Source organism: Amycolatopsis sp. NPDC059027 (assembly GCF_042739735.1).
Lineage (GTDB): Bacteria > Actinomycetota > Actinomycetes > Mycobacteriales > Pseudonocardiaceae > Amycolatopsis.
In genome coordinates, this window is sequence record NZ_JBHYIK010000054.1 from 1 (window position 1) to 55,258 (window position 55,258).

Genomic DNA, 55,258 nt, shown 5'->3' on the forward strand with positions numbered 1-55,258 from the left:
CCGTTCGCGACGCTCGAGGCCGTGGGGACGAGAACTACGAGTCCTGCTGCCAGGTGTAGGGCGAAAGGCGGGCGGCGGCCAGCGCCACGAACGCCGCGAGCACGGCGCCGCCGATCACCAGCCAAGGCGTGCTGGGGCCGTTCGAGGTCAGCGCCAGGCTCACCGGCGGCGCCGCGATGACCCCGACGTTCACCCCACCGGAGAACAGGCTCATGTTCCGGTCCGCGACCTCGCGCTTGGACACCTCACTGACATAGCTCAGCAGACTGGGGAAAACGATCATCTCACCCATCGTCCACAGCACCGTCGCGCCGAGGAGCACCGCGGGCGCGGGCGAAAATCCCATGGCGGCGAAGCCCAGACCCGCCAGCCCGTACCCGATGAGCAGCGACGAAGCATGCGGCAGCGAAGCCATCGCCTTGTTCAGCGGCACCTCGACGAGCACGACCATGGCCGCGTTCAGCCCGAACACCACGCTCACCCAGTAACTCGGCATTCCGAGCCCCTGGATCAGATACGCGCTGACCAGCACCGGCGGCAGGGCGTACGCCAGGTGGATCGGCAGTGAGAGCCCGAAAATGGTCCAGAAACGGGTTTCCTCGCGCAGTGACCCGGCGACCAGCCTCCGCTTCCTGGGCTTCTCCTCGTGCACCGGTGCGCCCGCGGCGGGCCGGGTGCCGAGCAGCAGGTAACAGCCGGCGCCGAGCACGCAGACCGCGTTGATCCAGAACAACGCGACCGGCTCGACGGCGAACACCAGCCCGCCCAGCACCGGGCCGACCCCCATCCCGACGTTGATGGCCAGCCTGTTGCAGGCGAAGGAGATCTTGCGGTCGCCGGGCGTGGTGCGGTCGATGATGAGCGAGTAGGACGCCGGGGTGTAGATCTCGAAGGTGAACCCCCACGCGAAGGTCGCGGCGGCGAGCACCGCGACGCCGCTCAGGCTCGGCACGCTCGCGAGGACCACCGCGTGCAGCACCAGCCCGCCCAGCATCACCGCCCGGGCCGGGACACGGCCGAGCAGCACGCTCGCGACCACATCGGCCGCGACCGCGCCGATACCGAAGGCACCGACGATCAGGCCGACGTCGACGGGGCCATAGCCGTCCCCGATCAGCAGATAGGCCGACAGGAAGGGAAAAGCCATCAGCCCGGCGCGGAAGAGCAACGTCACCGTGAACAGCGTGCGCAGATCGCGGTCGAGCCCGCCGACGGTGCGCAGTGTCGTGCCGATCACCGAGGATTCCCCCTCATCTCCCGAGTTCACCGGCCGTCTTCGGCAACGGTGAACACCTCCCCCGTCCTGGTCGCGGCGAGCGCGGCCACCGCGTCGGCGAACGCCACGGGATCGCTCGCCGCGTCACTCCCGGAACGGAAGAATTCCATCACCCCGTCGCGCGTCAGGTAGGAAGAGGCCGGGTGCGAGCGGTCGCCTTCCTTGGCTGTCACGTAAAGCGCCAGCTCCTCGTCGGTGAACTCCTCGACGGTGCCGACGCCGGTGATGGTGCCGACCGGCGCCTTGAGGAACCGGATGGCGCCGATCCCCGCCGGTTCGCGCGGGATCTCCGGCAGTTCGTCCATCGTGTCGAGGTACGACGCGTAGTGCAGGTCGTACGGGCTGAACCCGTACACCCGGTCGATCAGGTCCATGATGCCGTCGCCGCCCGGCCGCGCGGCCACCTCCACCACGCTCAGGTTGTCACCGTCGACCAGGATCTCGACGTGCGCGATGCCCCTGGTGATCCCCAGCGCCTCGCACGCCCTGACGCCGAGCTCGCGCACTGCCTGGTTGTCCGTCTCCCGGCCCGGCACGAGCTGGCCGATCTCGGTGAAGTGCGGCGCCGGCAGCTTCGCCTTGTCCGTCACGGCGAGCACGGCGCGCTGGTCGCGGTGGTTGAGCACCTCGACGGACACCTCGTGCGTCGAGGTCACGAACTCCTCGGCCTGGAAGCGGCCGTCGCTGAAGTCGTACAGCGGCGCGATCGCGAGCAGCTCGGCGCGGCAGTGGTCGTAGGCGGCGGGCAACTCGTCCGGCGAGCCGACCTTGATCGTGCCGGTGTTGCCCGCGAAGTCACGCGGCTTGAGCACCAGCGGGAAGTTCAGCTCGCGGGCGGCCTCCCGGAGTTCGGGCAGGGTGCCGAACGTCCGGTGCCGCGCGGTCGGCACTCCGGCGGCTTCGAAGGCGGCTTTCATCGTGTGCTTGTCGCGGGACCGGCTGACCGCCTCGTCGGTCAGGCAGGGCAGGCCGTAGTGCCGGGCGATCGCGACCGAGACGTGCACGGTCATCTCGATGATGGGCACCACCGCGGCCGGGCGCAGGCCGGTCTCCCGCTCGAACCGCTCCACCGCGGCGAGCGCCGCCTTGGCGTCGTAGTAGTCCGCGCGCAGCACCTCGTCGAAGAACCGGTTGAGCCCGTCCGGTGACGGTGCCATGCCGAAGACCTGACCGGGATAACTCCGCAAGGCGGAGACGATGGCTCGCTCCCGCAGGAGGATGTCGGCGCCGAGCACCAGCAGATAACGGTCACCGTTCGCCTTACGCAGATTGAACATTCCATTCCCTCATGTCGCACGCACGGAGAAGATCCGCCAACAGCACGGCGGTAAGTTCTGAACAAACGGTCTCCCCAGATTTTCGCACAATGGCGCGGATTTTCTTCTTCGCCATTGCTGTCTGGACCACGCGGCGGCAACGCACAAGGAGAGAAACAATGACAGTCGGGTTGCGGAAGGTCAATGGCGTCGAATTCGCGGTGGCGGATCTGGCGCTGGCCGAGCGGGGCCGTCACCAGATGCGGCTGGCCGAGCAGGAAATGCCGGGCCTGATGGCGACCCGCCGCGAGTTCGGCCCCGCGAAACCGCTCAAGGGCGCGCGCATCGCCGGTTCGCTGCACATGACCGTGCAGACCGCGGTGCTCATCGAGACACTGGCCGAACTCGGCGCCTCCGTGCGCTGGGTGTCGTGCAACATCTTCTCCACCCAGGACGACGCCGCCGCCGCGGTCGTCGTCGGCCCCACCGGCACTCCCGAGGCCCCGGCCGGAACGCCGGTCTTCGCTTGGAAGGGCGAGACGCTCGAAGAGTACTGGTGGTGCACCGACCAGCTGTTCCGGTTCGACGGCGGGCAGGGGCCGACCGCGATCCTGGACGACGGCGGTGACGCCACGCTGCTCGTGCACAAGGGCGTCGAGTTCGAGGCCGCGGGCGCGGTGCCGCGGGCCGCCGAGGACGACCCCGAGGAATACCGCCTGATTCTCGACACCTTGCGCACGTCCCTGGCCGAGGACTCGCAGCGGTTCACCAAGATGTCCCAGGAGATCCTGGGCGTCACCGAGGAAACCACCAACGGCGTCAAGCGGCTCTACAAGCTGGCGCGCGACGGCGAACTGCTGTTCCCGGCGATCAACGTGAACGACTCGGTCACCAAGTCGAAGTTCGACAACAAATACGGCATCCGCCACTCGCTCATCGACGGGCTCAACCGCGGTACCGACGTGATGATCGCCGGCAAGCTCGCCGTGGTCTGCGGCTACGGCGACGTCGGCAAGGGCACCGCCGAGTCACTGCGGGGGCAGGGCGCGCGCGTCGTGGTCACCGAGATCGACCCCATCTGCGCGCTGCAGGCGGCGATGGAAGGCCTGCAGGTGGTGGAGCTCGACGACGTGCTGTCCGAGGGCGACATCTTCATCACCACCACCGGCAACTTCAACATCATCATGGCCGATCAGATGGCCAGGATGAAGCACAACGCGATCGTCGCCAACGTCGGCCACTTCGACAACGAGATCGACATGGCCGGGCTCGCCAGGATCCCGGGCATCCGGAAGGTCGAGATCAAGCCGCAGGTACACGAATGGAAGTTCCGAGACGGCAAGTCGCTCATCGTGCTGTCCGAGGGCCGCCTGATGAACCTCGGCAACGCGACCGGCCACCCGAGCTTCGTGATGTCGAACTCGTTCACCAACCAGACGATCGCCCAGCTGGAGCTGCACACCAAGCCCGGCGAGTACGGCAAGGATGTCTACCGGCTGCCCAAGCGCCTCGACGAGAAGGTCGCACGGCTCCACCTCGACGCGCTCGGCGTGAAGCTGACCAAGCTCACCAAGGAACAGGCCGACTACATCGGCGTCGACGTCGACGGCCCGTACAAGCTCGACCACTACCGCTACTGACGCCTCTCAGATGACGCCGAACTCGGCGAGCAGCTGGTGCAGGCTCGCCCCCGAGTTGATCTTGTCGCGGATCACCCGCTCCTTGTCCAGCAGCTCGCGGGTGTCCGCGAGGACGGCCTCGGCGACCGTCGGCGAGACGACGCCGAGGCCGTTCTCGTCGGCGACGATGATGTCGCCCGGCTCGATGAGCTGGCCTTCCACCACCACCGGGACGTTGGTCTGCAAGGGTTCCGTACCGTCGTGCGTGATGCCGGGGCAGCGCCGCGGCAACGTCCCGGCGTACCACACGGGGAAGTCCAGATCGCGGATCTCGTCGACGTCGCGGACCAGTCCGTCGATGATCGCGCCGGCGATCCCGGCCATCTGCGAAAGGGTCGACATCAGCCCGCCCCACATCGCCATCCTCGGCGAGCGGTGGCAGGCGACCACGACGACGTCGCCGGGCTTCGCGGTGGCGAGCACCGGCAGGCAGTCCACCAGCTCGTCCGCGGCCAGGTGCACGGTCAGCGCGGGCCCGGCGATCTTGTGCTCGCGCTTGACCGGCTTGAGCCCGCCGATCACCCCGACCTTCGACCGCGAATCGGCGACGAGGCAGCTCGGGCTGTACTCCGCGCGCGCTATCTCGCGAAACGCCTCGACGAGTTCGGCGCCGGGCCTGACGAGTTCATTGTGGACGGTCCGCATCAGAGTCCCTTTCCGGTGATTTCGGCCAGGATTCGCGCCAGCCGCCCGACGCCCTCGTCGATCTGTTCGTCGGGCACCCTGCTGTAGGCCAGCCGTAGTTCGTGCCTGCCCCGGGCGTCGGGATAGAAGATCGAGCCGGGTACGAAGGTGATGTGCTCGGCCAGCGCACGCTCGGCCAGCGCGAGAGTGTCGACCTCGCCGGGCAGCGTCAGCCAGGTGAAGAACCCACCTTCGGGACGCGTGAACCGGACCCATTCGGGCAGGTGCACCTCCAGCGCCTTCATCATGATTTCGCAGCGGCCGCGGTAGAAAGCGCGCGAAGCGACGATACCCTCGTCGAAGCCACCGGAACGGCCGTAGTCCTCCAGCAGCAGCTGACCGAGCGGCGACGTGCACTGGTCGGTGAACTGCTTCGCCCGCGAAAGCGCGGCGACGAGCGGCGCGGGCGCACTGATCCAGCCGGTGCGCAGACCGGGCGAGAACGTCTTCGAGAACGTGCCGAGCTGCGCAACGACATCGGGGGCCAGGGTCCGCAGGCTCGGCCGCCGGTCACCGTCGTACCCGAGCTCGCGGTAGGCCACGTCCTCGACGAGCAGCAAACCGTGCTTCCTCGCCAGCGCCACCAGCGCGTGCCGCCGTTCGACGGACAGGCTCACGCCCATCGGGTTCTGGTAATCCGGGATCGTGTAAAGGAACTTGGGCTTGCGCCCGTCGGCGAGCGTCCTCGCGAGCGCGTCGACGTCGAGGCCGTGCTCGTCCATCGGCACCGCTTCGATGACGCCCAGCGCGTTCCGGATCGCCATGATCGCGCCCATGAACGACGGGCCTTCGACGAGCACCCGGTCCCCGGCGTCGAGCAGGCAGCCGGTGAGCAGCTTGAGCCCTTCCATGCCACCGCTGGTGATGATGAGCTCGCCGTCCGAGGGGCGCAGGCCGTCGTGGTCGCCGAGCCAGCCGGAAAACCAGTCCCGCAGCCCCGGCAGTCCCCCGGTCGGCCCGTACTGCAACGCCGCCGGGTCCGCGAGAACGTTCGCGAAGCCGGCCTCCATCGCCGCACGCGGGAAGGTCTCCGGATGCGGGTAGCCGCCGGAGAACGCGATGATCCGGTCGTCGCCCGCCTGGCTCAGGATCGAGGTGATCTCGTCCCCTGCCCCGCTGCGGACACTGCGGGCGAACACCTGGTCCCACCTGAATTCGGACACGGTCAGCTCCGGATGATCTCGATGTCGTCCGGCGTGACCAGATCGGGGCTGGTCCAGCCGTCGAGGTCGTAGTCGGCCAGGCAGGTGTCGACGAACCGCTTGAGCGCGTCCGCCTGACCGGACCCCTCGTACATGCCGAGCGTCTGCAGGCGGACCGTCTCGTGGTCGCCGGAGTAGTTGCGCTCGTAGAGTTCGTGCCTGCCGCCGAACTCGGTGCCGACGCCGTCCCACAGCAGCTTGAGCAGCTTCACGCGGTCGAGGGCCTCGATCCCGTTCGAACCGCGGACGTACTTGTCCAGATACGGCCGCACTTCGGGGTTCTTCCAGTCGCCGGCGTGCGAGTTGAGGTAGATCAGGCCGCTGCCGAGCGTCTGCTGCAGGATCTCCTTGACCCGTGGATAGCCGATGCCCATGAAGGTCCGGTACGCCATGCCGTAGTTGACGTTCGGCTGCACCGCGTCGCCGACCCACGGGTTCGGCGACTTCGCCATCGACTCCGAGAGGCTCCAGAACAGGTCGCGCCAGTTGAGCAGCTCACCGATCTGCGCCTGCACGCCACGGAACCCGGAGCTGCCGGTCATCTCGATGGCCTTCATCGCGCATCCCGCGATGAAATCGAGCTTCACCCCGAGCCGTGTGCAGCCGTGGAAGGTGAAACGCTCGAGGAAACCGGAGCCCGCGGTGAACTCGTTCGCGGCCGCGGCGTCGTACATGAACACGTTCTCCCAAGGCACCAGGACCTTGTCGAACACCATGATCGCGTCGTTCTCGTCGAACCGGCTGGAGAGCGGGTAGTCGAACGGGCTGCCCAGCGCGGCGGCGGCCAGTTCGTAGGAGGCGCGGCAGAACAGTTTCAGACCGGGCGCGTCCATCGGGACGGTGAACACCAGGCCGAACTTCTTGTCCCTGACCGGCAGGCCGTAGTGCGCGACGAAGTTCGCGTTCGTCAGCGCCGAACCGGTGGCGACCACCTTCGCGCCGGAGACGACGAGCCCGGAATCGGTCTCCTTCTCGACGTGCACACACACGTCGGAAACCTCGTCGGCGGGTTTGGCGCGGTCGATCGGCGGATGCACGATCGCGTGGTTGAAGTAGAGGACGCGCTCCTGCGCCTCCTTGTACCAGCGCAGCGCGTTGGGCTCGTACTCGCCGTAGAACCCGGAGTTCGCGCCGAGCGTGCCCAGGAAACACGCCTTGTAGTCGGGAGTACGGCCCATCCAGCCGTACACCTGCCGCTGCCAGGCGATGATCGCCTCCCTCGCGGAGAGCAGGTCTTCCGACGAACGCGCGGTCTTGAAGAACGGATGGGTGAAGCCGCCGTTGCCGGTGTCGGTCGGTACCCGCAGCGTTCCCTCGGCTTCCGGCGCGTGCAGCGCGTCGTAGAGCCGGGCGATCGAGCGGGCGCTGTTACGGAACGCGGGGTGATCCACGACGTCACCGACTCGCTCGCCGTAGATGTACACCTCGCGGTCGTCGCGCAGCGAGTCGAGGTACTCGGCGCCGGTCATCGGGCGGACGTCGTGGTGCCCGCCACTCGGCGCGACCGGCTGTTCGAGGGTGGTCATGCGGCTTCTCCCCAGGGGATCGGAGACTTCCAGGCGTCCCGCGACAGCACCACACCGTCCTTTGTGGTCAGTTCGGTGAGGTCGGCGGCGATGTCGCGGGCACGGTCCACCAGCGACGGGAGGCCGAAGGTGAAGAAAAGGGTGCCGGAGGCGAGGTCGCCGAGCGCGTGGATCCGCCCGTCGCCCGTCCCCTCGACGGTGAGCCTGCTGCTCGCGCGGTCGACGTGCAGGCCGCCGCGAGGGTGCCGTTCGCCGAGGCCGCTGTCGACGATCGAGGTGATCAACGGCTCCGCTTTGACCGGAATCTTGTCCGCGGGCACGTTGACCGCGTTGAACACGAAGTCCGCCCGGTACGTGGTGTCCGCTGTGGACAGGGTGAACCCGCCTTCGTCGGCGGGCTTCGCGTCCCGCATCCCGGAGACGATTTCGAGCCTGTCCGCGTCGACGAGTTCGAGCAGCTTGGCCGCGCTGGCGGGCGGCATCGGGCAGCAGACGCTCATGAGCGCGCGATAGTGCTCACGCAGCAACGCGTTCTTCTCGTGCTCGGGCAGCAGCGGCCACACGTCCGGCCCGGCGGCGGGCACCACGCGTTGCAGGATCCGCAGGCCGACATTCGCCGAGTCGACCTCGGCGACGTGCCGCCGCAGCCGCGCGACCGGCTCCTCGCGCTCGCCGCGCAGGACGTCGTCGATCGTGGCTTCGAGATCTTCGCCCGCGTCGGCGAATTCGGCCCGCATGACCGCGATGACCTCGCTCAAGGTGATCCGTTCACCCCGCGCGGCGATGGCGCGGAAGTGCTCCGGGGTGAAATGCTCGAGCCGGTAGCCGATCTGCCGCTGCCGGACCATGGGCAGCACGCCGCTGCGCGAGAGCATCCGGATCTTGCCGCGATGCCCGCGGCCCGCGAGCCCGAGCACCACGTCCACGCCGGTCAGCCCGCTGCCGATCACCGCGATCTCGCCGTCGGGATCGACCTCGGCGAGGGTGGTGGCGAGGGGGTAGGGCTCGGCGACGAACCCTGGCGCGCCACTCAGTCCGTACGTGTCGGTCGGTTTGCCGCGGCCGACGCACAGCACGACGTGGTCGGCGTGGAACCGGCGCCCCCGCCCGGTTTCGAGCCGCAGTCCCCCGCCGTCCGGGGTGGCGGACCGGACGGACTCCCTGATCACCTCGACCCGCCAGCCCTGCTCGATCAGCCTGGCCAGCACCGCGCGCGCGGACTGGACGAGGTAGTCGCCGAACATCCCACGCGGCACGAACCTGATGCCACAGAAGGGATCCCGGTGGAGGGGCCCGCCGTCGCGGTCGCGCAGGGACAGCCAGTTCTGGAAAAGGCCGCTGTCGCCGAACCGCACCGACATGCCGTCCGGGGGAATGTTGACCCGGACGGTGTCCAGGTCCGGCCGGAACGGCCTGCCGCGCCACAGGTGGGACGAGGTCTCGAAGATCTTGATGCCGCCCGTGGGCCCCTCGGCCTCGGCCAGCGCGTCAAGCAGGCACACCGCCGACGCGCCACCGCCGACGACGGCCAGCTCCGGCCATCGATCGTCTGCCGGTCTGCCGAGCGAACGTGGGTAGCTCATTCCATCTCTCATCGTCAGCGGACGTCATCGGCCATCCAGCGAACAACGCGCGGAAACAACGGCGCGTTCATGAACAGGGGGAACCGAGCGACGGAAGGTTACGAGCCCTGCCCACCCTCTCCTCCATCGACGCGGATATGCGTTCGCCCGCGTTTAGCCATTCGAGAATACTTCTCACCACACCGCGCTTTTCTACTCCTTGCTTGCGGGTCGCCCCCGATTCGCTCTCCTGTGGACAGTCGTCGATCGAGGCTCGATCAAGGCTCGATGGGTGGCCATCCGGCACATCGTGAAACTGCTTGACGTGCGCCGGATGCGTGTGAATGATGGATTCGGGGTCCCCCTTGTTCGACGCGCGGCGAGCGCTGCCGGAAATACGCGATTGCTGATCGAATTCAGCGCTGGAGATGCGGGCATGACCACTGAAGTAACGGCCGGTCCGGCAATACGGCGGATTCGGCATCTGATCGGCGGGGACCGGTTCGAGTCGGTGACCGGCGAGACGTTCGAGACGCGGGATCCGCACGACAACTCCCTGCTGGGCACCGTCACACGCGGCACGGCCGAGGACGCCACGCGGGCCATCGAGGCCGCCCGCGCCGCCTTCGACGACGGCCCCTGGCCGCGGATGACCCCGAAGGAACGCCAGAAGATCCTCCACGCGGTCGCGGCCAACGTCGAAAGTCACCTCGAAGAGCTGGCAATGCTCGAAACCCGGGACAGCGGCAAGATCATCACCCAGGCCCGGCACGCCGACGTTCCCCGCACCGCGTACAACCTGCGCTTCTTCGCCGACTACGCGGCGATGGCGGGCAACGAGGCCTACCCGGACGGCGATCTGCTGTCGTACACGCTGTACCCGCCGGCGGGCGTGGTCACCGCGATCAGCCCGTGGAACGCCCCGCTGATGCTCGCGAGCTGGAAGCTCGCCCCCGCGCTGGCCTTCGGCAACACCGCGATCCTCAAGCCCGCGCCGCAGACCCCGCTGACCGCGTCCCGCTTCGGTGAGCTCGCGCTGGAAGCGGGCCTGCCCGAAGGGGTGCTGAACGTCGTGCAGGGGTTCGGCGGCGACGAGGTCGCGGGCCCGCTCACCACCGATCCCCGCGTCGACCGGATCACCTTCACCGGTTCCACCGCGACCGGCGTGCGGATCCTGCGGGCGGCCGCGCCGAACCTCACCCCGGTTTCGGCCGAGCTGGGCGGGAAATCGGCCAACATCGTCTTCGACGACGCCGATCTCGACGTCGCCGTGCCCGAGTCGATCCGCGGCATCTTCGCGGGCAACGGCCAGATGTGTTTCGCCGGGTCGAGGCTTTTCGTGCAGCGCGGCATCCTACCCGAGTTCCTGGCCCGGTTCACCGCCGCGGCCGAGCAGATCGTCGTCGGCGATCCGAAGGATCCGGCCACCACGCTGGGACCGCTGATCGAGCAGCGGCATCTGGACAAGGTCGGCGGCTACGTCGAGCTGGCACGCGACGAAGGCGGCACCGTCGTCTCCGGTGGCCACCGGATCAGCGAACCCGGCCTCGCCGAAGGGTTCTACTACGCGCCGACGGTGATTTCGGGGCTGGGCAACGAATCCCGTACCGCGCAGGAGGAGATCTTCGGTCCCGTCGAGACGGTCATCGGCTTCGACACCGAGGAAGAGGCGCTGCGGCTCGCCAACGCGAGCCCGTACGGGCTGGCCGGGCTGCTCTTCACCACCGACCTCGACCGCGCGCACCGGATGGTGAACCGCTGGAAGGCGGGCACGGTCTGGGTCAACTGCTACCTCGTCCGTGATCTGCGGCTGCCGTTCGGCGGCGAGGGCAGGAGCGGCCTCGGCAGGGAGGGCGGGCAGTACTCGCGGGAGTTCTTCACCGAGCCCCGCGCGGTCACCTTGCGCATCCGGCCAGGACGCTAGCGAACAGGAAGGAATCCCATGGAACCGAGCGCCGCACGGGCGGCCGCCACCCGCCTGCTCGACGCCGCCGGCACGGGGAAAGCCGTGCCGCCGCTGTCCCTGCCGATCGAGGACGCCTACGCCGTCCAAGCCGAGCAGGTGCGGCATCGGGTCGACGAAGGCGAAACCGTTCGTGGCCACCGGATCGCGGGCGCTTCCGTGGCGGCTCGCCGCCGCTGGAAGGTGACCGAACCGGTGCACGGCACCGTGTTCGCCGGCGCGTTCCAGCCGGAGCACCGGCCGATCGCGGCTTCGTTCATCCGGCCCGCGGCCGAGGCGAGTGTCGCGTTCGTGCTCGGCTCGTGCCTCGGCGGCCCGGCGGTGACCACCGCCGACGCGCTGCGTGCCGTCGAATTCGTGCTGCCCGCGCTGGAGATCACCGATTCCCGGATCGACGACGAGGAGCCGGGCGCCGCCGATGTCGCCGCCGACAACGCTTCCGCGGGCGTCGTGGTACTGGGCGCTTCCCCGGTAGCTCTCTCCACAGTGGACTTACGGCTGGCTGGCTGCGTCCTCTATCGCCGGGGCGAGGTCGCCGCGACCGGAGCGGGCGGCCTCTCGCTCGGTTCCCCGGTGAACGCGCTCGCCTGGCTGGCGAACTCCTTGTGCGCCAAGGGTTTGACCCTCGAACCCGGCCAGATCGTGCTCTCCGGCGCGCTCACCCCGCCGGTCGCCGTGTCACCGGGCGACAGCGTCCAGGCGAGCATCGCCGGGCTCGGCAGCGTCACCACCATCCTTGCGGAAGGCCGGTCATGACCGAGAACGTCCTCGAAGTCCGTCCCGGCGACGTCCAGCGCGCCGCCGAGGTCATGCTCGGCGCGGAAGCCGCGGTGACCGCACGGGGTCCGATCACCGCGCACTGGCCGGAGCTCGACCTCGACACCGCGTACGCCGTCCAGTACGAAGCCCTGCGGCAACGCCTGCGGCGCGGCGAAACCCTGATCGGCGTGAAACTCGGCCTCACCTCGCGCGCCAAGCAGATCCGGATGGGCATCGATTCGCCGTCGCTCGCCTGGCTCACCGACGCCATGGTGCTGCCCGCCGGCGAGCCGCTCCCCCGTGCCAAGCTCATCCACCCGCGAGCCGAACCGGAGATCGTGTTCGTGCTCGGCGAACGGCTCGCCGGTCCTGGTGTGACCGCCGCGACCGCCGCGAAGGCGGTGGACCGGGTTTACGGCGGCGTCGAGATCATCGACAGCCGCTTCCAGAACTTCAAGTTCACACTGGCGGACGCGGTGGCCGACAACAGCTCGTCCGGGTTGTTCGTGCAGGGCCCGGTCGGCAAGCGCCCCGAAGACCTCGACCTCGCGCACGAGGCCTGCCTGCTCGAAGTCGACGGCGAGATCGTCGACGCCGCGACCGGCGCCGCCGTGCAGGGACATCCGGCGGAGGCGCTCGCACTGGCCGCCAACAAGCTCGCCGAACGCGGTCTCGCCCTCGAAGCGGGCTGGATCGTGCTGACCGGCGGCATGACCGACGCGGTCCACGTCGAGCCCCGCTCGCGGGTGGCCGCCTGCTTCTCCCACCTCGGCACGATCACCATCCCCGGAGGCGAGTGATGCCGTTCATCGACGTGAGCCTGGGCACCGGGCGCAGCCCCGAGCAGATCCGGGCGCTGATCCACGAACTCACCGAAGCGGCCCACCGCGCCGTCGGCGCGCCGCTGGCGAACATCCGCGTCGTCATCCGGGAGGTCGAACCCGCGCACTGGGCGGCGGGCGACGTGACCGTCGCCGAGCGGCAGGCGTCCACCGAAGGAGCGAAGCCATGACCCAGCCCGACATCCGGCACGAGATCGCGCACCTGGCGCGGATCGAACTGCACACGCCGGACCCCGACGGCACGCTCTGGTTCTTCAAGTCCCTGCTCGGCATGTACGAGACCAAGCGCGAAGGCCAGTCCGTGTATCTGCGCGGGTACGAGGACCCGTACCAGTGGAGCCTCAAGATCACCGAGGGCCCGGAGCCGAAGATGGGGCACGCCGCCCTGCGCACGTCGTCCCCGGAGGCGCTGGAGCGGCGGGCGCGGTCGATCACGGACGGCAATCTCCCTGGCAAGTGGACCGAGGACGAGTACGGCTACGGCAAGACCTTCGCGTTCACCACCCCGGACGGGCACGACCTGCGCCTGCTCTGGGAGGCCGAAAAGTACCGCGCCCCGGCCGAGCTGAAGAGCAAGATCCTGACCAGGGCGTCGAGAAAGCCGTTGCAGGGCATCCCGGTCAAGCGGATCGACCACCTGAACCTGCTGGCCAGCGACGTCACCCCGGTCAAGCGGTCCTTCGAACGCCACCTCGGCATGCAGACCCGCGAACGGGTCGTCGACGGCGACGTCGAAATGGGAGCCTGGCTGAGCAGCAACATCCTCGGCCACGAGGTCGCGGTCATGCGTGACGCGCTCGGCGCGCAGGGCCGCTTCCACCACGTCGCGTTCTACTACGGCGTGCCGCAGCACAACGTCGACGCCGCGGAGATGTTCCGTGAGTACGACGTCACCATCGAAGCCGGCCCGGACCGCCACGGCCTGAGCCAGGGTTCGTTCCTCTACGTGTTCGAACCCGGCGGCAACCGCGTCGAGCTGTTCGGCGACTGCGGTTTCCTCGAACTCGAACCGGACTTCGAGACGAAGACCTGGACGATGGACGACATCGACGTGGTGACGGCCATCGGCGGGGCCAAGCTGCCGTGGGAAACGTACTTCACCTATGGCACCCCACCGGTCGCCCCCGCGCTGAGCCCGAACCCGGCAGCGGCCGCCGCCTGAGTGCAACGCGGTGTCAGGGGCGGCGTCAGCGCGGTGTCCGCCCGGTGTCAGGACGCCAGGCGATCGTGGTTTCCATGAGCAGCGGCCCCACCAGCGGGGACGCTCGAGTGGATCATCAGGAGCACACGATGCAGAAGTTCGCCACCCCCGCCCCGATCGCCGCCGTCCTGGACATCCCCGCCGGGCGCGTCAAGTTCGTCGCCGCCGACCGGGCCGACACCGCGGTCGAGATCCTGCCCGCGGACGCCGCGAAGAGCCGCGACGTCAAGGCCGCGGACCAGACCGCCGTCACCTACGCCGACGGCGTCCTGCGTATCGAGACCCCGGCGAAGAACCAGTACTTCGGTCCCTCGGGCTCCATCGACGTCACCGTCGAGCTGCCCGCCGGGTCCCAGGTCGAGGCGAAGGCCGCCAGCGCCGAGTTCCGGACCGTCGGACGTCTCGGCGACGTCGCCTTCGACGGCGCGTACAGCCAGATCAAGATCGACAACGCCGCGAGCCTCCGTCTCACCGCGGTCGACGGCGACGTCGAGGTCGGCCGGCTGGGCGGCCCCGCCCAGATCAGCACCGCCCGGGGCGACATCCGGGTCGCCGAGGCCACGCGCGGCACGGTCGTGCTGAGCACGCAGTCCGGTGGCATTTCGATCGGTGCCGCCGCCGGGGTCTCGGCTTCCCTGGACGCCGGCACCTCCCACGGCCGTGTCAGCAACGCCCTGAAAAACGACGGTAGCGCCGAACTCGAAATCCACGCCACCACCGCCTACGGCGACATCACCGCCCGCAGCGTGTGACCCGCGGCCGCCCCGGAACATCGTTACGGCAGAAGGCTTTCGCGGCTTCGCTGTCCTCTGTGGACGGTCCCGCCCGTTGTGGTCCACGGGCGGGACCGTCGCCGGGAAAACGGCCTCCGCTGGCGGATCACGCGCGCAGACGTCCACGCCTGTTATCGTGCAAGCACACCGTGACCGTCCGGGCGGCTTCCTGGCGCTGAACCTCGCGATCCGCTCCCCGGACCCGGCGGTGCGGCACACCTTGCGCCCGCTGCTGTTCGGCGGCCTCGAGTACCAGACGCGGCTTCCTCCACAGCACCTGTTCACCGACGAGCTACGCGCGATCGAGGTGCCCGCCCGGAAACACCTCGCGATCATCCCCACCGGGAAGCGTGGACCTCGCCCCGCCGCCGGGATCGGGGCCGACGGTGCTTCAGCGTGCGACGGTGGTCGACCAGTCCGGGAGCTGCCCGTACGCGATCACGTCGGGAGGCGCCGTCGGCACCGTGACGGCGGCGGTCGTCATGGTGCCGGCCGCCGAGACCTTCAACTGCGGCAGCTGCTCCTCGCCGTGCTCGATGAACCTCGGCAGCCATTCGGGAATCGGCGCGCCATCGCTGCTCAGAAGCTCTCCGTCCGGGGCGCGGTGGTAGTTCAGCTCCACGTCACCGTAGCCGCTACGGCACGCGAGCCGCGCGTCACAGAAGTCCCAGCCCCGCGGGCACACCTCGTCGATCCACGCCCAGGCCAGCAGCACGTACGTGGGCGTGAGACGCACACCGTTCGGCATCCTGATCGGCGGGACCTCCTGCACCTCGGCCGATACCTCGACGTTGACAGCGGTCGTGATCCTCGCGTCGGAGAACCGGACGTCGACCTCGCTCACGCGCGTGCCCCTCCTGGCAGTGGGTGATTGGCTTCGCTGTCACCGTACCGCCGCACCACTCCAGCCGCCGGACCTCCACACCGGAGAGTCGCCCTGTCCTGCCGCCGATCGTGCCGGAAAATCCGTACTCCCGTTCGAACAGCGGAAGAACGCCGTTCACCATTGGTCGTGCCGAACTGATCCGCGAAGGCACCAGCACGAAGAGCGGGATTCCACGGCCGGGTCACGCGACCGGCGAAGCCGTCCTTTGCCGATTCCGCGTCTCGCCGCGCTGGTGTGTCCACATCGGACTTCAACAGGGTCGCGAAGGGCGCAGTGGCAACGTTCGGCGTCGTCGATATCCGCTGTCCCGTCCGGGTCGTTCAGGACGCGGGCACCCGGCCGGGGGGAATTCGCCCGGTCGACTGCTCCGACCGCGTGACAGGGCTCCGGGAGGCCATCCGCCCGCTGCAGTACGCCTTCCGCCGCCACCTCGCCTCCTGACCCGCGTTTCGAGGAGTGGAGCAGACGGGAACCGCTCAGGCTGTGGGCAGGTGCTCCTCGGCGAAGGCGACGGCATCGGCGACCGCCTTGTCCGCGGCGGGAAGGTGACCGGCGAGCAGATGCCACACGTGTCCCATCCGGGGCGCGACGTCCAAGCGGGTGGGCACGGCGTCCTCGGCCAGTTTGGCGGCCAGCCGGACGGCGTCGCTGAGCATGACCTCGTGGCCACCGATCTGGATCAGGACCGGCGGCAGTCCGCGGGTGTCCGCGAAGACCGGAGAGGCCAGCGGGCTGTTGCGCGGGGCGCCGCCCAGGACGAGGTCCGCGGCGCGGCGCAGCCCCTCCCGGCTGACGGACGGGTCGACGCCGTCGCGCGTGACCATCGTGGCCCCGGTGTGTTCGAGGTTCGCCCAGGGAGAGATGGCGATCGAGGCGGCGGGCATCGGGAGCCCTTGAGCACGGGCCGCGACCAGGACGCTGACCGCCATCGCGCCGCCGGCGGAGTCTCCGGCGAACACCACGCTTTCCGGTGCGGCACCCTGCTTCAGCAGCCAGCGGTAAGCCGTGACGGCGTCATCGACGGCGGCGGGGAAAGCCGCCTCGGGCGCGAGCCGGTAGTCCGGGACCAGAGCGCGGGCCCGCAGGCGCTGGGCGAGCGTGCCGACCAGGCCGCGGTAGCCCTGCGGGTCGCCCACGAGGTAGGCGCCGCCGTGCAGGTAGACGAGGTGCCGGCCGGCGACGGCGTCCGCCGGGATCGCCCATTCGGCGTCCACCCCGTCCGTGTCCACCACGTCGAAGGTCATCCGGTCCGGCGGCGGGAAACAGTCCTGGAAGAACTTCCGGTAGGCGAGTCTGACCTCCGTCAAGCTGCCGGCCCCCGCCCCGGCGGCCGCGTCGATGACACCGCCGCTGTGGGCCGCCCATTCCCGGTAGAAGGTGGGGACATCGATCGAGACCGTCATGGATTCTCCTGTCGCGAGCCAACAGCGGCTGCGTCCCAGCCGCTCCGCGAGCCTCGGAGCCTCACATAAATGTGAAGGTCAACGGGACGTGACGCAGGCGACGCCGCGGGCTCGTGCGAAGCCGTCAGGACAGCACGGCTTCGATCAGGTGCGGGCCCGGTCGCCGGGTCGCCGCGGCGAACTGGTCGGCGAGTTCTTCGGCTGTCCTCGCGCGCGTCGCGGGGACGCCCATTCCGTGGCTGAGCGCGACGAAATCCAGCTCCGGCTGGGAAAGATCGAACATCCGCGCCGACGCGGCACCCGCACCCCGCGCGCCGACCCGGTCGAGTTCCGCGCGCAGGATGGCGTAGGACCTGTTGTTGAGCACGACGGTGGTGACGTCGAGGTTCTCCCGCGCCTGGGTCCACAGCCCGGAAATGGTGTACATCGCGCTGCCGTCGGCCTCCAGGCACACCACCGGCCGGTCGGGGCAGGCCACCGCGGCCCCCACCGACAGCGGAATACCCTGCCCGATCGCCAACCCGACCAAACCCAGGACGTCATGCGCCGGCGCGCCCGCGGTGGCCTCCGCCAACGTCCCCAGGCCGGCGGTGATCGACTCGTCGCACACGATCGCGCCGCGCGGGAGCAGCCCGCCGATGACCCACGCCCAGTTCTCCCGGGTCAGCGCTCCCGTGGGCAAGGCGGTGAGGGTGCCGGGCACCGGACGAGGTTCGCGATCGGGTGCGACCCGGTCGGCGATGCCGGTCAGACCGGACAGGGCCGGGGCGAACTCCTCGGCGAGGACGTGCACCTCGATGCCGTCCGGAACAAGGTCTCCGTTCTTGCCCGGATAGCCGAACGACGCGACCGGCCGCCGGGCTCCGGCCAGTACGAGATGACGTACTCCCGCCATCTGCGCACGCACGTCTTCGCCGCGGTACGCGAGCGGAGTCACCTTCGGGATTCCCGCTCCCCGGTGCAGCACCGCGGGCCAGGTCGGGCAGAACAGGAGCGCTCCGGTGGCCTGGGCGATGCGGTCGGCCGCGTTGAGCCCCTCCTCGGTCAGCGCGTCGCCATCCAGCAACAGCGCGGTTTTTTCACCGGAGCACAGGATCTTCTCCGCGGCGTCGGCGGCGACTACGGCGTCGGAGGCAGGCTGGTTCAGCAGGGAGGGCACCGCCACCCCACCGTCCGACCACGACAGGTCGGCGGGCACCACGACCGTCGCGATCGACCCGGACGTCCCGGTGCGATGCGCGGACGCATCGCCGAATCCCCGGGTCGCGGCGATCGCGGCGGCGACATCGCGGCCGAGCCCGGCGCCGTCGGCCGGGCGGTACAGCCACGCGGAGACCGACCCGGCGACCGCGTCGATATCGGAATCGAGCGGGGAATCCAGCGGTTTGTGCTCGCTCGAATGCTCCCCCACGACATTCAGCACCGGAGTACCGGCACGACGGGCATTGTGCAGATTGGCCAGGCCGTTCCCCAGCCCCGGACCCAGATGCAGCAACGTCGCCGCCGGCCGCCGCGTCATCCGGCCGTAGCCGTCCGCCGCCCCGGTCGCCACCCCCTCGAACAGGCAGAGGATCCCACGCATCTCCGGAAACCGGTCAAGTGCCGCCACGAAATGCATCTCCGACGTACCCGGATTACCGAAACACACCCGGACATCGCTGTCGATCATCGTCTTGACGATCGCTTCAGCGCCCTTCATTTTTCTTGACTCCCTACCACCGATGACGACCGCGCCGCGGAAACTCGTCAAGCCGGTCCCTCGTTTTCGTATTCTGACACGAAAGGAAATGGCGGCGATCCGGCGAATACGAAGAACCAGGAATCGGTGCGCGAACGGGCAGGTCCGCGTCGGCGAGAATTCGTGCCGCCACACCGAGGCTTCTCGCCAAGGGTGCTGGGGCCGTAGGTGCTGTGGGACGCCTTGGGTGCGCTGGCCTGGGGTGCGACAAGGGCGTCCCTGGGTGCGGTGGATGCACCCAGGGCGTCCCTCGGACTTCCCTGCGCTCGCCGACTCAGTTCGCCCGATGTCGCGAACGCTCCATTGAGGACGTTGAACGTCCCCCATGTCCCATTCGCGACACTGCGACAAGATCCGGATCGCCGCCCGCTCAATGGCCGTGGACCACCGGCTGCGGCGGCTCGCTGCTTGCCGTCCCGGCGCGTTGTCTACGCCGGGCCAAGGGCGCGAGGGTGCGGTGGATGATGAAGTACTCGGCGACGAGCACGTTGCCCAGCAGGGCGGCCCATCCGCTGGCGGTGTAGACGTCCCTGAAGGGCACCGAGGGGAACAGCTGGACACCGAGCAGCAGGTAGAGGCGCAGGGTGACCGCGGCGAAGGTGAGGGTGTAGTTGCGGATCATCCAGACGCGGTGCAACTGGACCTGGCCGCGCCGGATGGTCCGGTAGGCCTGCACACCGGTGTACAGCCACGCCACGATCAGCATGGCGAACGCGACCTGCAACGCGAAACCGTTCGGGGTGACCGCGGTGGAGTAGGCCGCCGCGGCGGCCGCGGCCACGACCGAAATCAGGTACACCCGGCCGAGTATCCGATGCAGCCGGGGGAACCGGGCCCGCAGCCGGGGCACGAACTGCCACGGCCCGATGATCAGGGTCAGCCCGGCGGGCACCGAGTGCACCACCAGGCTCAGGTAGTAGCCCACGATGCGCCGGTCGATCGGCACCGTCGAGCTCCCGGTCAGATACGGCGTCACGAAAAACACCGCGATACCGATCGCGAGCGCCGCGAGGACGCTCCACAGGAACCACCACCACCGGCGACGGACCGCACGCGACATAACTGCAGTGGACACGTAAAACTCCCCATCTCGAGCAAGGAAACGAAAAGGAATCGGAAAAGGACCGGGCCGCGGCAGCGGCTCACCGGGTGACGCGGAGACGACGGTGTTCGAGAACGGTCGCGACCGCGTATCCGCCACCGCCCGCGATGGTCATCAGCCAGAACAGGCCCGGGGTCTCCAGGAAAAGCGCGAGGCCGGAGACCAGGGCGAGCCAGGTGCCGAGGCAGTAGTGCAGGAGGTTGCGGCGCACCGCGCCCTCGCCGAGGTACAGGAGGCCGACGACAAGGCCGGAGCCGGCGGGCCAGAGCCGGGTCTGCAGGTCCGGCATGTCCACCATGGCGGCGAGGCCGGTGATGGCGAGGAACAGCGCGGTGAAGGCGCTGATCCAGGACAGGCCGAGGAGCTTGCCGGAGAGCGCGGTGGATTTGTCGGCGGCGCGCAGGGACGGAGCGGCGGCGCGTATCGAGAAAACGGTGCCGGCCGCGAATCCGGCACCGAGCAGGCCGAAGGACAGCCAGGTCGGCACGGCGATCAGCGGATCGGTGCCCCTGGCGAGCGCGGAGGTGCCGTGCCCGAGGACGTAGGCGAGTCCGAAACTGAGGTAGACGCCGCGATTGTCGATCTCCGCGGACCGACCGGCGACGCGGGCCGTGGCGGATGGTGCGATCGTGGTCATGGTTGCTTCCTCCTGACGGGGATTGACGTGCGTCCGTGCACCGGCGGGTGATGCCGGCCATCGACGGGCCGGGTCAGCGGGCCTGCCACCCGCTGGGCGATGTCGGCGGGCCACGCGTACCAGGTGAGGACGGCGCGCTGGTGGGCGAGACCGTGCAGTCCCAGCCACAGGGCGATCGCGTCATCGGTGGGGTCCGGGCTGGTGCGGGCACCCAGGCTGTCGGCGAGGATCCGAATCATGTCCGCGCCCGACGGGTAGAGGTCTTCGGGGGCGATCCCGTCGTGCCGGAAATCGCCGAACATGGCGCGGTAGCGCCGAGGATGCTCTCGGGCGTAGCTCAGATAGGTCCGGCAGACGGCGTACAGCTGTTGCCGGGGCTCGTCGGTACCCGCTGCGGCGGCGCGAAGCCGGCAGGCCAGCTCGGCGAAACTCTGCCGCACGATCGCGAGCATGATGGCCGCCTGGCCGGGAAAATGCGGATAGATGGACGGGGCCGCGATCCCGGCCCGGCGGGCCACCGCCCGCAACGTCAGCGTCCGCTCGTCACCGCCCGCGTCGAGCAGTTCCGTCGCGGCGGCGAGGATCTGCTGGCGAAGCAGGCTTCCTTCGCCACGGCGGTTCCGCGTTCGGTGTGTCGTGTGCATGGCGGGCGCGCCTACGGGACCAGGACGACTTTGCCCGCGACGGTGCGCGATTCGGCCAGCGCGAGTGCCGCTCCAGCCTCGGCCAGCGGGAACCGGGCGGCGATCTGCGGGGTGAGCACGCCCTCGGCCAGCAGTGCCAGCACCTGGGTGAGGTCCTCGCGCAGCCGGTTCCGGAAGGTGTCCATGCGGCGTTTGCCCGCCCAGAAGTTGTAGAAGCGCGCCGATTTGCCGTTGGGCAGGAGATTCCACATTCCCAGCCGCGCGAACACCTTCAGCACCGGAAGCCGTGAATCGCCGTCCTCGTTCTTCGTGGCCGCGGTGCCGTAGGACACCAGCACCCCGCCCCGGCGCAGCAGCCGCCACGAGTCGGTCAGCCCGGCGCCGCCGACATGATCGAACACCGCGTCCACGCCGTCCGGAGCCAGCTCGCGGATCCGCTCGTACATGCGCGCGTCGCGGTAGTCGACCGGGGTCGCGCCCAGTTCCCGCACCAGATCGTGGTGCCGCGCGGACGCGGTGCCGATCACCGTGATCCCGGCGTGGCGGGCCAGCTGCACGAGCGTCGACCCGACCCCGCCGTTGGCTCCGAGCACCACGATCGTCGCGCCGGCGTGCACCGCCGCGGTCCGGTGCAGCATCTGCCAGGCCGTGATCCCGTTGACCACCAAGGTCTCCGCGTCGGCCGCTGGCACCCCGTCCGGAACGGCCACCAGATCCGCCGCGTCGAGCACCAGCGAACTGGCCCAGGCACCGATCTTGGTGACCGCGGCGAACCGGCGCCCGATCATCGCGGTGTCCACGTCCTGGCCGGCCGCGGTCACCGTGCCGACCACGTCGTAGCCCGGCACGAACGGGAACGGCGGCTGGTCGAAGTACTTGCCGCGGCGCATCTGCTGCTCGGCGAAGGACACCCCGGTCGCCTCCATTCTCAGCACCACCTGACCGGCTGCGGGTGGCGGGATTTCGCGGGCGTGGACCCGCAGGCCGTGCGTGTCGACCTTGCCCGGAAGGACGACCTCGGTGGCGTGGGTGACGACAGTGCTGTGCATGACGTATCTCCGTGTCCGGCGAGTTGCGGTTACGGCCGTAAGGTTACGCACGTAACTCAGATCCGCGCAAGAACTTACAGCAGTAAGTTTTCCGGTGTACGCTTACGTCATGGCAGACAACTCGACCGCGGCGCCCGCCCGCCCCCGCAACCGTCGCGGCGAAGGCGCCCGCCTGCGCGAGGAGATCGTGGACGCGGCGGTCGACCTGCTCGACGAGACCGGCAACGAAAGCGCCATCACGCTGCGCTCCGTGGCCCGCCGCGTCGGCATCGCGGCCCCCTCGATCTACCGCCACTTCCCCGACCAGCCGACCATCATGCTGGCCGTGGTCCAACGCGCGTTCGCCGAACTGGAGACACAACTGCGCACCGACGTCGACGCCGCCGGCGACGACCCCCGGCAGCGGCTTTTCGCCTGCTGTCACGGCTACCTGCGGTTCGCCAAGGACCATCCCGAGCGGTACCGCACCATGTTCGGCGGCCTCTGGATGCCCGTCCTGCGCGACACGACCGTGACGATCAACGACGTCATGACCCTCGGCGACGCCTGCACGCAGCTACTCACCGACACGCTGAACGGCTGCGTCACCGCCGGCCTGGCCACCAGCACCGACGTGCGCGCCGACTCCGTCGCGCTCTGGCTGGGCCTGCACGGACTGGCCCACCAACGAGCCTCGACCATCGCCTACCCGTGGCCACCCGACATCGCCGATCGCATCATCACCGCACTGGCCCACCTCACCGGCGAGTAGGCCGCGTCTTCACGGCACCGAAGTCCACAAAGGACACTTGCCGAAAACCGCGAGGTCAGTCCTCTTCGGCGGTCAGATCGCCGGGCATGACCGTGGCGATGAGGCCCGCGACGAACTGCGGAACGTCCTCGGGCGCGAGGACCAGCCGTGGCTCATCGCGGTCCGGCCCCTGAAAGATCTCGACCGACCGCACACCCGGCTCCCCCGCCGAACCCGCTACACCGACGATCGTCCAGTTCCCGTGCCGTGGCCGCGTGTTGGCGAAATGACCGAACACCGCATCGACGGGATCGCGCTCCATGATCCGCACTCTACGCCGAGCCGGTCACTCACAACCGGTCGTAGATCGTGGACAGGCGCCGCAGCAGCTCCGCGGCGGAATCCAGGGCTGCCTCGTCGTAGTCGGCGAGGGTGGCGGCAAGAGCTTCGGTCAGCGCACGCTGACGCTGGTTGTGCCGGTTCCGGCCCGCTTTGGTGAGGGCGACCACGACGGACCGCTTGTCCTCGGGCCGCCGCGTGCGGGTGACGTAGCCCGCCGCGACCAGGCCGTTGACCAGCTGGGTGGTCGCCGGGCCGGTGGTCTCGGTGCCCTCGGCGAGCTGACTGATGCTCAGCGCGCCCTGTTCGGCGAGGACACGCAGCGCGCGGGCATGCGTGAGGGACAGGGCTCCCGGAGTGCGGGTGGCGCGGCCGCGTAGCCGCGCGTCCGCGGCGCTGAGCCGGTAAGCGGCACGGGCGAGCCGGTCCAGCGCCGTCGCGCGGGCGGCATCCGATCCCCCACTGGCCATGAGCTGCCCTCCGGTTCGACGACGTCGGTTGACACCAGCATAACCTAAGTGCTTAATGAATAAGTACTTAGCAACCACGAGGAGGCTCTCACCATGACCGTCCGTTCGACCGGCCACAGCTGGGCGCTGGACGCCGCGCTCGCCCAGGGCGGCTTCGACGCCCTGCACCCCGAGGCCACGGGGACCATGGAACAGCTCGGCCACGACCACACCGACTTCGCCAAGGTGTTCGCCATGGTCAAGAGCGGCGCGATGCTGCCTAAGGCGTGGGCGACCGTGGCCGCGCAGGCCGAGCAGCGTGCCGCGCACCACGAGCGGAACGGCTTCTCCCGCACCGCGTCCGACCTCTACGAGCGAGCCGCGGTGATGTGGGGCCGGGCCCAGTACTCGATCTTCGACGCCGCCGACCCGCGCAAGTCGGCCTTCCGCGAGCGCACCAACCACTGCGTCCGGCGGTTGGGCGCCCTTCGCGAAGGACGGGTCCGGCGGGTGGTGCTCGACTTCGAGGGCCACCACATCCACGGCCTGCTCCACCTGCCCGCCGGACCGGTGAGCGGTGCTCCCGCCGTCATCCTCGGCCCCGGCATGGACATGATCAAAGAGGACTACATCCACGCCGCCGAGCGCTACTACACCTCCCGCGGCATCGTCGCGCTCTCCGTCGAGGGACCCGGCCAGGGCGAATCCCGGGCGGATGGCCTGACCGTGGACCTCGGCAACTACGAGCGCGCCCTCGGCCGCTACCTCGACTATCTGGCCGCCCTGCCCGAGGTCGACCCGGCCCGGATCGGCATGTTCGGCATCAGCATGAGCGGCTACTGGGGCTCCCGCGCGGCCGCCACCGAGCACCGCCTCGCCGCGCTCGCCGCCTTCGAAGCCGTCACCGGCGATTTCCACACCATCTTCGAGCGCGCCCAACCCACCTTCAAGAACAACTACATGTACATGGCGGGATACACCGACGAGGACGCGTTCGACCGCGAACTGGTCGCTCGCCTGCCACTGGGCGACCTGGTCGAGCGGATCACCTGCCCCGTCCTGTACGGCATCGGCGAGTTCGACGAGCTCACCCCGCTCGACCAGGCCCTCGCGAGTTTCGACCGCATCCGCGCCCCCAAGGAACTCCGGGTCTACGAAAACGAGTTTCACCCGCTCGGCGGCGTGGCGGCCGAGGTCTTCCGCTTCGCCGCCGAATGGCTCCACCGCGCGCTCGACGGCGAACTGGCCGAACCCGGCCGCGATGTCCGCCATTACGTCCATCGCGACGGACGTACCACCGACGGCACCGCCCGACCCACCTGGTGGCTGGGCGCCGCCCCGGGCACCGGCGCCGCGTAGCCGCGCACGGATTCCGCGCGGACCGGAGTCCACAGTGGACGACCCGGGTCCCCGAGTGCTGTTTTCGACCGGCCGTGCTCGTTTCCGGCGTGTCCTCCGGCGCCGTCTGGCCGGACGTCGGGCCGGTGTCAGCCGGAATGGGCACCGACCGCGTCACGGACCTGGGAGCCCAGACCGGCGTCGGCGGGCGCGCACAGTGGGCACAGCAGTAGAACCGGCCCGCCACCTCGGCCCCGTGACCGAGGATCCGGCACCCGCAGTGCTCGCACACCGGCGCCAGTTTCGTGATCGCGCACTCGAAGCTGTCGAATGTGTGGGTCGCACCACCGACCGTACGAACCTCGAAGGCCATCCGGTAGTCGTTCCCGCACACGTCGCAGACCGCCATGGACGCCGCACCTCCTTCGCTGTTTCCCGATCTTCGCTCTTCCGAGCCTGCGCCCCGCGCGCTCGCCCGGCAACTCGGGAGAACGGCGGTCACTCCTCGGAGCAGCGGGCGTCCAGCCACTGTGCGAGCACGGCCGCCTGGCTGTGCTCGACATCGCGGGTCGCGGTCAGCAGGGTCAGGTCGTGCTCCCCGGCGATCGAGCGCAGGTGCTGTGCGGCCTCCCTGTGCGGCGGCTTCCCCAGCTCGGCGAGGTACCGGCGGCGGAATTCGGGGAACCGGCCCGGGTCGTGCCCGTACCAGCGGCGCAACTCCGCCGACGGGGCGACATCGCGCAACCACTCGTCCAGCCGCGCGTCCTCCTTGCGAACCCCGCGCGGCCAAACCCGGTCCACCAGCACCCGGAGCCCGTCGGACCGCGACGGGCGGTCGTAGATCCTCCGAACGGTGATCTGCGTGCTCACGGCACACGCCCCCTTCCCACCCAGGCCGAGTGTCCTCGCCCGGGCGCGGGAGGTCCAGGCCGGCCGACGGCGTCCTTTGTGGAGGAATCCGTCCACTGTGGAAAGAATCCGTGGCCCGCCGGTCATGCCCTGGTGAAGAGCATGGCGCTCTGGAAGCCGCCGAACCCGCTGCCCACGCTCAGCACGAGGTCCATCCGGTGGTCACGCGCGGTGCGGGGCACGTAGTCCAGATCGCATTCGGGATCCCGGTGGTGCAGGTTGGCCGTGGGCGGGACCACCTGGCGGTCCAGCGCCAGCGCGCATGCGGCGGCCTCGAGGGAACCGATCGCGCCGAGCGAGTGCCCGATCATGGACTTGATCGAGCTGACCGGTACCTCGTAGGCACGGTTCCCGAGGCTGCGTTTGAACGCCGCGGTCTCGTGCCGGTCGTTCTGCTTGGTCCCCGAGCCGTGCGCGTTGATGTAGTCCACATCGGACGGAGCACGGCCGGCCCTGTCCAGCGCGACCCGGATCGCTTCGGCCATCTCCCGCCCGTCCGGTTTCAGCCCGGTCATGTGGAAGGCGTTGCTGCGGCTGGCGAATCCGACGATATGGGCGTAGATCCGCGCTCCGCGCCGACGAGCGGCCTCGGCGTCCTCGAGCACCAGGACCGCGGAGCCCTCACCGAGCACGAACCCGTCGCGGCGCGCGTCGAACGGCCGGGAGGCGTGCTCGGGATCGCCGTTGTTCGGCGAGGTCGCCCGGATGGCGTCGAAGCAGGCGGAGGTGATCGGCGACAGCGGCGCGTCGGTCGCCCCTGCCAGCACCACGTCGGCCGATCCCTCCTCGATCAGCGCGACCCCGTGCCCGATCGCGTCCAGCCCGGACGTGCAGCCGGTGGAGATCAGGGTGGTCGGGCCCTCCGCCGCCACCTCCCAGGCGACCTCCGCCGCCAGCGTGCTGGGCACCATGTAGCCGTAGAGATGCGGGACCGAGCAGGTGTGGTCCACCAGCCATCGGCGCCCCTCGTCGGCGAGTACCGCGTATTCCTCTTCCAGGCCCATCGTGCAGCCCACGGCGCTGCCGACCGCCACGCCGATCCGGTCCGGCGCGACGGCGGACAGGTCGAGACCGCTGTCCGCGACGGCCTCCCTGGCACTGACCACGGCGAACTGCGCGGCCCGGTCCATCCGGCGGATCTGTTGCGCGGACAACCCGGCGGCCTTCGGGTCGAAGTCCACCTCGGCGGCGATCTGCGAACGGAACTCGGTGGGGTCGAACAGGGTGATCCGCCGCGTGGCGGTGCGTCCTTCGGTCAGCAGCTGCCAGAACGCCTCGCGCCCGACACCACCGGGTGCCACCACACCGATTCCGGTGACGGCAACGGTTCTGGTCATCGAGCGTCCGCCTGGTGCGGGCCGACCCGCGGGCCCGGCTGCTCGGGCCGCGGCGGCTGTTCGGTGTCGACATGGCCGAGTTCGGGACGGGGCGCGAGCGGCGACAGGTGGAAGACCGCCCGCGCGGCCGTCGTGCCGACGTTGACCAGCCGGTGCCGTACCCCGATCGGGACCAGCAGCGAATCACCGGGGCCGAGCCGCACCGGCCGGGAGTCGAGGCTCATCTCGAGCTCGCCGGCGATCACGTGCAGGAACTCCTCCGAGAAAGGGTGGTAGTGCTCGGAGACGAACTCTCCGGCCTCGAGGAACAAGGTGCCGCCGAAGCCGGAGGTGGAGCCGGCCGTCTTGGGGCTGAGCGTGACCCGGATGTCGCCGCCGCGGCGGCGGTTGGGCACCGCCTGCTCGACGTTGACCTTGTCCGGCACGGGAGCGTCGCTCACCGGATCCTCCCTTCGTCGGCCGTCCAGACGTAGAACGGCGCGGCCATCGCGTCCTTCGGTTCCCGCCAGTTCGGGTCGTAGGGGGCGACCAGGCCGGCCAGCCGGGTGTTGATGTCGGCGTAGAGCGGGTGGCTGCGCGCCTTGTACAGGTTCGGGGTGATGTCCTCGTCGGCCTCGACGAGGTGGAAGTACAGGTCGTGGAAGCTGAACAGGGTTCGCCGCGACACCCCCACCATGTGCGGGAGTTCGGACGCGTCGGATTCGGCGAACACCTCCGCGATAGGGCCGGTGTCGGGGTTCCTCAGCTTGGCGACGATCAGGGTCCGGTGCACGGTGGGACCTCCTGCGGACGGGACTTGTCAGTGCGTTGCGTTCATCCTCGGCGCACGCGGTGGAACGGCTCTCGAACCGGCCCAACCCGGCTACCATCCGGCGATTTCGCCGCCACGAAGGAAAACCCCGGTCGGGCCGTCGTCCGGGAGCGTCGCGGCGTCGGCGATCTCCACCGCCGCCTCCGCCGGTCCGCGCTGCGCGGTGGGCATCATCCGGGTCCGGGTCCGCCCGGGATTGACGGCGTTCACCAGCACCCCGGTGCCCTTGGTCCGCGCGGCCAACATGGTGGTGAGGCCGTTGACGGCGACCTTGGACACCGAATACCCCGGTGCCTCGCTCCACAGCCCCACGCTGAACGACCCGGTGCCGCTGGAGACGAAGACGACCCGGCCCCAGCCCCGGCGCACCATGCCCGGCACGAACGCCTGCGCCGTGCGCCACCCGCCGAGCAGGTTCACCGCCAGGGTCCGCTCGACGAGTTCCAGCGGCACCGACAGCGGTTCCTGCCCGGCGTCGAGCAGTACGCCGGCGTTGCACACCAGCACGTCGACCGGCCCGAGCCGGTTCGCGGCCCGCCCGGCACTGCCGGCGTCGGTCACGTCCAGCGGATGGGAACGGACCCCGGGACCGATCCGCGCGGCCGCCTCCGCCGCCGCGTCCGCGTCCCGCGCGGTCACCACCACCCGCAGGCCGCGGCGGTGCAGTTCGGCGGCGACCGCGTGGCCCAGCCCTCGGTTGGCGCCGGTGATCAGGGCAGTACGTGGTTCTGACATGGGTCGCACGATCACCCACCGGTCTCGATCCGCGCTCGGGGCTAGCCGGTGGCTCCAGAGGGCTTCCAGGACGGCACGGCAGCGTGGCGGGTCGAGGAAGGCGGAGGTGCCCGATGCGTGTCCTGTTCACCTGCTGGTCCTGGCCCACGCACCTGTCCGCGCTGGTGCCGCTCGCCCGGGCCTGCCGTGCCGCCGGCCACGACGTGCTGGTCGCCGGCCAGCCCGGTCTGCGGGAGGACATCCGGCGGGCCGGGCTGCCCGCCGCGGCCGTCGGCACCGAGGTCGACACGGTGGGCATGGTCGGTGAGTACCTGCTGCCCCTGCCGGGTGCCGGACGGCCGCCGGCGGGCGGGAAACCGCGGGCGACGCGGATGTTGCTGGCGCACGCGGAGTCGATGGCAGGGGACCTCGTCCGGCTGATCCGGGAGTGGCGAGCCGATCTGGTGGTGTACGACCAGACCGCGCTGGCCGGACCGCTCGCGGCCGCGGCCGCGGGCGTGCCCGCCGTGCGCCACCTCTACGGCGTCGACCTGATGTGGCGATTCCGGGACGCGCTGCCGTCGGCGCTGGCGCCGTTGGCCGATCGGCTCGGCGCGGACGCATTCGACCCGTTCGGCGTCGCCACCGTGGACCCCGTGCCCGCCAGCCTCCAGCCGCCGACGGACTACCGTCGTCTTCCGATGCGCTTCACGCCCGCGAACGGGTCCGTCTCCCTGACCGCGCGCGGGAAGCGGCCCCGGGTCTGCGTGAGCTGGGGGCACACCATCGCCAAGGTGGCGGCTCCCCGGTTCCTCGCGGGCCGGATCGCCGAGGCACTCGCCGGGTCGGACGTCGAGGTGGTACTGGCGATTTCGGCCGCACAGCGGGATTTGCCCGGCCCATTGCCCACCGGTACGCGAATCCTGCTCGACGCTCCACTGTGGCCGGTTCTGTCCACATGCGACCTTCTGGTGGGACACGGGGGCGCGGCCAGCATCCTCACCGCGCTCGACCACGGCCTGCCGGCACTGCTCGTGCCGCAGCTGCCCGATCACGCCGGGCACGCCGGCGGGGTCGCGGCGCGCGGCGCGGGAGTGGTGCTCGGCCTGGACGAGCTGAGCCCGGCCACGATCCGGAAGCACGTCGAACGGCTGGTCGCGGCCTCGCCGGAACGCGAGGCCGCGCTAGAGGTGCGCGAGGAGATGCACGCGCAACCCTCCCCCGCCGATGTCGTCGCCGAACTCGTGGCCCTGTGCGGTTGACCACCGCCGGTACCGCGATCACCCCACCGGCGTGGTGAACCGGTACCGTCCGGACCCCAGCTCGTAGCGTGCCCGGGGCAGGATCACCTCGGCCGTGGCGTTCACCGGGATCCCGATGTCCACTGTGGCCGTTCCGGCCTCCTGCCGCCAGGCCACGTCGATCCGGCCGCGCACGGTGTCGAGGCCGATCGAGGCCCGCGCCATCGTGCCGAACGCGCGGGGCGCCACCCGGAACCGCTGCCAGCCAGGCCGCAGCACCTCCAGCCCGAGTACCCGTTCCACCAGCCACTGCACCGGGCCGGAGTGCATGAAGTGATCCCGTGAGCGGGCGGTCTCTTCCCAGCCCTCCCACAGCGTGGTCGCGCCGAGCGAACGCAGGTACCCGTAGGACGGGTGGTCGCGCTGTTCGAGCACGGCGTGGGCGAGATCGGCGCGGCCGTTGTCGGACAACGCGAACGGCAGGGCGAGCGCGCCGACGCACCCGGTGTCGAGATGCCTCCCCTTACCCTCCACATCGGACACGAGACCCGCCACCACCGGCTTGACGCGGTCCGCGGGTACCAGGCCGAAGGCGAGCGGCACCGCGTTGCTGGTCTGCCGGTACGCGGTCGTCGTGCTGGTGCGGTACACGCCCGCGGCGGCGTCGTAGAACTGCTCGTTGAACCGGCGGGTCACCTGTTCCGCCGTCTCCAGCCAGGTACGGGCGAGGTCCGGGTGGCCGACCAATTCGGCCAGCGCGGCACCGTCGCGCAACGCCATGACCACGTACGCGGTACCGACCAGCTGCCCGCCCTCCGGCGGGAAGAGGAGCCCGGGCGGCAACCAGTCGCCGAGCGACTCGTCCGAGATTCCGTTGTGCAGCAAGCCGGTCAGCCAGCCGAGATAGCGGCGGACGGCGTCGAAGTGCCGTTCGGGCACGGTGCGGTCGCCGTAGATCAGCCAGTACTGGCGGACCAGCTGCGGGTAGACCCCGGTCCAGGTGGGCGACGGGGAGCCACCGTTCGGGGTGGCGCCGAGCGGCGCGAGGATCGGGATCTCCCCGCTCGGCGCCTGGCCCAGCCGCAGATCCTCGAGCCATTTGCCGAACAGGCCCGCCATACCGAAGCGGTAGAGCATGGACTGGCTGGCGAACCGGGTGTCGCCGGTCCAGCCCAGCTTGCTGTAGGCGGGCGAATCGGTCGGCAGGCCGCGAAGGTTGTTGCGGGCGGTACGGGCGAAAGCGTCGGCCAGCCACTGCAACTCGGGGTGCTCCAGCCGGAGGTCCATGGTGTCCGGCAGATCGCTGCCCACGTTCATCGCGACCAGTTCAAGCGGTTCGGTGGTTCCGGTGACTTCGACGTACTGGAATCCCTTGAACGTGCCCGACGGCTGCCAGGTCTCCTCGGCGAGCCCCGCGGCGGTGTACTCGTCGACCTGGAAACGCCCCACCAGGGACGGGTTGTCGAAACCGCCTGGCACGCCAACGGGAATCCGGCCGTCCGGGCCGAGTTTCTCGCCGTAGCGCAGGCGCACCGTGGTGCCCGCGGGCAGCTTCGCCCGAAGCCGGGCCCAGCCCGCCAGCATCACGCCGAAGTCGAAGACCCGCACGCCCGGGACCGGGGTGTGCACCCCGGCCGCCTCGACGGGCGCACCCACGCGGATGTGTTCCCCGGCGAACGCGCGCAGCTTCCCGCCGGGACCGGCGACCACGGCCGGGGCACGCCAGCCCTCGGCCGGGAACCCGGGCGAGGACCAGCCGTCGAGCCGCCGCGCGCGCCGGGCGTCGTAGGACTCCCCCGCGTAAACGCCTTCGTAGGTGGCCGGCCCCTCGGTGAGGCGCCAATCCGCGCCGGAGCCGAAGGTGCGGCGGGTGCCGTCGGCCAGCGTCACGTCCAGCCGGGCACGCAGCCGCGGTTCGGCCGTCCACGGTGCCACGTCGCGGCCCTTGGCGTCCGGGATCCGGCTGGCGAAGAACCCGCGGCCGAGCGCGATCCCGAGCGCGTTGCGGCCCTTGGACAGCAGCGCCGTGACATCGTGGGTGGTGTAGAAGACGCGGCTGCCGTAGTCCGTCCACAAGGGAGAGAGCTCGAAGTCGGCCACCCGGCTGCCATTGGCCCAGGCCACCGCGTAGCCGAGGCCCGCGAGGTAGAGGCGGGCGGAGGCCACCGGGGCGGGGAGGTCGAACTCGGTGCGCAGCAACGGGTTCGCGGGCGGATCGGGCGGGATGCCGACCACCAGCCGGTCACCGGTGACCGCGACGCCGTCCGCGTAGGCCGAGCCGCCAGGGTAGGTGTCGGTGGCGTCGCACCGCCAGCTCACCTGGCCCCGCGGTTCGGCCAGCTCGAGGTAGAACCGCCCTGGTGCCAACGGTTCGGTGAATTCCAGCCGCTGCTGAGACTCGCCGGTGAGACCGGTCAGCGTCCGCTGGGCGAGCACCGGGCCGGACGGGTCGTGCCCTCGGAGCGTGAGGGTGCAGCCGGCAGGTGCCGCGCCGGTGGCGACCAGCGGGACGCCCAGCGCGGTCAGCGGGCCGGTGGAGTCGAAGTCCTGCCCGAGGGTGTGCCCGGGATTCAGCGCCACCAGGTCGAAGGCCGTGGGCTGCGAACCGACCCGCACCGCCGCGGTCAGTTCCACCCCGCTGCCGATCCAGGCCGTGCCGTCCCAGTCCCGTTCGGACAGCAGGGCGGTCTCGAACCAGGCGGGGTCGCTCCACGGCCCGGCCTGCCCGTGCTCGTCCCAGACCCGCACCGCCCAGTGGTATCGGGTGGCCGAGCGCAGGCCCGGCCCGGTGTAACGGATCGCGGACTGTCCGGCCGAGCCCACCTTGCCGGAATCCCACACATCCGGCGTGCCCGCGGCCAGCAGTTCCGGCGTGCCCGCCACCGCCAGCTGGTACGCGCTCTGGGCACGGCCGGTGCCGTCTCCGATGAGCTGCCAGCCGAAGCGCGGCGCGGTCTCGTCGATGCCGAGCGGGTTCACCAGATGCTCGGTGGTCAGCCGCTCCGCCCGCAGCGGGCCGGGCCCGTCCCGCGGATCCGCCCACGCCGGCCGTGTCGTGGCGGCCAGCACCACCGCGCCACCGACCCCGCCCAATGCCGTTCTGCGACGTACTTCGCCCATGTGTAACCCCCAGTCGAGCCGATCCACGACAGTGGTGCTCGACGATCCCGGCACATTTCCGGAAATCGCCTGATTGACGCAGTTAACTATTTGTCTGTGTCAGACGGAGATACAATATCCGCATGCCTCCGTCGAAGCCGCATCGCTCGCCCGCCCCGGAGCAGCGGCAGCGCGATTCGGAGCGCACCCGGCAACGTATCCTGGCGGCGGCGACCACCGAGTTCGCCGCGAACGGCTACGCGGGGGCGCGGGTCGCCGCCATCGCTTCCCGTGCCGGTGTCAACCAGCAGCTCATCTCGTACTACTTCGATGGCAAGCAAGGCCTCTACCAGGCGGTCGCGGAAAGCTGGTGGAGCTACGAACGGGAACTGGTGCCGCCGGGCACCCCGCCCAGTGAGGCGGCCCGCCGGTACGTCCTGCAGGCCCTGCACAACCCGGACGGCGTACGGCAGTTCGCCTGGAGCGGCCTGGAGTACCAGGGTTCCGGAGACGATCCCGACCGCGCCCAGCGTTCCGAGCGCCTGCGGCGGGAGGTCGACGCGATCCGCGCCCTCCAGGCCGAGGGCAAGGTTTCGTCCGAAGTGGACCCGGCCTGCCTTGTCGTGATGATGATGGCCGCCGCGATGGGCCCCACCATGCTGCCTCAGGTGATCGAGGGGCTCTACGACGTCGGCGCGCGCTCGGCCGAATTCCTGCACCACTACGCCGACCAGATCGCACTCGTCTCGCGGCTGCTCGGCCTCGACGAGGCTCCACCGGAAAAGCCCGCGGGCGACTCCGCGGACCGGTGACTTTCCGGCGGAACTCGTCCGATTACGCGGCCACCCGGAAATCCGAACCAGCACCCGTCCCGCAATTCCCGGGACGGAACCGCGCGCCCTGCCGTGTTTCCGCGGGGTCAGCGCAGCTCCGCGATGACCTTTTCGAGCACCTCCAGCTGTTCCCGCAGGCCGATCTCCAGCCCGGACGCGATGATCGCGTCGCGCTCTTCCCGGTTCCCCGCCGACACGTGGTAGGTCAGGGTGGTGCGGCCATCGGCCTCGGTGAACGTGATCGTGGTCAGCCGCGTGACGGCGTCGGCCGCTTCCGGGACCTCGGTGGTGACGATCCGTTCGCCGGGCACGATCTCGCGGTACTCGCCGTGGAAGCCGGCCTCTCCGCTCTCCGGAACGGCGATGACGTACCGCCACCGGCCACCGGCCACCGGGTCGATCTCGGCCACGGTCACGGTGCCGTAGTGACCGCACCACCAGCGCTTGACCAGTTCCGGCTCGGTCCACGCCCGGTACACCAGCTGCCGGGGAGCGTCGAACTCCCGGGTGACCAGGATCTGGTCGTCGGACGGCAATGTCACCTGTGTCGGGTCCGCGTTCGTTTCTGCCATGGGTTTTCTCCTTGTCGATGAGTTGGTCCAGTTCGGCGCCCAGCGGTTCGGACCGCTGGGCCGCCGCGCGCCGAGGCGCCCCGGATCCCGCTGGGGGTTCGCGGGGCGCGCTCGGCTTGCTTGTCTTCGACCGGTTCCGGCGCGCCGCTATCGGGCGAGCAGGCCGGTCAGTTTCTGCTGCAGCCGCGACTGGACGTCGGCGGGCTGGGTGGCGCTGCGCCAGGCGACGAACCCGTCCGGACGGACGAGGCTGGCGCCGGTGCCCTCGAGGCCGAAGGAGGTCAGCAGCTTGTTCTCCGGGTCCCGCAGTTCGGCGCCGAGACGGTAGATCCGCAGATCGACGCCGAGCTCGGTGCCGACGGCCTTGGCCGCGTCCTCCCAGCCGTCGCCGTCCGGCCCGACGAGCAGGGACCAGAACCCGGTGCAGAGATCGGTGGTGGAGAACCGCTCCCCGGCACGTTCCAGCCAGACGTGCGGGGCGCGCAGCCCGGGCTCGCCGGTGGGAACCCGGGGATCCTGCGTGAGCTTCTCCGGCGCGGGCTCTTCGGTGTGCACGGCCGGAGAGACGTAGCGGTAGCCGAAGATCATCGTGACATCGTCGATGCCCTCGTTGTCCTCGACGGTGCCGGTTCCGCGCACCTGCAGCAGGTTCACCGCGTGGTCGAGCGTGGTCCGCGCGACGGGCAGGCGTTCGAGCTCGTAGGTGTCGAGCAGCCCGGGCCCTGCCTGGCCGTTGAGGACGGCGGTGAGTTTCCAGGCGAGGTTGTGCGCGTCGGCGATGCCGGTGCTGGCACCGTAGGAACCCGACGGCGGCACCACGTGCGCGGCGTCGCCGAGGAGGAAGACCCTGCCCTCACGGAACCGGCGCGCCACCACGGCCCCGCTGCCCGCCGAGGTGTGCGCGACCTTCTCCGGCCGCCCGGGGATGGGCGGGAGCAGGGTGATCTCCACCTGCGGCTCGCCGATCGCCCGCCGGGCCAGCTCGATGCAGTGCTCCTCGGTGAAGTCCTCGGGGCTCTCCCCGATGCCGGGAGCGTAGGCGAAGCCGATCGTCCACCGGTTCTCCGCGACGGGCACCAGCGCGGTGCCTGGCGCGGGCTGGTTGAGGTAGGCCAGGATGAACCGGCGGCCCCGCATCGCCTCGGTCAGGTCCGCCTCGAAGATGATGTACGCGCCCCGCCCCGGCGGCAGGACCTGGTCGGCGTCGATGCCGAGCCTGGCGCGGATCCCCGCGCGGTGCCCGTCCGCGGCCACCAGGTACTCCGCGTCGATCCGGTACTCCGTGCCGCTGCCCAGCTCACGAGCCACCACCGAAACGCCGTCGGTGCGGGAATCGAGGGAGATCATCTCCGTGTTGAAGCGGACATCGGCGCCGGCCTCCACGGCGCGGGCGTGCAGCAGCCGCTCCATCTCGTCCTGGTCGATCGCCGCCCAGTCCGCGGGGCTGAGCCCGGGCGGGGGCCCGACGTGAGCGCCCAGGTCCATCCGGAATCGCTCGTCCCCGGCCAGGGTGTCCGCGCCGATCATCTCCGGGAAGTCCGCCAGATAGGACTTCCGGGCGAGGATGTCCTCGGTCAGGCCGTACCCGCGGTAGATCTCGCCGGTGCGCGGGTTGAACGCCCGCGCCTTGGGCATGATCGACTCGGTCGGGTGACGCTCGACCAAGATCGGCCGCATCCCTTGCCGCGCGAGGAACAACGCCGTGGACAGGCCCGTGACCCCACCCCCCACGATCAGCACGGGGGTCTTCTGGTCGTCCGTTCGAGTCATTGTGGTGCTCTGCCCTTTCCTCGCATGCCCGGAAAAACGTCGACAGGCCGGACCTCTGGCAGCGCCACGCGGCGAAGCTCCGTCGTCTTCACACGCCTGTCCCGACCCTTGGTCACCATAATCACCCATCCGAACGGCTGTGTCAACCATTTACTTGAGTAATTCACGCGGCGCTCACGCGAGGGCTCCTCGTTCCCTGCGGTCTTGGCTGTCTCGAACGCTCCGTTCGAGACGCTCATGGTCGGTAACGGAGCGTTCGCGACGTCGGGCGATGCGTCCACAAAGGACTCATATGCCGGTAAGGCCACCTTGAGGGCGTCGGACGCCTGCAAGGTGGCCTTACCGGCACCGCGGCACCCCGCGAAGGGCACCGTTCACGGGGAACCGTCACCCGCGGGCGCGCTCCGGCACCGAGCGAATCGGCAACCGCGTGACACCGCAGAGGAAGAACGCCGGAACGGGCGGGAGCGGCTCGTCCGCCACCGCCCACTCCCCCGGCAACCGGTCCAGCAGCGCGTTCACCGCGACCCCGGTGACCAGCCTGCCCAGTGGAGCGCCGAGGCAGAAGTGCACACCGTGGCCGAACCCGACGTGTGATTCCCGGCGTCCGAGGCGGAACTCGTCCGGTGCGGCGAACTGCTCCTCGTCCCGGTTCGCGGAGCCGAGGTAGGCGTAGACCCGCTCACCAGCCGGGATCGTGACACCGCTCAGCCGCACCGGCTCCTTGGTGATGCGGACCAGGATCTGCACCGGGGACAGGTAGCGGTTGACCTCGTTGACCACCGCGGGAAGCAGTGCTCGGTCGGCGCGCAGCTCGGCGAGCACCCCGGGGTGCTTCGCCAGGCAGATCACGGTGTTGCCGAGGAGGTTGGCCGTGGTCTCGTTCCCGGCGACGAGGAGCAGGTAGCAGAACGCGACCAGCTCCCGCTGGGTCAGCGCCTGACCGTCCACTTCGGCCCGGATCAGCGCGTCGATCAGCTCGTCCCCCGGCGATCGCCGCCTGCGTTCGATGGTGGCCATGACGTATTCGCGCATTTCCGCCAGCAGCCGGGCGGCTTCGGCCTCGTCCTCCCACCTGCCGCGCGACATGAAGGTTTCCGACCAGCGTTTGAAGTCGGCGTGCCGGTGCGGTTCGACACCGAGGATCCCGGCGATGACCATGATCGGCAACGGCGCGGCGAGGGTGCTGATCACGTCGAGCGCGCCGTCGCCGGCGACCCGCCGGAGCTGGGCGCCGGCGAACGTGGCGACGGTCGATTCGAGCTGGGCGATCCGGCGCGTGGTGAACGCGTGGTTGGCCAGCACCCGCAGCCGACGGTGCTCGGGCGGATCCTGCCGCATCATGGTCTCCCCCAGCATGTTGTCGCCGAAGGGAACCCGCGCGGAGAAGACCTCGTGGTCGCTGACGACGCGCCTGACGTCGGCGTAGCGGTACACATGCCAGCAGCCGTCCTCGCCACGGGTCACCGGCCGGGCACGCCGGAACTCCCGATAGTCGCGGTACCGCTCGAAAAGCGCGTCGAGACGTGACGTCGCGTCCTGCTCGCTCCGGTGCCGGTCACCCAGATCCATGACTCTCGTCCTGTTCGTCGAGCGGACAGCGGACAACGCCCACGGTCGTCCGATGGTCTCGAACCCGCCTCGACACGACCGGAAGCGACGTGGCTGCGCGCGTCGTCGAGGTCGAATCGAGCACCGCCGCCCACGATTCGGCCATCGGCGACGTGAGCTCGCCCGGGGTTTTCGGGACAGGGAGGCGTGTGTGTGCGGCATCACCGGCTGGGTGGATTTCTCCCGCGATCTGACCACTGAGCGGCCGATCGTGGCGGCCATGACCCGGACGCTCGGGAACCGCGGCCCGGACGACAGCGGTACCTGGGTCCGCGAGCACGTCGCGTTCGGGCACACCAGGACCTCGGTCATCGACCTCGCCAACGGCAACCAGCCGATGGTGGTCGAGGACGGGACCGGGGTGCTCGCCTCGATCACCTACTCCGGCGAGGTGTACAACTTCGCCCAGCTGCGCGAAGAACTCCGGCGCGCCGGGCACGCCTTCCGCACGCACAGCGACACCGAGGTGATCCTGCACGCGTATCTCGAATGGGGCGAGAACTGCGCGCGGCACTTCGTCGGCATGTTCGCGTTCGCGATCTGGGACCAGCGAAGGGAAACCCTGCTGCTCGCCCGCGATCGGATGGGCGTGAAGCCGCTGTTCTACGCCCCGGTTCCCGGCGGTGTCGTGTTCGGCTCCGAACCCAAGTCGCTGCTGGCGAACCCGCTCGTCCGCCCGGTGGTCGACCGCGATGGGCTCTGCGAGCTGCTGTCCACCGCGAAAGCGCCGGGGCGCGCGGTTTTCCGGGACATGCGGGAACTCCGCCCCGGCCACATCGCGGTGCTGGACCGCCGCGGGCTCCGGGAAAGGGCGTACTGGACGCTGCGGGCCACGCGGCACACCGACGACCTGCCGACGACGATCCAGACGGTGCGCGACATGCTGAACGACATCGTCCGCGGCGAACTCGTCTCCGACGTCCCGTTGTGCACCACGCTGTCCGGTGGCCTCGACTCGAGCACGATCACCGCGTTCGCGGCGGGCATGCTGAACGAACTGAACGGGCCGCCGCTGCGCACCGTCACCACCACCTTCGACGGCTACAGCGAGAACTTCCGGCCGGACGACACGCGCGGAGCGCCGGACGTCCCGTTCGCCGCGCAGGTGGCGCGCGCGTACGCGACCGACCACGCGGAGATCGTCCTGCGGACCGCCGACCTCGCCGACGGTGCCACCCGGGTGCGGACCGTGCGCGCACAGGACATGCCGACGCCTTACGGGGACATGGACGCCTCGCTCTACCACACCTTCCGCCAGGTGCGCCGGGATTCGACCGTCGCACTGGTCGGTGAGGGCGCGGACGAGATCTTCGGCGGCTACGTGTGGATGCATCAGCCGGAATTCGTGGAAAGCGGAACATTTCCTTGGGTCGCCAGGGAAGTCCTGCACGACGGCTCCCGGACGGCGGGGCTGGGGCGCGACCTGTTCGACCGCGGCATCCTGGAAAACATCGACATGACCGGCCACTACGCCGAAATCCACGAGGAGGCGCGCGCGCTGGCTCCGCACCAGGAAGGCGAGGACGCCAGGGAGTACCTGATGCGCGACGTGTGCTTCCAGCACATGACCTACTGGCTGCCCATGCTCCTGGACCGGAACGACCGGCTCGGCATGGCGTCGGGCCTGGAGGTCCGTGTCCCGTTCTGCGACCACCGCCTGGTGGAGTACCTGTACAACGTGCCGTGGTCGATGAAGTCGTTCGACGGCAGGGAAAAGAGCATCCTCCGGTCCGCGGTGGCCGACCGGCTCCCGCGGGACGTGTTGTGGCGGCCCAAGAGCCCGTGGCCGGTGACGCAGGACCCGACGTACACCCGCGCGTTGCAGAGCGCGCTGTCCGGGCTGCTGGCCGACGCCGATTCCCCGGTACTGAAGCTCATCGACGCCGACAGTGCCCGGAACGCGGCGGGCGACACCTCGGCGGAGGCGTCCAGCTGGCACAGCCGGATGAACATCGAACTGGTGCTGCAGCTCGATCTCTGGCTGCGTGACTACGAGGTCGAACTCGTCCTCTGAGGACGGTCCGATGGTTCAAGCCCGCGCGATCCCGCGCGGGCTTGAACCATTTTCCCCAAGACCAACCGCTTCGTCGCCGGACGACCCCTTACGCCCGCAGCAACGACGTGTCGTGCGTACCGGCCCGGAAGTCGGGATCGGACAACAGGTCCATGAGCAGCTTCCGGTTCGTCCGGACACCCGGCCCGGCGATCCGCAGCTCCTCCAGCGCGCGGCCCATCCTGGCGAGTGCCGCGGCCCGGTCGGGCGCCCACACGATCACCTTGGCCAGCAACGAATCGTAGTACGGCGAGATCCGCCAGCCGGGATGGGCGTGCGTGTCCACGCGGACGAACGGGCCACCCGGCGCGACGAACTCGGTGAGCTCACCGGGACACGGCCGGAAGTCGTGGTCCGGGTCCTCCGCGTTGATCCGGCATTCCACGGCCACCCCCTTCGGGCGCACGCTGTCCTGGCTCACCGTGAGCGGCAGCCCGGCCGCCACCCGCAGCTGTTCGGCGACGAGGTCGATGCCCGTCACCGCCTCGGTCACCGGGTGCTCCACCTGGATCCGGCAGTTCACCTCGATGAACGCGGCCTCGTCCCCGTTCACCAGGAACTCGAAGGTGCCCGCGCCGGTGTAGCCGACCGCGGCCGCCGCCTGGACCGTGGCGTCGAGCAGCCAGGCACGCAGCGCGGGGGGCAGCCCCGGAGCGGGCGACTCCTCCACCAGTTTCTGGTGCCGCCGCTGGACGGAACAGTCCCGCTCGCCGAGGTGCACGACGTTGCCGTGCTCGTCGGCGAGCACCTGCACCTCGACATGCCGGGCGGACTCCCAGAACCGTTCCAGGTACACCCGGTCGTCGCCGAACGCCGAACGCGCGGTCGCCCGTGTGGTGCGGAAGACCGGCAGCAGGTCCTCCCAGCGCCGCACCACCGCCATTCCCTTGCCACCGCCGCCCATCGCGGCCTTGACGATCACCGGCAGGCCGATCCGTTTCGCGGTCGCCTGTACCTCGGCCGCCGTGCTCACCGCCCGCTCCGAGCCGGGGACCACCGGCAGGCCCGCCCGGCGCATGATCTCGCGGGCGCCGACCTTGTCGCCGAGCCGGGCCAGCACCTCGGGCCGGGGGCCGATGAAGACGAGTCCATTCTGGACACAGATCTCGGCGAAATCCGGGTCCTCGGAGAGAAACCCGTACCCGGGATGCACCGCCTGCGCCCCGGTGCGCAGCGCCGCCTCGATGATCGCCGGCGGGTAGAGGTAGCTCGACTTGGCCGGGCCGGGGCCGATCCGCACGGCCTCGTCGGCGGCCCGCACCGCCGCGGAGTCCTCATCCGCGGTCGAGTACACCGCCACCGTGCGGATGCCCAGTTCCCGGCAGGTCCGGATGATCCGGAGGGCGATCTCGCCGCGGTTGGCCACGAGCACCTTGCCGAACACGGCGTTCATCCTTCCGCCAGGGGCGTCAGCAGGATCAGCGGCTGGCCGTACTCCACCGGCTCGTTGTCAGCCGCCACCACGCGGGCCACCCGGCCCGGCGTCGCCGCCACGACCGGGTTCATCAGCTTCATCGCCTCCACGATGCCCACCTGCTGCCCCGCCGCCACCTCGGCGCCGACGGCCACGAACGGCTCGGCGCCGGGTTCCGGGGCGTGGTAGAACGTGCCCACCAGCGGCGCCGTGACGGCCACCAGGCCCTCGTCCGGTTCCGGCTCGGCGGGGGCGGGCGCCACGGGCACGACACCGTCCACAGTGGACACCGGCCATTCCACCTCGATACTCGCCGGGCCATAGGCGACGCGGGCCCGTGCCGGCGGGCGCGAGGCTGCGCGCAGCGTGTCGGCGAGACTGCGGTTCAGCACCTCCATCGTGTGCCGCACCGCCACCGCGCCCGGATCGTCGTCGTCCGCGGTGCTTTCCCGTGCCTCGTTCACTGAGCCTCCATCCGGCCGTTCGTACTGACGTCCACCGTCCCGAACCGGCGGAACCTGGCGCGGCGGGCGGCCACCAGCTCGGCGCCGGGCCTGCCGCGCAGCTCCCGCACCGCGCACACCAGTGCGTCCCGCACGCGGGCACCGGCGCCGGGCGGATCGCGGTGCGCGCCGCCGGGTGGCTCCGGGATCACCCCGTCGACGAGCCCGGCGGACAGCAGCGACCGCGCGTCGATCCGCAACGCCGTCGCCGCTGTCGTCGCCGCCTCGGGATCGCGCCACAGGATCGCGGCGCAGCCCTCCGGGCTGATCACCGAGTACGTCGCGTTTTCGCACAGCAGTACCCGGTCGGCCATCCCCAGCGCGAGCGCCCCGCCACTGCCGCCCTCGCCGATGATCACGGTGACCACGGGAACCGGCAGGCCACTGGCCACCCGCAGGCACTCGGCGATCGCGCCGGCCTGGCCGTTCCGCTCGGCTTCCACGCCGGGATGCGCGCCGGGGGTGTCGACCAGCGAGACCACCGGGATCCCCAGTTTGGCGGCCATGCGCATCAGCCGGGCCGCCTTCCGGTACCCCGCCGGGGACGGCATGCCGAACTCGGTGCGCACCAGTTCCTCGGTGGTGTGGCCTTTCTGGTGCCCGATCAGCATCATCGGCAGACCGTCCACAGTGGCCACACCGCCGACGATGGCCGGGCAGTCGGCCCGCATCCGATCGCCGCGCAACGGGACGAACCCGTCGAACCAGTTCGTGACGATGTCCATCGTGGTCGGCCGGTCCCGGTGCCGGGCCAGCCGGAGCACCTGGCTCACCGGTCGCCGGTCCAGCTCGGCCGGGTCGCGGAGCACGGGGTCGGTCACCCCGGCGCCCCAGCCGTCGCCCGGCGAGTGCGTCACCGCCAGCAGCTGGGCCAGCGTTCCCGGCAGCGCGGCCCTGCCGCAGACGTCGTCGACGAGTCCGTGCCGCAGCAGGAACTCCGCCGACTGGAACCCGTCCGGCAGACGCTGCCGCAGGGTCTGTTCGATCACGCGGGGACCGGCGAAACCCATTCGCGCCCCTGGTTCGGCGATGATCACGTCGGACAGGGTGGCGAACGACGCCGCCACCCCGCCGAACGTCGGATCCGTGACCAGCGTGACGGTCAGCAGCCCGGCTTCGTCCAGCGCGGCCATCGCCGCGGCGGTCTTGGCCATCTGCATCAGGGACAGCACACCCTCCTGCATCCGCGCCCCGCCGGACGCGGTGACCAGGAGCAACGGGAGCCGGTGCGCCAGCGCGGTTTCCGCCGCCGTCGTGATCGCCGCGCCCGCGGCGGCGCCGAGGCTGCCGCCCAGGAACCGGAAGTCCATCACGGCGACCACCACGTCCCTGCCGTGTACCGCGCCCCTGCCCACCACCACCGCGTCGGGCAGTCCGGTCGCCCGGCCGGCTTCCGCCAGCCGCTCCGCGTACGGCACCAGATCGGCGAACGCGAGCGGGTCGGTCACCGCCGGTTCCGGCTCGACGAGTTTCCCGGAACCGGGGTCCAGCAGCAGTTCGAGCCGCTCGAGCGCCGTCAGCCGGAAGTGCCGGCCGCACTCGTAGCACACCTTGCCGAGCCGCTCGAACCGCTTGCGGTACAACACGATCCGGCAGCCGTCGCAGATCAGCCAGTTCCGCTCCCCGGTCCGGTCAGTCGCGCGGCCGTTCGACGTCGGCGTCATTCCGGTCGCTCCCCTCCTTGGGACTCTTCGGATAGGTCGGGATCGGCCAGGTCATCGGCCCGCCGCCGACGTGCTGGCCGAAACCGAGCCCCGTCGCCGCCAGGACATCGCGGACCCACCGCAGTCCCGTGCGCAGCCGCTCGCCGCGGGCGTTCCCGCCCGCCCGCTCCGCCGGGGTCTCGTCGCTCATCGGGGCACCTGGTAGGACGCGAGCACCTGGTAGACCCCGAAGGGCCTGCCGCTTTCCACATCGCGGTACGGGCGCAGCGGGGCGGTCTGGTCCCGGTGCGCCTCGCCCCGCTCCCACTCCTGGAACGCGGCGAAATCGCGCCACGAGCTGACCACCACGAACTCGCCGGTGTCGGTGACCGACCGGAGCAGCTCGTTCCCGGTGAGGCCGGGCACCCCGGCCAGGCGCGCGCTCGCGGCGTGGTAAGCGCTTTCGATTCCCTCGGCGTCCTCGGCCCGGTGATACAGCAGCACCCGTACTTCCTCGCTCACCGGCGCTTCTCCCATTCCTCGTGCGTGGCACCGGTGGTCTCGGCGGTCAGATGCGCGACGATCCGCATCGTCGTCATCGAGCCGCCGGACCGGTAGGGGTGCAGCTTCTGCCGATGGGTCAGATGCCGCTCGCTGGTCTCGAACTCGCGGAACCGCGGCTCGTCCACCCAGTCGCTGACGATGTAGTAGACGCCTTCCTCCGCGCTATGGGCCAGCCACTGGCCGCGGTTCGCCGGATGCGTGGTGACCGCGTCGCCGATCTCCGACCACACCCGCTCGAACTCCGCCTCCACGCCGGGCTTGATCTCCATGCGCAGCATCACCCGGAACGTCGCATCCGACATCAGGAGATCCCCCCGTCCACCGGGATGACGCCGCCGGTGACGTACCGGGAGTGCTCGCTGGCCAGCCACAGCACGGCGCCGGACACCTCGTCCGGCGTCCCGAACCGGCCCAGCGCGATCTTGCTGTTGTACTGCTCCAGCATCGTCGCCCGCCGCTCCTCGGGCATCGCGTCCAGCGCCTCGGTGTGGATCATGCCCAGCGACAGCACGTTGAACCGGATGCCCTTGCGGCCGTACTCCCTGGCCAGCGACCGGGTCAGCCCGTGCAGCGCCGACTTCGTCGCGGTGTAGTGGGCGCGCAGCGGAATGCCCACCTCGACCGACTTCGAGCTGATGCTGACCACCGAACCGCCCTCGCCGAGCAGCGGCAGCGCGTGCTGGATGACCAGGTGGACCGCGGTGAGGTTGGTGGCCAGCACCCGCTGCCACTCCTCCAGCGACAGTTCGCCGTAGGGGACGTGGCTGATCACCGCGGCGTTGTTGACCACGAGGTCCAGCCCGCCGAACCGGGACTCGCATTCGGCGAGCAGCGTCCGGATCTGGTCCGGCTCGGCCAGATCCGCGCGCAGCACGTGATGCCGTCCGCCGGTCTCCTTCAGCGCGCGCTCCAGGGACTGGACCGCCTCGCCGTCCTGCCGGTAGCAGGTGAGCACGTCGGCGCCGCTGCGCGCCAGCGCCAGCGCGATGCCGCGCCCGACACCGCGGGTGCCGCCGGTCACCAGCGCCTTCTTTCCGGTCAGGTCGATTGCCATGTGATCCTCCGTGTTCTCCGGCTTCCGGACGCGGTCACCGCGCCAGTACGAGCGGCAGCGCGGCGCAGTTGAGCAGAAAGGCCGATGTGGACAGTGCGGTGCGGACCCGGTTCCACGCCCCCCAGCGCGGGCGCGGGTCCAGTTCGGCGAAGTTCGCGGGCAGCCGGTCCGGGTCCAGCGAGCGGACCCACTTGTTCACCGGCACGTTCTTCGCCAGGGAAATCGCGATGGTGACCGCGCACAGCGCCGCCGCACCGAGGTAGGCCAGGCGAGCGGCCGCGGTGCCGGTGAGCACGCCGAGCACCACGTCGCCCGCGGTCGCGACGAGCAGGCACCCTGGCATGAACGGGTCGTAGCGGGTGGCGAAGAACGCGTGCGCGTGCACGTAGCGGTCCGGCGGCAGGTCCGCCAGCAGCGGCCAGCCACCGAGCCAGGTACCCACCAGCACGCCGGCCGCCAGCCCGTTGGCGAGCAGCACGAGGGGGACGACGATCGTGAACACGGCACACCTCCCGTCACCGGCGGTACTCAGGCGCGACCGCGGGCCGCGGCCTCCACCTTGGCTTTGATCAGGCGCATCTGGACCGGGGTGTTGCGGTCGAGCCGCTCCTGCATCGCCGCGTCGCCGACCGGTGCTTCCGGCTTCATCTCGAAGTCCTGCACCCAGCGCATCCGCACGCCCTCGTCGGTCTGCAGGTACTCCCAGAAGATCCACATGTACTTGAACGGGCCGGTTTCCACCCGCTGCGAACGAACGGTGTGGGTGGCCTGGTCCGGGGTCCGCGCCGAAACCCAGCTCCACACCTTGCCGTTCTCGTCGGGGTGCAGCGCGAGCCGGAAGCGGATCGTCCCGTCCTTTTCGGACAGTACGGTCGCCTCGGAGTACTCGCTGAACAGCCGGGGCCACGACGGGATGTCGTTGGTCATGTCCCACACCAGCCGCATCGGCGCGTCGATCACGATCTCGTTGTCGGTGTGCCCCGCCATGTCAGATCCTCGCCTTCGCCAGAACGTCGTTGATGTACTCGACGGCCTCGGCAGGCGTCGGCATCTCGGCCACGGCGTCGCCCGACAGCTCGACGCCGTAGCGGGTCTCCACCTGCCGGCACACCTCCAGCAGTGCCAGCGAGTCGTACCCCAGCTCGTCGAACGACACCCCGCCGATGTCGCCGTCCAGATCCGCTTCCTCGGTGTCCCCCGCGCTGCTGCGCAGGATCTCCTTCAGATCGTCCACAGTGAACTGATTCATCACAGGTTCCCTTCGCCGGTCGTCGTGGTCGGGTCGGCCGGCTCAAGCCGGCTCGGGGCGGGCGAGAACGAGCGCACCGCAGAAACCGCCGTAGCCGCGGGCGAGCACCAGCGCGTGCCGCACCCGTGCCTCCCTCGGTTCCTGGAGCACCAGGTCGATCTCGTAGTCCGCGCGCGGGCGCGTGGTCCCCGCCGTGTGCGGGATGACGCCGTCGCGAATGGCCAGCAACGCGGTCGCCACGTCCAGCGCCGCGCCACCGCCGTAGAGCCGTCCGGTGAGCGCTTTCGGCGCGGTGACCGGAACCGCCCGTGGGCCGAAGACCTCGGCGATCGCCCGCGCCTCGGCCAGGTCGTCCTCCGGAACCCCTGCCGCGTCGGCGAACACGACGTCCACATCGGACGGCAGGATCCCGGCGTCGGCCAGTGCGCGCTCGATGGTGGCGCGCAACGCCGGTGGCCGCGCCGAACCCGGCGGTGGGTCGAACCCGGCGGCGTGGCCCGCGATCGTCCCGTAGCCCGGCCCGGCACCCCGGTCGGCCGCCCCTGCGGCGCTCTCCACGATCAGGATCGCGCCGCCCTCGCCCGGCAGGTAACCGGACGCGTCGGCGTCGAACGGGAGATAGGCGCGGTGCGGATTGGCCACTGTGGACAGTCTGCCGTTGGCCATCTGCGCGACGAGACCGTACGGGCACAGCGACCCGTCGGTACCGCCGCTGACCACCAGCCGCGAGCCGGAGCGCAGCAGCCTGCGGGCCTGGCCGAGCGCTTCCAGCCCGCCCGCCTGCTCGGCGCACACCACCCCGCACGATCCGCGCATCCCGTGCCGGATGGAGATCTGCCCGGTGCTGGCGGCGTAGAACCACGCGATCGACTGGTAGGCACCGACCCAGGCGGGTCCCTTCAGGTACAGCCGTTCCATCTCGTGCTGGCCGAACTCGGTGCCCCCGGAGGAACTCGCGGTGACCACGGCCATCTCGTACTCGTCGAGTTCGCCGGTGCGTACCCCGGCGTCCTCCAGTGCCGCGCCGGTCGCGGCCAGGCCGAGATGGGTCCAGTGGTCGGTCTGTTTCTGCAGTCGCTCCGGCAGGTGGTCACCCGCGGAGAAGCCCGGAACCTGGCCGGCCAGCCGCACCGGGTAGGACGCGGGATCGAACCGCGTGATCGTGCCGATACCGGATTTCCCGTCCAGCACGGCCTGCCAGTGCGCCTCCAAGCCGATTCCGGTGGGCGCCAGCACCCCCATCCCGGTCACCACCGGGCGGGAACTCGTATCGGACCGGCCCATCGCCGCACCTTCCCCAGCTATCGTTCGGACTTTCCCGGGACACGCTTCAATCCTGTCCCTGCTCACTGGAACACTTCTGAACGCGCGCTTGATCGCTCAGCCGGACACCACCGCGATGGCGTTCACGACGGCGGCGAGCAAAGCCAGCACGGTGCGCAGGAAATGCCATCGGCGCCACAACGGCCGCGGATCCCACCAGTCGTCCGGAATGTGTTCCGGGTCAAGGGATTTCACCACCCGGTTGATCGGCACATTGCAGAAATGCGAAACGACGGAAACGGCGAGCAGCAACGCCGCGGCCACCGCGAACAGCGCCGCCGCGCCGGAATCCGCGAGCACGGCCAGCGCGATGTCGACGGCGGTCGAGCACAGCACGATGACCGGCATCGCCGGATCCCAGCGCTTGCCGAGCAATTGGTGCGCGTAGACGTACCGCTCCACCGGCATGGCGAACAGCGCGGGCAGCACGCTGAGCGCCACCGCGAACAGCACCCCGGCCACCACGCCACTGCCCACCAGCGCCAGCACGGCCAGCACGTCCCTGGTCATCGGCGCGTGTCTCCCAGTTCGACCACCGCCGCGGCGTCCTCGTCGCCCAGTCCCGCGGCCAGCATCTCCGCGTACCGTTCGGCGGCACAGTGGACAACGGGCAGTTCGACGCCGTGCCCGGCCGACTCGCGGCGCGCCAGCCCGAGGTCCTTGTGCATCAACGCCGCCCGGAACGCGGCGGGCCGGTACTCCTTCCGCCGCATGAACTCGCCACGGAAGGAGAGCACCGCCGAGCGCCAGCCGCTGCCCTCGAACGCGTCCAGCAGCAGGCCGCGGTCGATGCCCATCGCCTCGGCGAACACGACCGCCTCGGCCAGTCCGAGCGTCTGCACCCCCAGCATCAGGTTGAACGCCAGTTTCAGCACGCTCGCGCTGCCGGCGGGCCCGAGGTAGCGGACCTCCTGGCCGAGGGCGTCGAGCACCCACCGCACAGCGTCCACATCGGACTCTTCACCGGCGGCGAACACGCGCAACCGACCCGCGGCGGCCATCTGCGGATTACCGAGCACGCAGGCCTCGACCCGCCGGATCCCGGCACCGGCCAGCCGTTCCGCCGCTTCCTTGGCGAAGCTGGGGGTGACCGTCGAGGTGTCGACGACGGTCGTGCCTTTACGCAGCCTGCCGTCCAGCTCGCCGAACAGCAGCTCGGTCACGGCGGCCTCGTCGGCGAGGCTGAGCACGACCACGTCCGCGCCGTCCACCGCTTCGGCCGCCGAGCCCGCGATCGTCGCGCCCGCGGCCGCCACCGGCGCGGCCTTGTCCGCGCTGCGGTTGAAGGCGGTGATCCGCGTACCGGCCGCGAGCAGGGCGCGAGCCATGCCCGAGCCCATCTGTCCCAGCCCCAGCACCGCGATACGTCCGTCCATTTCGGACTCATCCCTTCGCTTCGTGGGTCTCGACGGACAGCTGGGAAATGCAGCGCATGGTGGCGTCCCGGAAGTACCGGCCGAACCCCGCCGCGTCGGCCGTGTCACGCTTGTCCCGCAGGTAAGGGGCGAGCTGGTCCTCGATCAGGTGGACGCCGCGCTGGGCTGCCATGTGCCGGGCGATGGCGGCGAACTCGCCTTCGTAGTGGATGACCCGGACCATGACGTCGTCCTTGATGAACACCGCGGTGCCCAGCAGCCGTCCGGCGGGTGCACCGTCCTCGCCCCGGAACTCCGGGGTGTCCACCCGCTGGAACCCGGCGAAGATCTCGGCTATCTCGTCCTCGTGTCCCGGCTCGACCCGGTAGGTGATTGCGGCATAAGGCATTTTCGGCTCCCTTTTCGTTGCTCGACGAACACGGATCACGACGGCCGGGTGACGCTGTCCGCCGGGGCGTCCGGCGTCAGCGCGCGGCTCAGCGCCCGGCGCCGCACCGCGAACACCACCCCGGCGACGGCGGCGGCACCGCCGAGCAGGAGGTAGTAGACGGGCTCCGGCACGACCGCGGTGAGCCGCACCAGCCCGCTGCCCACCCCGCCGCCGAGCGCGGCGAACAGCCACAGCAGACCCAGCACCCGGCCCATGAACGGCCGCGGCAGCACGTCGGCCGCTGTCGAAACGGTGACCGCGACGACCACGAGTTCGCCCGCGGCGTGCATCAGGTACACCAGTGCCAGCCACAACGGCGAGATCTTCCCGCCGTGCTCGGTCAGCAACGCGGCCACCGCCATCACCAGGAAGCCGCCGCCGACCAGCGACAGGCCGATGGCGAGTTTCACCGCCACCGGGTACCGATGGCCGAAGCCGGGCAGCACCGTGCCCACGATCGGCGCCAGTACCAGCAGGAAGACCGGCGTGGCCCCCTGCAGCCAGCTGGCGGGCATGACGAAGCCGAACACGCGGAGATCGACGTGGTCGCGGGCGAACAGGTTCAGCAGCGAGGCCGCGTGCGCGATGATCATCCAGAACAGCGCGGAACCGAGGCACACCGCGACGAAGCCGAGCAGGCGCCGTCGGTCACCCGGCCCCAGGCCCCGGTCACGGTGCAGCAGGACGACCGCCAGCACCGGCACGCCCAGCGCCAGCACGTTGGTCAGCACGATTCCGGCCATCGGCCGCAGCAGCCCGGTCGACCACAGCACCAGCAGCACCACGCCCAGCGCGGCCACGACCGACCCGGTGACGGTCAGCGCGGACCGGCGCTCGGCGGCCACCAGCGGCCGTCCCGGCCGGGCACCCACGCCGCCGAACTGCCGCGTGGCCACGGCCAGCAGCAGCGCCGTGGCCAGTACCGCGACCGAGGCGACCGAGAACCCGAGGTGCCAGCTCACCCGCTCGCCGAGATACCCGGTGACCAGCGGTGCGAGCAACGCGGACCCCTGAACTCCCAGGTACATCAGGGAAATCCCGGACTCGCGGCCACGGGGACCGCCGAACATCATGTTGATCATCGCCTGGTGGTTGGGCTTGAACAGGCCGCCACCGAGGGCCAGCAGGACCAGCCCGATCGCGGTCGCCCAGCCGGACGGCAGCGCCAGGCACAGGTACCCGGCCCCGGCGATCAGGCCGCCGGCGATGAGGGCCGGGCGCTGGCCGAGCACCCGGTCGCCGACCCAGCCACCGGGCAGGGACAGCAGGAACATCGTGCTGATCCACGCGCCGAACAACGCGGCCGCGTCCCCGGTCGCCAGCCCGAGCCCGCCGCGGGCCGCCGGCGCGGCGGCATACAGCACCAGGATCGCCTGCATGCCGTAGTAGCCGAAGCGTTCCAGCAGGTCGGTCAGGAACAGCGTGGTGTACCAGGCCGGCATCCGGCGCAGCGACACCCTGGTGTCGGCGGGTGCCGTCACGACCGCACGCCCCCGCCGGCCGGCACGCAGATCCGCGACAGCACGTCGGTGAGCACGGCGTCCTGGTCGGTCACCTTGCCGGCGGCGCGCCAGGCCACGAACGCGTCGGGCCGCACCAGCACCGCGCCCTGCTCACTCACGCCGTACGCCTGTGCCCAGTCACCGTCGACGGGCACGAGGTCGCCGCCGGTACCGACGGAATAGGCGCGCAGCGGTACCGAGAGCTGTTTGGCCACCCGCTCGGCGGCCTCGCGCCAACCGCTGTCCCGCGATCCGGTCAGCAGGACGAACTCGTCCCAGAACAGGTCTATTGTGGACACTCGGGTGCCGTCCCGGTCCAGCCAGAGATGCGGGGCACGGGTACCCGGGTCGCCGGATAGGTCCAGTTCCGGGGCGAGTACGGGGGCCGCCGAGCGCCCGCCCACGATCGCGCCGGACGCGTACCGGTACCCGAGTGTGACGATGATGTCGTCCACCATGGACGCCTTGGTCTCCTCGTCGGCGAACCCGTGCCGGATCCGGTTGCGCACCATGGCCTGCTTGGCCATGGCGGAGCCGACCGCGCGGCGCTCGGCGTCGTAGGTGTCCAGCAGCGCGTCGCCCGCCCAGCCGCGCAGGACGGCGGCGAGCTTCCAGGACAGGTTGTGCGCGTCATGGATCCCGGTGTTCGCCCCGAATCCGCCGGCGGGCGGGTGCACGTGCGCGGCGTCGCCCGCCAGGAAGACCCGGCCACTGCGGAAGGTGTCGGCCACCAGCTGCGCGCCCTGCCACGGCACCTTCGCGACGATCTCCACGTCCAGGTCGGGCTTGCCCGCCGCGGTGCGCACGATGTCGACGCACCGCTCGTCCGGGTAGTCCGCCGTGGTCTCGCCCCGCTCCGGGTAGTACAACGGGGACGCCTGCCACGGATCGACGCCGTGCAGCCGGGACAGTCCCATCAGGGTGCCGGGTGCCGCCGTCGCGTAGCAGAGGATGAACTTGCGGTCCTTGATCAGATCCCGCAGCTGCGGTGCCCGGAAGTAGACGCTCAGCGCGTTGAAGACGGTGCCGAGCCCGGTGCGCCGCACGCCCAGCGCGCGCCGCGTCGTGCTGCCCGCGCCGTCCGCGCCGACCAGATAAGCCGCCCGCACCACGGTTTCCTCGCCGGTGGCGGTGTCTCGCAGCGTCGCGGTGACCCCCTCGCCGTCCTGGTCGAGGGCGAGCAGCTCGACCCCGAACTTCACCTCGCTCCCGGCTTCGGTGACCAGGTCCGCCAGCACCCGTTCGTACCGGTCCTGGCCGCAGCCCATCACCCGTTCCGGGCTGATGGTGGGACCGTCCAGCGACGGGGCCTCCAGCACCACCGCGTCGTCGATCTCCGCGAACGTCCGGACCTGGATGATCCCGCCCTCGAAGTAGGCGTGCGAGTCACCGACCTCCAGTGCCCGGATCCGCTGGTTCACCCCCGCCGCGCGGAACAACTCCATGGTGCGTGCCTGCAGTCCCGGCGCCCTCGGCAACGTCGAGGTCCCGTCCCGCTTCTCCACCACGAGCGACCGCACGCCATGGCGGCCGAGGAACAGCGCGGTGGACAGGCCGACCGGCCCCGCGCCGACGATCAGCACGGGCACTTCTGTTCGAGTCATACCGCTTCCCTTGCCCTTTCGTGCTTCCGGCCCCTGGCTTTCACTGCACGGCACCCGGGTCAGCCGAGCGCCACTTCGGCGATCTCGTCGAGCTGACCGGTGTCGGAACCACAGGGCATCAGGACCAGCTCGTCACACCCGGCCTCGGCGAAGGTGGCGATCACCTCGCGCAGCCGGGTTTCGTCGGCGATGACACCGTCGGCCAGGAACTGCGCCCGCTCGCCCATGTAGGAGTAGTAGTCGAGCAGGTAGCGCCCGGCGGCCTGCTTGCGCTCGGCACCGAGCGCGACGTAGGTGAGCGCGCCGAGCTTCGGGGTGCCGGTGCGCCCCTCGGCCCGCCAGGCTTCCCGCACCGCGTCGGCGTGCTGCCGGAAACGCTGGACGGGCCCGCCACCGGAGATCCAGCCGATGCCGTGCTTGGCCGTCCGCGTCACCGAAGCGGCCGAATTTCCCCCGATCCACAAGGGAATCTCGGTTTCGGTCGGCCGGGGGCCGATACCGGGCACCGCGCCCTCCCCCGCCCACACCTGCTTCATTTCCACCAGCAACTCGTCCAGCAGCCGGCCACGACGGTGGAACGGCACGCCGGTCGCGGTGAAGTCGTCCGCCCGGCCACCCGCGGCGACGCCCACCACCAGCCGTCCGCCGGACAGCCGATCGACACTGGCCAGTTGCTTGGCCAGCAGTGCCGCGCTCGGCCAGTACGGCGCGAGCAGGATGGTGGGGGCCAACGTGATCCGCTCGGTCACCGCGGCCGCGGCGGCCAGCGAAACGATCGCGTCGTAGCTGTCGTAGACCAGCCGGTCGAGTACCGCGAGCGTGCTGAAGCCGAGCTCGTCGGCGCGTCGCGCGAAACTGATCAGCTCGCGGCCACCGGTGCCGGGCACGGTGGTCGCCAAACCGACTCCAATGTCCATTGTGGACCCTCCTGTGGGACAGCCGTCACCGCGCCGGGGACAGCACCGACTCGTCGAAATCGATCGTTTTCAGCGACCACTTCGCCACTCGCAGCGACAAGGCGGCCGCTTCGGTGGCGTAGGTGACCATTTCCTCCTGGTAGCGCGCGGCGGCCTCGCCGAGCGAACGTTCGCCGCGGTCGACGGCCACCAGCGCCCTGGCCAGCGCACTCGCGTCACGCACCGCGGTGTTCGCGCCGACCCCGCCCGAGGGCGGCATGGCGTGCACCGCGTCCCCGAGCGGGATGACCTGGCCGGACGGCCACGGCCGCACCGGGACCGCCACCCGCACCACCACCGGGAAGGACTCCGGGACGTCGGCGTGCCGCAGGATCTCGCGCAGCGCGGGATGCCAGTCCGCGGTGCGCTGCCGCACCAGCTCCCACAGCCGCGCACCGTCCAGCGAAAGGAACTCCTCGTCCGGCATGCCGAGCACCGTGCGGTGCATGGAGAAGACCGACATGAAGTAGTCACCGGGGGACTCGGCCCGCCAGCCGGGCCAGAACCGGGCAGCCGCCTCGCCTGGTTCGGTGCGGAACACCATGGGCATCAGGCCCAGCTTGTGCCCGTCCGAGCCGATCACCCAGGTGAAACGGTCCTGCAGTACCTCCGGGATCCCCTCGCGCAGCGCCGCCGCCATCGGGATCCGCCCGAAGATCGTGCGTACTCCGAGATCCCTTGGCGTGTCGGTGATCCCGCATTGGCGGCGTACCGGGGAGTTCGCGCCGTCGGCGGCGATGAGCACATCGCCAGACGCCGTGCCGCCATCGGCGAAGTGCGCCTCGATGCCCTGGCCCGGCCGCTGGGTGAAGTGCGTGAACCGCTTGCCGAACCGGACAACGTCGTCGAGCCCGGCGAGCAGGACGTGCCGCAGCGTCACCCGGTCCACGGCGTCCACTTTGTCCGGTGAACCGGCCCTCGGGTCGTCGACCTCCGGTGACCATTGTGGACTCAGCCGCTCGTCGTAGCAGGCCATCCCGTAGCCGTATCGGCTGTTCGCGGTGGCCACGAGAAGATCCTGGGCGCGAGCGGGCAGGCAGTCGCGCAGGGCGCGCTCGCCCTCGGGGCTGATGTGCAGCCGGTATCCCTGGTTCCGACCGCGCACCGAGGTGTCGCGCTCGTACACCTCGACGTGCACCCCGGCCTTGCGCAGCCCCTGGGCCAGGCACAGCCCGCCCACGCCGCCGCCGATCACCACGACCCGCAGCCCCCGCCTCCGCTCGCCTGGCATGTCAGACCCCGCCGTCGACGTTCAGCGTCGCGCCGCTGATGTAGCGCGAGGTGTCCCCTGCCAGGAACAGCACGGCACCGGCCACGTCCTCGGGCTGGCAGATCCGGCCCAGCGCGGTCATTCCCACGATGCGCGTCACCGCCTGCGGTGGCAGGCCTGCCCCCGGCTCGGTCTCGGTGAGCCCCGGCGCGACCGTGTTGACCCGGATACCGCGTGGCCCCAGTTCCTTGCACAGCCCTCGGGTGAAGCCGATCAGTGCCGCCTTCGACGCCGTGTAGTGCACCCCGTTCACGCGTCCGCGCAGTGCCACCGACGAACCGACGTTGACCACCGAAGCGCCGTCCGCCAGCACGCCCAGCATCGCCTGGGTCACCAGGTAGGCCGCGGTGACGTTGTGGTCCAGCAGCCGGTGCCATTCCGG

General features: G+C 70.4%; 55 protein-coding genes and 1 pseudogene (1 of these 56 cut by a window edge). 12 read left to right on the top strand and 44 right to left on the bottom strand.

Annotation, left to right across the window (positions count from 1 at the left end):
- Positions 1-34: 34 nt before the first annotated feature.
- Both ACFWY9_RS31265 and ACFWY9_RS31270 read right to left on the bottom strand, forming a co-directional pair.
- Entirely contained in the window at positions 35-1,237 is a 1,203-nt protein-coding gene (locus ACFWY9_RS31265) for an MFS transporter (RefSeq protein WP_378340560.1), read from the bottom strand.
- Between the two features lie 26 nt (positions 1,238-1,263).
- Positions 1,264-2,553 carry an acetyl-CoA carboxylase biotin carboxylase subunit family protein gene (locus tag ACFWY9_RS31270; protein WP_378329151.1) on the bottom strand — a complete coding sequence of 430 codons (1,290 nt, stop codon included), beginning with the start codon at positions 2,551-2,553 and terminating at the stop codon, positions 1,264-1,266.
- A gap of 158 nt (positions 2,554-2,711) precedes the next feature.
- Between ACFWY9_RS31270 and ahcY the strand changes: the two genes are divergently transcribed.
- On the top strand, positions 2,712-4,172 hold the full coding sequence (ahcY, locus tag ACFWY9_RS31275) for an adenosylhomocysteinase (RefSeq protein WP_378340561.1): 1,461 nt from the start codon (positions 2,712-2,714) through the stop codon (positions 4,170-4,172).
- A gap of 6 nt (positions 4,173-4,178) precedes the next feature.
- Here the strand turns inward: ahcY and ACFWY9_RS31280 are convergent, their stop codons facing one another.
- The 4 genes from ACFWY9_RS31280 to ACFWY9_RS31295 are packed head-to-tail and all read right to left on the bottom strand — an operon-like array spanning position 4,179 to position 9,206.
- Positions 4,179-4,856 carry an RraA family protein gene (locus ACFWY9_RS31280; RefSeq protein WP_378340562.1) on the bottom strand — a complete coding sequence of 226 codons (678 nt, stop codon included), beginning with the start codon at positions 4,854-4,856 and terminating at the stop codon, positions 4,179-4,181.
- Positions 4,856-6,058 carry a PLP-dependent aminotransferase family protein gene (locus tag ACFWY9_RS31285; RefSeq protein WP_378340563.1) on the bottom strand — a complete coding sequence of 401 codons (1,203 nt, stop codon included), beginning with the start codon at positions 6,056-6,058 and terminating at the stop codon, positions 4,856-4,858. The genes ACFWY9_RS31280 and ACFWY9_RS31285 overlap by 1 nt, the downstream gene beginning before the upstream one ends.
- Before the next feature lie 2 nt (positions 6,059-6,060).
- On the bottom strand, positions 6,061-7,623 hold the full coding sequence (locus ACFWY9_RS31290) for a 4-hydroxyphenylacetate 3-hydroxylase N-terminal domain-containing protein (protein WP_378340564.1): 1,563 nt from the start codon (positions 7,621-7,623) through the stop codon (positions 6,061-6,063).
- Positions 7,620-9,206 (bottom strand): FAD/NAD(P)-binding protein, encoded by a 1,587-nt coding sequence (locus ACFWY9_RS31295; RefSeq protein WP_378340565.1) that lies wholly within the window; start codon positions 9,204-9,206, stop codon positions 7,620-7,622. The genes ACFWY9_RS31290 and ACFWY9_RS31295 overlap by 4 nt, the downstream gene beginning before the upstream one ends.
- Positions 9,207-9,621: 415 nt before the next feature.
- Here ACFWY9_RS31295 and ACFWY9_RS31300 point away from each other — a divergent pair, with 415 nt between their 5' ends.
- The 6 genes from ACFWY9_RS31300 (at position 9,622) to ACFWY9_RS31325 (ending at position 14,702) form a co-directional block, all read left to right on the top strand.
- A complete protein-coding gene (locus ACFWY9_RS31300; RefSeq protein WP_378340566.1) occupies positions 9,622-11,109 on the top strand; it encodes an aldehyde dehydrogenase in 1,488 nt (495 codons plus the stop codon).
- An 18-nt stretch (positions 11,110-11,127) separates the two neighbouring features.
- Positions 11,128-11,904 carry a 2-keto-4-pentenoate hydratase gene (locus ACFWY9_RS31305; RefSeq protein WP_378329159.1) on the top strand — a complete coding sequence of 259 codons (777 nt, stop codon included), beginning with the start codon at positions 11,128-11,130 and terminating at the stop codon, positions 11,902-11,904.
- A 53-nt stretch (positions 11,905-11,957) separates the two neighbouring features.
- Positions 11,958-12,707 carry a 2-keto-4-pentenoate hydratase gene (locus tag ACFWY9_RS31310; protein WP_378329224.1) on the top strand — a complete coding sequence of 250 codons (750 nt, stop codon included), beginning with the start codon at positions 11,958-11,960 and terminating at the stop codon, positions 12,705-12,707.
- Positions 12,707-12,919, top strand: coding sequence for a 2-hydroxymuconate tautomerase (locus ACFWY9_RS31315; protein ID WP_378329160.1), 213 nt, complete (start codon positions 12,707-12,709; stop codon positions 12,917-12,919). The genes ACFWY9_RS31310 and ACFWY9_RS31315 overlap by 1 nt, the downstream gene beginning before the upstream one ends.
- Entirely contained in the window at positions 12,916-13,911 is a 996-nt protein-coding gene (locus ACFWY9_RS31320; protein ID WP_378329161.1) for a VOC family protein, read from the top strand. The genes ACFWY9_RS31315 and ACFWY9_RS31320 overlap by 4 nt, the downstream gene beginning before the upstream one ends.
- A gap of 128 nt (positions 13,912-14,039) precedes the next feature.
- The gene (locus tag ACFWY9_RS31325) at positions 14,040-14,702 is read left to right on the top strand and encodes a DUF4097 family beta strand repeat-containing protein (RefSeq protein ID WP_378340567.1); all 663 of its coding nucleotides are present in this window, start codon (positions 14,040-14,042) and stop codon (positions 14,700-14,702) included.
- Between the two features lie 412 nt (positions 14,703-15,114).
- Here the strand turns inward: ACFWY9_RS31325 and ACFWY9_RS31330 are convergent, their stop codons facing one another.
- From ACFWY9_RS31330 to ACFWY9_RS31360, 7 genes are all read right to left on the bottom strand, one after another.
- Positions 15,115-15,567, bottom strand: a complete 453-nt coding sequence (locus ACFWY9_RS31330; protein WP_378329163.1) for a hypothetical protein — start codon at positions 15,565-15,567, stop codon at positions 15,115-15,117.
- A gap of 518 nt (positions 15,568-16,085) precedes the next feature.
- Positions 16,086-17,012, bottom strand: a complete 927-nt coding sequence (locus tag ACFWY9_RS31335; RefSeq protein ID WP_378340568.1) for an alpha/beta hydrolase — start codon at positions 17,010-17,012, stop codon at positions 16,086-16,088.
- Positions 17,013-17,136: 124 nt separating this feature from the next.
- Entirely contained in the window at positions 17,137-18,711 is a 1,575-nt protein-coding gene (locus ACFWY9_RS31340) for an acetolactate synthase large subunit (protein ID WP_378340569.1), read from the bottom strand.
- 409 nt (positions 18,712-19,120) lie between these two features.
- Entirely contained in the window at positions 19,121-19,825 is a 705-nt protein-coding gene (locus ACFWY9_RS31345; RefSeq protein WP_378340570.1) for a DUF2306 domain-containing protein, read from the bottom strand.
- Between the two features lie 67 nt (positions 19,826-19,892).
- Positions 19,893-20,489, bottom strand: a complete 597-nt coding sequence (locus tag ACFWY9_RS31350; RefSeq protein ID WP_378329168.1) for an ABC transporter permease — start codon at positions 20,487-20,489, stop codon at positions 19,893-19,895.
- Entirely contained in the window at positions 20,486-21,133 is a 648-nt protein-coding gene (locus tag ACFWY9_RS31355; protein WP_378340571.1) for a TetR/AcrR family transcriptional regulator, read from the bottom strand. Before ACFWY9_RS31355 ends, ACFWY9_RS31350 begins: the two co-directional genes overlap by 4 nt.
- Positions 21,134-21,144: 11 nt before the next feature.
- Positions 21,145-22,182, bottom strand: a complete 1,038-nt coding sequence (locus ACFWY9_RS31360) for a medium chain dehydrogenase/reductase family protein (RefSeq protein WP_378340572.1) — start codon at positions 22,180-22,182, stop codon at positions 21,145-21,147.
- Between the two features lie 109 nt (positions 22,183-22,291).
- On the opposite strand from ACFWY9_RS31360, the gene ACFWY9_RS31365 reads away from it, so the two are divergent.
- The gene (locus ACFWY9_RS31365) at positions 22,292-22,933 is read left to right on the top strand and encodes a TetR/AcrR family transcriptional regulator (RefSeq protein WP_378340573.1); all 642 of its coding nucleotides are present in this window, start codon (positions 22,292-22,294) and stop codon (positions 22,931-22,933) included.
- Positions 22,934-22,988: 55 nt separating this feature from the next.
- On the opposite strand, the gene ACFWY9_RS31370 is transcribed toward ACFWY9_RS31365, so the two are convergent.
- Together ACFWY9_RS31370 and ACFWY9_RS31375 are read right to left on the bottom strand one after the other, a co-directional pair.
- Entirely contained in the window at positions 22,989-23,234 is a 246-nt protein-coding gene (locus ACFWY9_RS31370; RefSeq protein ID WP_378340574.1) for a hypothetical protein, read from the bottom strand.
- Positions 23,235-23,262: 28 nt separating this feature from the next.
- Positions 23,263-23,721, bottom strand: a complete 459-nt coding sequence (locus ACFWY9_RS31375) for a MarR family winged helix-turn-helix transcriptional regulator (RefSeq protein ID WP_378329173.1) — start codon at positions 23,719-23,721, stop codon at positions 23,263-23,265.
- A gap of 93 nt (positions 23,722-23,814) precedes the next feature.
- On the opposite strand from ACFWY9_RS31375, the gene ACFWY9_RS31380 reads away from it, so the two are divergent.
- The gene (locus ACFWY9_RS31380) at positions 23,815-25,059 is read left to right on the top strand and encodes an alpha/beta hydrolase (RefSeq protein ID WP_378329174.1); all 1,245 of its coding nucleotides are present in this window, start codon (positions 23,815-23,817) and stop codon (positions 25,057-25,059) included.
- A 128-nt stretch (positions 25,060-25,187) separates the two neighbouring features.
- On the opposite strand, the pseudogene ACFWY9_RS31385 reads toward ACFWY9_RS31380, so the two are convergent.
- The 6 genes and pseudogenes from ACFWY9_RS31385 to ACFWY9_RS31410 all read right to left on the bottom strand — a co-directional run bounded on the left by ACFWY9_RS31385 (position 25,188) and on the right by ACFWY9_RS31410 (position 28,830).
- Positions 25,188-25,447: pseudogene (locus ACFWY9_RS31385) on the bottom strand (Prokaryotic metallothionein).
- An 89-nt stretch (positions 25,448-25,536) separates the two neighbouring features.
- Positions 25,537-25,908 (bottom strand): DUF488 domain-containing protein, encoded by a 372-nt coding sequence (locus ACFWY9_RS31390; RefSeq protein WP_378340575.1) that lies wholly within the window; start codon positions 25,906-25,908, stop codon positions 25,537-25,539.
- A gap of 122 nt (positions 25,909-26,030) precedes the next feature.
- Positions 26,031-27,284 carry a beta-ketoacyl-[acyl-carrier-protein] synthase family protein gene (locus tag ACFWY9_RS31395; protein ID WP_378329177.1) on the bottom strand — a complete coding sequence of 418 codons (1,254 nt, stop codon included), beginning with the start codon at positions 27,282-27,284 and terminating at the stop codon, positions 26,031-26,033.
- Complete coding sequence (locus ACFWY9_RS31400) at positions 27,281-27,724, bottom strand: cupin domain-containing protein (RefSeq protein WP_378329178.1); 444 nt, start codon at positions 27,722-27,724, stop codon at positions 27,281-27,283. Before ACFWY9_RS31400 ends, ACFWY9_RS31395 begins: the two co-directional genes overlap by 4 nt.
- Positions 27,721-28,056 carry a TcmI family type II polyketide cyclase gene (locus tag ACFWY9_RS31405; RefSeq protein ID WP_378329179.1) on the bottom strand — a complete coding sequence of 112 codons (336 nt, stop codon included), beginning with the start codon at positions 28,054-28,056 and terminating at the stop codon, positions 27,721-27,723. The genes ACFWY9_RS31400 and ACFWY9_RS31405 overlap by 4 nt, the downstream gene beginning before the upstream one ends.
- A gap of 90 nt (positions 28,057-28,146) precedes the next feature.
- Positions 28,147-28,830 carry an SDR family NAD(P)-dependent oxidoreductase gene (locus ACFWY9_RS31410; RefSeq protein ID WP_378340576.1) on the bottom strand — a complete coding sequence of 228 codons (684 nt, stop codon included), beginning with the start codon at positions 28,828-28,830 and terminating at the stop codon, positions 28,147-28,149.
- 113 nt (positions 28,831-28,943) lie between these two features.
- Here ACFWY9_RS31410 and ACFWY9_RS31415 point away from each other — a divergent pair, with 113 nt between their 5' ends.
- A complete protein-coding gene (locus ACFWY9_RS31415) occupies positions 28,944-30,071 on the top strand; it encodes a nucleotide disphospho-sugar-binding domain-containing protein (RefSeq protein ID WP_378340577.1) in 1,128 nt (375 codons plus the stop codon).
- An 18-nt stretch (positions 30,072-30,089) separates the two neighbouring features.
- On the opposite strand, the gene ACFWY9_RS31420 is transcribed toward ACFWY9_RS31415, so the two are convergent.
- A complete protein-coding gene (locus ACFWY9_RS31420) occupies positions 30,090-33,170 on the bottom strand; it encodes a family 78 glycoside hydrolase catalytic domain (protein ID WP_378340578.1) in 3,081 nt (1,026 codons plus the stop codon).
- Between the two features lie 122 nt (positions 33,171-33,292).
- Between ACFWY9_RS31420 and ACFWY9_RS31425 the strand changes: the two genes are divergently transcribed.
- Positions 33,293-33,961 carry a TetR/AcrR family transcriptional regulator gene (locus tag ACFWY9_RS31425; protein ID WP_378329183.1) on the top strand — a complete coding sequence of 223 codons (669 nt, stop codon included), beginning with the start codon at positions 33,293-33,295 and terminating at the stop codon, positions 33,959-33,961.
- A gap of 107 nt (positions 33,962-34,068) precedes the next feature.
- Here the strand turns inward: ACFWY9_RS31425 and ACFWY9_RS31430 are convergent, their stop codons facing one another.
- The 3 genes from ACFWY9_RS31430 to ACFWY9_RS31440 form a co-directional block, all read right to left on the bottom strand.
- Positions 34,069-34,554 (bottom strand): SRPBCC family protein, encoded by a 486-nt coding sequence (locus tag ACFWY9_RS31430; RefSeq protein WP_378329184.1) that lies wholly within the window; start codon positions 34,552-34,554, stop codon positions 34,069-34,071.
- Positions 34,555-34,701: 147 nt separating this feature from the next.
- Complete coding sequence (locus ACFWY9_RS31435) at positions 34,702-36,324, bottom strand: FAD-dependent oxidoreductase (RefSeq protein ID WP_378329185.1); 1,623 nt, start codon at positions 36,322-36,324, stop codon at positions 34,702-34,704.
- Between the two features lie 387 nt (positions 36,325-36,711).
- A complete protein-coding gene (locus tag ACFWY9_RS31440; protein WP_378340579.1) occupies positions 36,712-37,896 on the bottom strand; it encodes a cytochrome P450 in 1,185 nt (394 codons plus the stop codon).
- Positions 37,897-38,086: 190 nt separating this feature from the next.
- Here ACFWY9_RS31440 and asnB point away from each other — a divergent pair, with 190 nt between their 5' ends.
- A complete protein-coding gene (gene asnB, locus ACFWY9_RS31445) occupies positions 38,087-39,949 on the top strand; it encodes an asparagine synthase (glutamine-hydrolyzing) (RefSeq protein ID WP_378340580.1) in 1,863 nt (620 codons plus the stop codon).
- Positions 39,950-40,037: 88 nt separating this feature from the next.
- Here asnB and ACFWY9_RS31450 read toward each other — a convergent pair whose 3' ends face one another.
- From ACFWY9_RS31450 to ACFWY9_RS31540, 19 genes are all read right to left on the bottom strand, one after another.
- Positions 40,038-41,372: an acetyl/propionyl/methylcrotonyl-CoA carboxylase subunit alpha gene (locus ACFWY9_RS31450; RefSeq protein ID WP_378329225.1), complete on the bottom strand. Its 1,335-nt coding sequence runs from the start codon at positions 41,370-41,372 to the stop codon at positions 40,038-40,040.
- A gap of 5 nt (positions 41,373-41,377) precedes the next feature.
- Positions 41,378-41,866: an acetyl-CoA carboxylase biotin carboxyl carrier protein gene (locus tag ACFWY9_RS31455; protein ID WP_378340581.1), complete on the bottom strand. Its 489-nt coding sequence runs from the start codon at positions 41,864-41,866 to the stop codon at positions 41,378-41,380.
- The gene (gene accA / locus ACFWY9_RS31460) at positions 41,863-43,569 is read right to left on the bottom strand and encodes a carboxyltransferase subunit alpha (RefSeq protein ID WP_378329189.1); all 1,707 of its coding nucleotides are present in this window, start codon (positions 43,567-43,569) and stop codon (positions 41,863-41,865) included. The genes ACFWY9_RS31455 and accA overlap by 4 nt, the downstream gene beginning before the upstream one ends.
- A complete protein-coding gene (locus ACFWY9_RS31465; protein WP_378340582.1) occupies positions 43,538-43,759 on the bottom strand; it encodes a hypothetical protein in 222 nt (73 codons plus the stop codon). The genes accA and ACFWY9_RS31465 overlap by 32 nt, the downstream gene beginning before the upstream one ends.
- Positions 43,756-44,070 carry an antibiotic biosynthesis monooxygenase family protein gene (locus tag ACFWY9_RS31470; RefSeq protein WP_378329191.1) on the bottom strand — a complete coding sequence of 105 codons (315 nt, stop codon included), beginning with the start codon at positions 44,068-44,070 and terminating at the stop codon, positions 43,756-43,758. Before ACFWY9_RS31470 ends, ACFWY9_RS31465 begins: the two co-directional genes overlap by 4 nt.
- Positions 44,067-44,414 (bottom strand): antibiotic biosynthesis monooxygenase family protein, encoded by a 348-nt coding sequence (locus ACFWY9_RS31475; RefSeq protein WP_378340583.1) that lies wholly within the window; start codon positions 44,412-44,414, stop codon positions 44,067-44,069. The genes ACFWY9_RS31470 and ACFWY9_RS31475 overlap by 4 nt, the downstream gene beginning before the upstream one ends.
- Positions 44,414-45,166, bottom strand: a complete 753-nt coding sequence (locus ACFWY9_RS31480; protein ID WP_378329193.1) for an SDR family NAD(P)-dependent oxidoreductase — start codon at positions 45,164-45,166, stop codon at positions 44,414-44,416. The genes ACFWY9_RS31475 and ACFWY9_RS31480 overlap by 1 nt, the downstream gene beginning before the upstream one ends.
- 34 nt (positions 45,167-45,200) lie before the next feature.
- A complete protein-coding gene (locus ACFWY9_RS31485; protein WP_378329194.1) occupies positions 45,201-45,668 on the bottom strand; it encodes an anthrone oxygenase family protein in 468 nt (155 codons plus the stop codon).
- 26 nt (positions 45,669-45,694) lie between these two features.
- Positions 45,695-46,153: an SRPBCC family protein gene (locus tag ACFWY9_RS31490; protein WP_378340584.1), complete on the bottom strand. Its 459-nt coding sequence runs from the start codon at positions 46,151-46,153 to the stop codon at positions 45,695-45,697.
- Position 46,154: 1 nt separating this feature from the next.
- Positions 46,155-46,415: an acyl carrier protein gene (locus ACFWY9_RS31495; protein WP_378329196.1), complete on the bottom strand. Its 261-nt coding sequence runs from the start codon at positions 46,413-46,415 to the stop codon at positions 46,155-46,157.
- Between the two features lie 42 nt (positions 46,416-46,457).
- Positions 46,458-47,699, bottom strand: a complete 1,242-nt coding sequence (locus tag ACFWY9_RS31500) for a ketosynthase chain-length factor (protein ID WP_378329197.1) — start codon at positions 47,697-47,699, stop codon at positions 46,458-46,460.
- Between the two features lie 96 nt (positions 47,700-47,795).
- Positions 47,796-48,248, bottom strand: coding sequence for an anthrone oxygenase family protein (locus tag ACFWY9_RS31505; protein WP_378340585.1), 453 nt, complete (start codon positions 48,246-48,248; stop codon positions 47,796-47,798).
- Positions 48,245-49,114: an NAD(P)-dependent oxidoreductase gene (locus ACFWY9_RS31510; RefSeq protein WP_378340586.1), complete on the bottom strand. Its 870-nt coding sequence runs from the start codon at positions 49,112-49,114 to the stop codon at positions 48,245-48,247. The genes ACFWY9_RS31505 and ACFWY9_RS31510 overlap by 4 nt, the downstream gene beginning before the upstream one ends.
- A 7-nt stretch (positions 49,115-49,121) precedes the next feature.
- Positions 49,122-49,502, bottom strand: coding sequence for a SchA/CurD-like domain-containing protein (locus ACFWY9_RS31515; RefSeq protein WP_378329200.1), 381 nt, complete (start codon positions 49,500-49,502; stop codon positions 49,122-49,124).
- 35 nt (positions 49,503-49,537) lie between these two features.
- The gene (locus ACFWY9_RS31520; RefSeq protein WP_378329201.1) at positions 49,538-51,025 is read right to left on the bottom strand and encodes a peptide MFS transporter; all 1,488 of its coding nucleotides are present in this window, start codon (positions 51,023-51,025) and stop codon (positions 49,538-49,540) included.
- A complete protein-coding gene (locus tag ACFWY9_RS31525) occupies positions 51,022-52,650 on the bottom strand; it encodes an FAD-dependent monooxygenase (RefSeq protein ID WP_378340587.1) in 1,629 nt (542 codons plus the stop codon). Before ACFWY9_RS31525 ends, ACFWY9_RS31520 begins: the two co-directional genes overlap by 4 nt.
- 59 nt (positions 52,651-52,709) lie before the next feature.
- Entirely contained in the window at positions 52,710-53,567 is an 858-nt protein-coding gene (locus ACFWY9_RS31530; protein ID WP_378340588.1) for an LLM class flavin-dependent oxidoreductase, read from the bottom strand.
- 25 nt (positions 53,568-53,592) lie between these two features.
- Complete coding sequence (locus ACFWY9_RS31535; protein WP_378329204.1) at positions 53,593-54,837, bottom strand: FAD-dependent oxidoreductase; 1,245 nt, start codon at positions 54,835-54,837, stop codon at positions 53,593-53,595.
- A 1-nt stretch (position 54,838) separates the two neighbouring features.
- Positions 54,839-55,258: the 3' portion of an SDR family NAD(P)-dependent oxidoreductase gene (locus ACFWY9_RS31540; protein WP_378329205.1), read on the bottom strand. 318 nt of this gene lie beyond the right edge of the window; only the last 420 of its 738 coding nucleotides appear in the window; its start codon lies off the right edge, out of view; it ends in the stop codon at positions 54,839-54,841.

Bases quoted from the DNA above. Each gene is read 5' to 3' on its own strand.
- ACFWY9_RS31320 (WP_378329161.1), top strand. From the start codon at position 12,916: ATGACCCAGCCCGACATCCGGCACGAGATCGCGCACCTGGCGCGGATC.
- ACFWY9_RS31435 (WP_378329185.1), bottom strand. From the start codon at position 36,324: ATGACTCGAACGGACGACCAGAAGACCCCCGTGCTGATCGTGGGGGGT.
- ACFWY9_RS31415 (WP_378340577.1), top strand. From the start codon at position 28,944: ATGCGTGTCCTGTTCACCTGCTGGTCCTGGCCCACGCACCTGTCCGCG.
- ACFWY9_RS31335 (WP_378340568.1), bottom strand. From the start codon at position 17,012: ATGACGGTCTCGATCGATGTCCCCACCTTCTACCGGGAATGGGCGGCC.
- ACFWY9_RS31430 (WP_378329184.1), bottom strand. From the start codon at position 34,554: ATGGCAGAAACGAACGCGGACCCGACACAGGTGACATTGCCGTCCGAC.
- ACFWY9_RS31375 (WP_378329173.1), bottom strand. From the start codon at position 23,721: ATGGCCAGTGGGGGATCGGATGCCGCCCGCGCGACGGCGCTGGACCGG.
- ACFWY9_RS31300 (WP_378340566.1), top strand. From the start codon at position 9,622: ATGACCACTGAAGTAACGGCCGGTCCGGCAATACGGCGGATTCGGCAT.
- ACFWY9_RS31295 (WP_378340565.1), bottom strand. From the start codon at position 9,206: ATGAGCTACCCACGTTCGCTCGGCAGACCGGCAGACGATCGATGGCCG.
- ahcY (WP_378340561.1), top strand. From the start codon at position 2,712: ATGACAGTCGGGTTGCGGAAGGTCAATGGCGTCGAATTCGCGGTGGCG.
- ACFWY9_RS31340 (WP_378340569.1), bottom strand. From the start codon at position 18,711: ATGAAGGGCGCTGAAGCGATCGTCAAGACGATGATCGACAGCGATGTC.
- ACFWY9_RS31465 (WP_378340582.1), bottom strand. From the start codon at position 43,759: ATGAGCGACGAGACCCCGGCGGAGCGGGCGGGCGGGAACGCCCGCGGC.
- ACFWY9_RS31395 (WP_378329177.1), bottom strand. From the start codon at position 27,284: ATGACCAGAACCGTTGCCGTCACCGGAATCGGTGTGGTGGCACCCGGT.
- ACFWY9_RS31360 (WP_378340572.1), bottom strand. From the start codon at position 22,182: ATGCACAGCACTGTCGTCACCCACGCCACCGAGGTCGTCCTTCCGGGC.
- ACFWY9_RS31325 (WP_378340567.1), top strand. From the start codon at position 14,040: ATGCAGAAGTTCGCCACCCCCGCCCCGATCGCCGCCGTCCTGGACATC.
- ACFWY9_RS31380 (WP_378329174.1), top strand. From the start codon at position 23,815: ATGACCGTCCGTTCGACCGGCCACAGCTGGGCGCTGGACGCCGCGCTC.
- ACFWY9_RS31515 (WP_378329200.1), bottom strand. From the start codon at position 49,502: ATGCCTTATGCCGCAATCACCTACCGGGTCGAGCCGGGACACGAGGAC.
- ACFWY9_RS31425 (WP_378329183.1), top strand. From the start codon at position 33,293: ATGCCTCCGTCGAAGCCGCATCGCTCGCCCGCCCCGGAGCAGCGGCAG.
- ACFWY9_RS31410 (WP_378340576.1), bottom strand. From the start codon at position 28,830: ATGTCAGAACCACGTACTGCCCTGATCACCGGCGCCAACCGAGGGCTG.
- ACFWY9_RS31370 (WP_378340574.1), bottom strand. From the start codon at position 23,234: ATGGAGCGCGATCCCGTCGATGCGGTGTTCGGTCATTTCGCCAACACG.
- ACFWY9_RS31420 (WP_378340578.1), bottom strand. From the start codon at position 33,170: ATGGGCGAAGTACGTCGCAGAACGGCATTGGGCGGGGTCGGTGGCGCG.
- ACFWY9_RS31510 (WP_378340586.1), bottom strand. From the start codon at position 49,114: ATGGACGGACGTATCGCGGTGCTGGGGCTGGGACAGATGGGCTCGGGC.
- ACFWY9_RS31270 (WP_378329151.1), bottom strand. From the start codon at position 2,553: ATGTTCAATCTGCGTAAGGCGAACGGTGACCGTTATCTGCTGGTGCTC.
- ACFWY9_RS31280 (WP_378340562.1), bottom strand. From the start codon at position 4,856: ATGCGGACCGTCCACAATGAACTCGTCAGGCCCGGCGCCGAACTCGTC.
- ACFWY9_RS31315 (WP_378329160.1), top strand. From the start codon at position 12,707: ATGCCGTTCATCGACGTGAGCCTGGGCACCGGGCGCAGCCCCGAGCAG.
- ACFWY9_RS31310 (WP_378329224.1), top strand. From the start codon at position 11,958: ATGCTCGGCGCGGAAGCCGCGGTGACCGCACGGGGTCCGATCACCGCG.
- ACFWY9_RS31355 (WP_378340571.1), bottom strand. From the start codon at position 21,133: ATGCACACGACACACCGAACGCGGAACCGCCGTGGCGAAGGAAGCCTG.
- ACFWY9_RS31525 (WP_378340587.1), bottom strand. From the start codon at position 52,650: ATGACTCGAACAGAAGTGCCCGTGCTGATCGTCGGCGCGGGGCCGGTC.
- ACFWY9_RS31305 (WP_378329159.1), top strand. From the start codon at position 11,128: ATGGAACCGAGCGCCGCACGGGCGGCCGCCACCCGCCTGCTCGACGCC.
- ACFWY9_RS31495 (WP_378329196.1), bottom strand. From the start codon at position 46,415: ATGAATCAGTTCACTGTGGACGATCTGAAGGAGATCCTGCGCAGCAGC.
- ACFWY9_RS31290 (WP_378340564.1), bottom strand. From the start codon at position 7,623: ATGACCACCCTCGAACAGCCGGTCGCGCCGAGTGGCGGGCACCACGAC.
- ACFWY9_RS31480 (WP_378329193.1), bottom strand. From the start codon at position 45,166: ATGGCAATCGACCTGACCGGAAAGAAGGCGCTGGTGACCGGCGGCACC.
- ACFWY9_RS31490 (WP_378340584.1), bottom strand. From the start codon at position 46,153: ATGGCGGGGCACACCGACAACGAGATCGTGATCGACGCGCCGATGCGG.
- ACFWY9_RS31530 (WP_378340588.1), bottom strand. From the start codon at position 53,567: ATGGACATTGGAGTCGGTTTGGCGACCACCGTGCCCGGCACCGGTGGC.
- ACFWY9_RS31475 (WP_378340583.1), bottom strand. From the start codon at position 44,414: ATGTCGGATGCGACGTTCCGGGTGATGCTGCGCATGGAGATCAAGCCC.
- ACFWY9_RS31350 (WP_378329168.1), bottom strand. From the start codon at position 20,489: ATGACCACGATCGCACCATCCGCCACGGCCCGCGTCGCCGGTCGGTCC.
- accA (WP_378329189.1), bottom strand. From the start codon at position 43,569: ATGACGCCGACGTCGAACGGCCGCGCGACTGACCGGACCGGGGAGCGG.
- ACFWY9_RS31505 (WP_378340585.1), bottom strand. From the start codon at position 48,248: ATGACCAGGGACGTGCTGGCCGTGCTGGCGCTGGTGGGCAGTGGCGTG.
- ACFWY9_RS31535 (WP_378329204.1), bottom strand. From the start codon at position 54,837: ATGCCAGGCGAGCGGAGGCGGGGGCTGCGGGTCGTGGTGATCGGCGGC.
- ACFWY9_RS31365 (WP_378340573.1), top strand. From the start codon at position 22,292: ATGGCAGACAACTCGACCGCGGCGCCCGCCCGCCCCCGCAACCGTCGC.
- ACFWY9_RS31440 (WP_378340579.1), bottom strand. From the start codon at position 37,896: ATGGATCTGGGTGACCGGCACCGGAGCGAGCAGGACGCGACGTCACGT.
- ACFWY9_RS31500 (WP_378329197.1), bottom strand. From the start codon at position 47,699: ATGGGCCGGTCCGATACGAGTTCCCGCCCGGTGGTGACCGGGATGGGG.